Here is a 57097-nt window from a genome sequence, read left to right as displayed (position 1 = left end):
TATTCGACAAAGAAGCAATTCGTGCACTGAAAAAGTGGAAGTACAAGCCAAAGATTGTTGACGGCAAACCACTTAAACAACCAGGCATGACAGTACAACTAGACTTCACTTTAGATAAAGGAGGCAAATAACAATGCGTAATGCTAATAAAATCGCAGTTGCGTTATTACTGTCTCTTTGTGGTGGTGCCTTATCCGTTTCTTCAGCTGTTGCAGCTGAGAAATGTGAAATCGATAAGCGCCAATCTAAAGCGGTAGGTGAAAGTGCTGCGAAGAAGGTTCAGAAATCCTTTGAAGCTTACACCAATGGCCAGCTTGATGAAGCGATTGCCGTATTGTTGGAAGCCAACCCAAAGAACGATTTCGATAAAGCGTATGTTGCGCGTATGCTCGGTAACTTCTATGCCGAAAAAGGCAAGATGGATACTGCGATCAAGTACCTGAAACAAGCCGTTGAAGCGGATATTTTAGGTGGAACTGATCACGCGGCGACACTGCGCCTTTATGCCGACTTGTTGTTACAAGAGAAGAAGTTTAAGGAAGCGATTCCTTACTATTACAAGTGGATGGACTTCACTTGTAAGGCTGACTCTCAAATGTATCGTCGTATCGGTATCGCTTACACAGAACTGAAACAGTGGGACAAAGTGATTGAAGTGGCTGATAAAGGTCTTTCACTCGCCGAAGCTCCTGATAAAGGTCTGTATCAGATGAAACTGACGTCTTACTTCAACCAGAAGAAGTATAAAAAAGCCGTTGGTGTGTTAGAAGTCATGGTGCCGTTATTCCCGGATGATGGCAGATTATGGGTTCAGTTAGCACAGTTTTATCTGATGGTAGAAGACTATGATAAGTCGCTAGCGACTTATGATTTGGCTTACCGTAATGGTTTCTTGGATTCTGGAGCTAACATCACTCGTTTAGCTCAGCTGATGGCACAGAAAGGTGCGCCATATCAAGCAGCTAAAGTATTCCAAAAGAACATGAAGTCGGGCCTCATCACTGAAGATGCAAAATCTTATGAGATTTTGGCTGGTTTCTACCAAAACGCGAAAGAGTTCAAAGAAGCTGCTGAGTTTTATGGAAAAGCGGCTGCTATCAATAACGATGGCAAGCTGTACCTGAAACAAGGTCGTTTACTGAGCTTGAATGAGAAATACTCTGAAGCGATCCCTGTGCTTGAGAAAGCCATCTCTTTAGGTATTGAACATCCTGGTGAAGCAAACTTCGAATTGGCGCTAGCCCATTTAAGTTTGAAACAGTACAAGTCAGCTTATAACCGCGCTGTATTAGCCGCGAAGGATAAGAAGACTGAGAAGAGTGCAAACAGCTATATCGCTTATATCAAAGAAAAAGCGCGTATGCACAACGTCGAACTGTAATTCATTGTATTCGCGATACAGATCTAAAAAGCCCCGTAAGGGGCTTTTTCTTTATTGAAGCTTTACTAAAACTTGCGATTGTTGCTGGTTTCGTTCGAGTTCGAGTGACAGCTTTGAGACATTGTTAAATAATAATTCGATACGCTTTTCTTGGGTCGGTAAGCACAGGCAGGCAGCGAGTTTATAATCGATTTTCAGTTTGTGATTTTTACCAAATTCTTGATTAAATTCTTGAATATGTTGTTCGATTCGCTTTAACACCACCTCAGTACCTTCCTCATCAATATTGAAAAGTCCTAACGCAAAATGGTTGTGATCTAACCTTGCAATCAAATCTGTCGCCCGTAGCAGTGCTTCTTGTACCTGTTTAGTAAAGAATTCGAGTAAATGGGGTTGTTTGACGGTTTCATGAATGTGAGGGCACAGATACAATAACGCCAAGCTTTGTTGCTCACGTATGTGCCTGTGCCACTCTCGGTTGAATACTTCCATGAAATAGGTTTGGTTATAGACCCCTGTTTCAGGATCCCTAAAACCTGAGTTACGAAATGAGTAGATCATAGATGAATCCCGTAAGCAGACTTTGAACTAAGTATAGGAAGAGTTTGGCTATCACGGACCCAAAAGGAGAAATATAAAAGATGAAATTAAGTTTATTGGCGGGAACGATAGCGTTAGTGTTTGCTTTACAAGGCTGCTCAAAGCCGGAAACAACGACAGCAGTACAGGAAGGTACGACCCAAGCTGCTCCAGCGCAAACAGAAACTCAAACCGCTGAGTCTAAATACGCAGCCTTAGTCGATGCCTATTTTAAAGATTACTTAAAGTTAGAGCCGATTTACGCCACTTTTGTCGGTATTAATGATTACAACGCGCAGTTTGGTGGAGACTTAACCGAGGAATATCTCAAGGCGCGTCATGATCTTAATACCCGTTATTTAGCGCAAGTGAGAGCGATTGACCTTGAGCAATTGCCAGCCGATTTACAACTCAGCTATGCGCTGTTTGTTTATGACCGCGAAATGGCTCTAGTGGACGAAACCTTCCCATCACGCTTTATGCCGATCAGCCAATTCTACAGCACAGTGATCACTATGGTGCAACTGGGGAGCGGTGAGAGTGCGCAGCCCTTTAAAACAGTACAGGATTATCGTAACTGGGAGCAGCGTGTTAACGGCTTTATCGATTGGATCCAATTGGCTGAAAATCGCATGAATGAAGGTATTGCCAGTAAAGTGGTGTTACCTCGCGTGTTAGTTGAACGGATTATTCCACAGCTTGATGCCATGCTTACCACGGATGCTAGCCAAAGCATTTTCTATTCACCGATTAATCACTTCCCAGAAGGGTTTTCGGATCAAGATAAGGCTGAGCTAACGGCAAGTTATCAAGCGATGATTAATGAGCGTTTAGTGCCTGCATTAACGGGACTGCGCGATTACTTCAAGCAGACTTATTTACCTAAGTCCCGTGCAACGGACGGTTGGTCTGGCCTGCCAAACGGTAAGGCTTGGTATCAGCATTTAGCCAATTCTCATACCACCACAACCATGCCAGTGGATGAAATTCATCAAATCGGTCTGAATGAGGTTGCGCGCATTCTTTCTGAGATGGACAAAGTCCGTGAACAGGTGGGTTTTAAAGGGGACTTAAAAGCCTTTTTCGCCTCCTTATCGTCTGAGCCACAATACTTCTATAACGATCGCCAAGGCCTAATCGATGGCTACATGGTGTTAAAAGATAAGATTAACCAAGTATTGCCACAGTATTTTAATGTGATGCCAAAGGCCGACTATGTGGTTAAACCGGTTGAAAGCTTTAGAGAGCAATCGGCAGCGGGCGCATCCTATGAATCGCCCGCAGTGGATGGTAGTCGTCCAGGGGTGTTTTATATCAACACCTATAACCTAAAAGCTCAGCCGAAATGGGGTATGACGACGTTGTCATTACATGAGGCCGCGCCTGGTCACCATTTCCAAATCGCCATTAAGCAAGAGCTCACTGGCGTTCCTGAGTTCCAACGTTTCAGTGGCTATACGGCCTTCGAAGAGGGCTGGGCGCTCTATGCTGAATACTTAGGCATCGAAATGGGGCTCTTTAGCGACCCTTATCAATACTTTGGTAAGTTGTCAGACGAAATGCTGCGTGCGATGCGTTTGGTAGTGGATACGGGATTACATGCCAAAGGCTGGAGCCGCGAGCAAGCGATTCAATATATGAAGGACAATTCGCCCATGGCCGAGTCGGATATTATTGCCGAGGTTGAACGTTACATGGCGATTCCGGGTCAAGCGCTCTCCTATAAAGTAGGTCAGCTAAAAATCCTTGCCCTACGTGAACGTGCTGAAAAAGCTCTGGGTGATAAGTTTGACCTAAAAGCCTTCCATGATCAGATCCTCACCTCTGGCTCGCTCCCTATGGCGGTGATGGAGCAGAAGATCGATCGCTGGATTGCGGCGACTAAGGCTTAATACCGAGTCAATTATGCTGCGCCGTTATCGATAACAAAATTAATGACGGCGCAGTTTAAGACTTTTTAATTAAACAGAATGTTTTTATACTCAACATTCACATCCGTTTAGATGTTATAAAAACGGGAACCATATGATATTTGGGGCAAATGTCTCAGGATTATTCAAGGAGTTTTATCATGGTTCAGGCTACAGCAAGACATTTGTTAGTGAGCAGCGAAGAGCAGTGCCAAGCACTTAAACAACAGATCCTCGACGGTGCCGATTTTGCGCAAATCGCCCGCGCCCATTCCTCATGCCCATCGGGTGCGCAGGGTGGTGAATTAGGTTCATTCGGCCCTGGCATGATGGTGCGTGAGTTTGATGAAGTGGTGTTTAGTGCACCATTAAACGTGGTTCAAGGTCCAGTTAAAACCCAGTTTGGTTACCACTTACTTGAAGTGACCAGCCGCGGTTAATCATCTCCTTGCCGAGAAAATGGCAGCGTTTGGCTGCCATTTTTTTAGTTCGTCCATCCATTGGGGAGCCGCTATGCTTGAACTCTATACCGACAGATTAAGACTTCGCAGTTTACAAGAGCAGGATTGGCCACACTTCTTGGCATTACATCAAGATCCTGACATCAATCGCTATGTGCGTATTCCTGAAGCTCCCGAAGTGATCCGGCAAAAGTTTGAGCAGCGCTCAGCCACCTGGGACTATGCCTCTGGCGATTGGCTCACAATGGTGATTGAAACCCTTGATACCGGTGAGTTTATCGGTTTAACAGGCCTTCATTGTCAAAGTGTGGAGGAGCAACGTGCCGAGGTCGGTTATTTGCTGGCGCACGCGGGGCACGGTAAAGGCTATGCCACTGAGAGTTTACAGGCGGTTGTTGATTGGGCCTGTTTGAGTTTGTCTGTCCATAAATTGGTTGGGCACTGCGCCAAAGACAACATCGGTTCGGCCCGAGTGATGGAGAAATGTGGCTTTCAACTCGAAGGCGTATTTCGGCAGCATTTTAAGATAGGCGATGAGTGGCAGGATGAATGCGCCTACGGGCTGCTCGCTGATGAAAGGCAAAGATAAGTTAAATTATCTGCATCCCATGGGACATGCTGCTATAATGCCGCAGGTTTATTTTTTGAGGCGTGTTTAAGTGGCGCAAATTAATCAGTTAGTTTTGTATCCTGGCGAAGATTTTATTGAATTGTACAAAGTATTAAAGGTACAAGGCATGTCGAATGCCGGTGGCGAAGCCAAGCATGTTATTGATGAAGGTTTGGTTACCGTCAATGGCGAAGTGGAAACGCGCAAACGTAAAAAAGTCGTTGCGGGTGACATCGTCAGCTTTAACGGTGAATCGGTTCAAATCATTGCGGCTGAATAAGCCAGATACTGTGGAGTAGGATATGCAATTTCCAGACGACGATAATGGCAAAATGCTGGCTGCGATGGCCGAAGCCGGAATTGACCTCACTAAAGCCCTCGATGTTGATTTCTTTTTAGTTTTCGATGATCAGCGTGATGCTGAATCTGCACTCGAAGAGTTAGCTAACTCCGATTTAGAAGGCGAAGTTGAGCTGAACCTTAACGATGAACTCGGCAAGTGGGAAATCATTGTATGCATCAACATGGTGCCAGACTACGATGACTTGGTTGAGCAAGAAACCATTCTCAATGATTTTGCGGTCGAGTTCGGCGGCATGACCGATGGATGGGGCGTAATGCAACATCAAGAAGGTGATGATGAGTTTATGGATGACGACCATGTTCACGATGAGCATTGCCATCACTAAGCCTATCGCCAGATAAGCCGTTAAAAAACCACCGCTCAGGTGGTTTTTTACTCTCTAGGCTCTGTCGTTATCTGACGATTGCCGATATGGGGCAAATAACTCGAGCATCCAATCGATAAAGGCTTGTACTTTTAGCGGTAGGCTAGGGGATTTGGGCGTGAGTAAGTAATAGGCGTATGGGCTGCCAAAAGGCGCTTCAAACGGGATTACCAAGCTGCCATTGGCCAATTGTTCTTCGATAAAAAAACGTGGGATCAGCGCTGCGCCCATGCCACTGGCCGCGGCTTGACTCAACATATAAAAATGTTCGACGCCAAAGGTTTGCGCCTGCGTGAGTACTAGCCCCACTTTATCCGCCCAATACTCCCACAGCTCTGGCCGTGTGGTGTGTTTCAGCAGCGTGACTTTATTGATGTCTTCGATGCTTTTGAGTTTAGGCGCGAGTGACGGCGCGCACACCAAGCACAAGTCTTCATCCATCAATTTGATGTAATTAACCCCTTTGGGGAGTTGAGTGCTGCTGCGAATGGCAATGTCATAACGGCCCTGGCTGAAGTCGACGGCAAAGTCACCAATCGAGAGATCCACATACAAATGCGGATGCCGAGATTTAAATTGCTCCATCCGGGGGATTAACCAGTTGATGGTTAAACTGGGTAACACATTGATGGCTAAGGTTTGTGGCCGCGAGCCTTGGCTGCGTAAATCGGCGGTGGCGCTTGATAAGGTTTGCAGAGCCGCTTGCACATGGGGCAAGTAGCGCTTGGCTTCGTCCGTGAGTGCGACTTTTTTATGCTGGCGTACGAAGAGGGCAAAACCTAAGAATTCTTCTAATACACGGATTTGTTTACTGATGGCGCCGTGGGTGACATACAGTTCTTTGCTAGCAAGTGTCATGCTTTGCAAGCGGGCGGCAGACTCGAATGCCCGTAATGCATTGAGGGGCGGCAAGGAAGTAAACATAGGCGTATCCGAATCGAGTAAATGATAAGGGTATTTAGTGTGAGCTTTACTCACGCTAGCGCGACAATAACTCCTTTGCGTTTATAAGGCAAACGCAGTCTAATGCGAAGCCTTAGCTCCTATTACTCAATAATAACAATCATGGAATTTGAACTGACTCTACAAATTGCGGCATTACTCTTTGGCGTGGCTATGGTGGCGGGGTTTATCGACTCTATCGCCGGCGGCGGGGGATTGCTGACTATCCCAGCGTTAATGTGGGCGGGTTTACCGCCAGCGGTGGCGCTCGGGACTAACAAATTACAGGCCTGCGGTGGCAGCTTTTTTGCGAGCTTGTACTTTGTGCGTAAGGGTTTGGTCGATTTGAAGGCCGTTAAACTGTCCCTTATCTGTGCCTTTGCGGGCGCCGCCTTAGGCACGATTCTGGTGCAGTTGGTCGATGCCAAAGTGCTGGAGTTAGTCTTACCTTTTTTAATCCTCGCCATTGGTTGTTATTTCCTGTTTTCGAAAAAGATTTCGGAAGATGACCGTCACCAAGTGTTAACGCCTACCGCCTTTGCCTTTACCGCCGCGCTCGGTGTGGGTTTGTACGATGGCTTTTTTGGCCCTGGCACAGGGAGTTTCTTCGCGCTGGCCTTTGTGACACTGGCCGGTTTTGGACTGGCAAAAGCGACTGCACACGCCAAGGTGTTAAATTTCTCGACCAATATCGCTTCACTTATCTTCTTCACCTTGGGTGGCAAAGTGATTTGGGTGCTCGGTTTAGTGATGCTTGCCGGGCAGGCTATCGGTGCGACCTTAGGTTCGCGTTTAGTCGTGACCAAGGGCACTAAGATCATTAAGCCATTGGTGGTGACTATGTCTTTGGCCATGAGTGTGAAACTGTTGGCGAGCCAATATCAACTGTTTTGATTTAGCCGCTATCGTGTTTGCCTCTCCCTTGATAAGGCTGATTGCCTATTTGTGCTGCATAATCCCATGAGCACAGTTTTCGGCCTTATTGCTGTAAATCTCCTCAGTCCCTTGGTATTCGCTATACTCCGCAGCAATGTTTAGGATAACCTAGCATTTTTAAAGCGTTTTTAGGGTCAATTGGCTGTGTTATTGCCAAGCGTTTGCACCAGAAACTTCACAAGTTAAACGGTAAGCACCCACGCGATAGAATCGGCTTAGTATCCATTAAGGTTTCGCAACGATGAGATTTATCCATACCTCGGACTGGCACATTGGTCGCCAGTTACACAATCAATCACTTTTAGAAGATCAAGCCTATGTGCTTGATCAAATTGGGGCATTGGCAAAGCAACACTCTGTCGATGCGGTGATTATTGCCGGGGATATTTACGATAGGTCGATTCCTCCCGCCAGCGCCGTGGCTTTGCTCGATGAGGTGCTTAATCGCCTCATCACCGAGTTAGGAGTACAAGTGCTGATGATTGCCGGTAACCACGATGGGCACGAACGCTTAGGCTTTGCGGCTAAACAAATGTCGGCGAGTGGTTTGCACATTATTGGGCCACTGCAGACTGATTTAACGCCGATCCGCTTAGCTAGCCCAAGTGGCGATGCTTACTTTTACCCGCTGCCTTACGCCGAACCTGCAACTGTGCGCCAAGTATTTGAGGCGGATGCTAAGGGGCTCAGCGTATCCAGCCATGAGGAGGCGATGGCGCTACTGTTAGAACAAGTACGCTCCCACGATAGCCAAGGGTTACCTAAAGTCGTTGTTAGTCATTGCTTTTTAGATGGCGGCAGTGAGTCAGAGTCTGAGCGGCCGTTGAGTATTGGTGGCGCTGATAAAATCTCCCCACGGCTTTTTAGTGAGTTTGACTATGTCGCCCTCGGCCACTTACACGGACCGCAATATAAAGGCAGTGAACATGTACGTTATTCCGGCTCGATTTTGAAATACTCCTTTAGCGAACAGCATCAACATAAGTCTGTCACTTTAGTTGATGTCGCCGCGCACACTCCAGCGCAGATCCAACTCTTGCCCTTAACCGCACTGCGTGATGTGCGGATTATCGAAGGAGAATTGGCGCATTTATTAGATCTTGGGAAGACCGATGCCAAGCGTGAGGATTACCTGATGGTCAGACTCCTTGATAAACACGCCATTTTAGATGCCATGGGCAAGCTGCGCAGTGTTTATCCCAATGTGCTGCATCTAGAACGTACTGGATTAATGGCGGGCGAACAGGCCGTGGCACTCAATCGCGACCATATCAAAAAAGGCGAAATGGAGATGTTCCGTGATTTTTTCAGCCAAGTCTCTGGCGAGGAATTGAGTGATGCGCAGCAAGCGGTCATGGATGAGATTTTAACTAAGCTTCACAGGGATGAAGGCGATAGCGGTGGATCTACTCGCGTTGCAGCAAAAGGGGACCAATCCGCATGAAGCCACTCACGCTGTCAATGTCGGCCTTTGGCCCCTTCGCCTCGACTCAAACTATTGATTTTACCGAACTGGGGGATAACCCCTTATTCCTGATCAACGGGCCAACTGGTGCGGGCAAAACTACGCTGCTCGACGGAATTTGTTTTGCACTTTACGGCAAAACCACAGGTAACGAGCGTGAAGGCAGCCAGATGCGCTGCGATATGGCCGATGATAACTTGCTCACCGAGGTGACTTTTAGTTTTCAATTAGGCAGTACGGGTTATCGTATTCGCCGCGTCCCCGAGCAGGAAAGATTAAAGAAAAGCGGTGATGGCTCAACGGTACAAAAGAGTGAGGCACAGCTGTATAAGATTGCCCCAGATGGCAGTGAAACCCTTATCGTCGCCAGTAAAGTGTCAGACGCCACGGCCGAAATCGAGGCTCTAACTGGCCTAGATGTGGAGCAGTTCCGTCAAGTGATGGTGCTGCCGCAGGGGAAATTTCGTGAATTGCTGATGGCCGACTCTAAGGCGCGTGAGCAAATTTTTAGCCAGCTATTTCAAACTCATATTTATAAACGCATCGAAGATACCCTAAAAGCCAAGGCGGCGGATATTCGCAACCTTGTCAAAGAGCAGCGCGCCCGCCGTGACGGTATTTTGCAAACGGCAGCACTGACATCCGATGATGAACTTGCCGCAGAGTTTAGTCACATTGAACCCGAATTTGCGGCGGCAACGGCGGCAAAGGAGCAGAGTGTTGCGGCGCATTTAGCGGCATTAAAACAGCGTGATAGCGCGCAGCAACTCTTTGCTGAATTTACTCGCTTACAGGAATTACAGGTTGAGGCGCTTCACCTTAATGAGCAGCAAGCGCAGATTGCAACCCAAACGACGCGGCTTGACGTCGCCAAGCAAGCATTACGGGTAAAACACTTATTAGATAATGCCTTATCGCGGGAGCAAGAAGCGAGTCTCGCCGCCGCTCAGCGCGATAGCGCGCAGTCGACATTCGATGCCGCTAAGCTCGCACTCGCTCATGCTGAAACTGCGGCGCAGGAAATCATTCCCCTCGAACATAAGCTGCGTGAGGTTGAGCAGCAATACAGTCATCTCAGTGCCTTAGTGCCACAGCTGGCAGAGTTTGCCAGCCTTGAACAAGCTTTAGCGCAGGCTAAAGAGATTCTACAACACACCAAGTTGCAGGGGCAGGAGAGTAAAAATGCGCTTGCAACGCTAGTGGAGCAGCGCAGCCATTGTGAGAATCAACTGCCAGCCTTGCAGCAGCAAAGCGAGCAGCAACTTGCCACAGCGCAGGCGCTGCAGCAGTACCGTCATATGCTCGAGCAGTTCAAGCAGTGGCAGCAGATATGTGCCAAAGTCGCACACACTCAAGGATTGCTTGAGCAGGTTGGCTCACAAGGAAAAGCGCTTAATACCCAATATCAAGAAGCCTCAACGGCTTATAAGTCTTTGCAACTGAAGTGGTTTCAAGGTCAGGCAGCTATTTTAGCTAGAGAGTTAAAACCCCATGAACCATGTCCGGTTTGTGGCAGTTCGGCCCATCCTCAACCCGCGGTGAGCCATGAGGATTTACCAACGGAACTGCAATTGCAGGCGGCGCAGGATGCCGAGGCCTTGGCGCTCGATAATCTTAATAAAGCGCGGGCAGAATATCGCGGGCTGCAAAAACAATTAGAAGCACAGCAACAGCAGGCGAATGAGCTGGCAACAGCCCTTGGCGATAGGGTTGAATTGTCGCTTGAATCCCATCGCCAAACGTTAGACGAACTGACACAGCAAGCCAAACAGGCAGACGCTGCGGCGCAAGCGCTGCAGCAGTTACAGCAACAGATCAAAACCTTGCAACAGCAAGAGTCGACGTTGACGCAGCAATTAGAACTTGAGCGTGAGCGTTACCGTGAACAAGAAGGCAAAGTCGAGCGCTTATCGGGTCAATTTGCTGAAAAAGCGCTGCGGATCCCAGAAGAATACCGAACACTGGAGGTATTAAATCAAGCGATTGCACATAACCAGCAACAACTCGAGCAGATAAAACGTCAGATTGATGCGCTCAGAGCCGCGCAGCAGCAGGCTGCGCAGCAGAGTGTGGCGGCGCAAACGGCATTATCGGCGGCGATAGAGCGTTGTAATGGCGCGGCAGAGCTGCAGGCGCAAGCACAGCAGGCGCTACTGACGGCACTGGATAACGCAGGCTTTACCGATAGAGATGCATTGCGCGAGGCCTTGTTAACGGATGAGCAAATGCAGGCGCTAGCTGAGGGCATAGAGACCTATCATAGGCAGTGCGCCTTAAATCAGTCGCAACTGACTCAGCTTAAAACCAAGTTGAGCGAGTCGACATCACCCGATCTTGATGCCTTAGAGGCCTTGCTCACGGAGCGACTCGCACAGCTTAAAACGGCGGAAGAGGTATGGAGTCAACTCAACACTCGGCTCACCCTACTTAACAATACCCAAACTCAGCTGGCGATTGTTGATCAAAAGGCCAAATCCCTTGAGGATGAATACGCAGTGATTGGCACTTTGGCCGATGTTGCCAATGGTAATACGGGCAACAAAATTTCACTGCAACGCTTTGTGCTTAGCGTATTGCTCGACGATGTGTTGCTTGCGGCAACGCAGAGGCTGCATTTAATGAGTAAAGGTCGCTACCGATTATTGCGCAAAGAAGACAGATCTAAGGGCAATAAGGCCTCTGGGCTAGAGCTTGAAGTCGAGGATGCCTACACCTCTAAAGTGCGTCCCGTGGCGACCTTAAGTGGTGGTGAGAGTTTTATGGCGGCCTTGTCGATGGCCTTGGGTTTATCGGATGTGGTTCAAGCCTACGCAGGGGGGATAAAACTCGACACCTTATTTATCGACGAAGGCTTTGGCAGCTTAGATCAGGACTCACTCGAACTTGCCATTCGAACCCTGATGGATTTGCAGTCGGCGGGCAGGATGATTGGGGTGATTTCCCATGTGTCTGAAATGAAAGAGCAGATAGGCACCCGAATTGATATCTTGAAAACCTCCCATGGGAGTGAAATCAAGGTGATTTTGCCTTAGTGTGACTTAAATGGAGAAGTATTAGCTTAACACTTTGTTTTTATTGAAATGATAAACGATATTTTGCGCTATTTAACATCTATATACAGAACACACAATCGGTTTAAAGTGCTAACTGACGCATGTTTTTAGTAAATAGTGCTATAAAAGTGCAAAATAGCGTTTGTCATAATCGGTTTTTTGGGATAAGTTGACAAAATTCGGGCTTCCCCCTGTGGGACTGGTTCAAAAATATAACGCAATAACGATAACAAAAGGTGAAAGCGTTGCAGACAGGTAAACCCAATTTGGCTAATTTTCCGCAAATTCGTTTGCAGAATTTATCTTCAGTCCATAAAAATATTCTCCTAGTTGGTGGTTTATTAATCGGTGCGGCGATGTTAATGCCGAATGCCAACCATGTGGTTCCTACTGCTCAACGTATTCCCGTCGCGCTTGATCTTGAGACGATTTTGCCACAGGTTTCTGAGCCTGTTGAAACAGCTCCAATTGTCGATAATACCCCTCATTTTGAACGTGTCATTGCCTCCGGCGATACCTTAAGTGCTTTATTTTCTAAAGCCGGTGTTGACCAACAAACCATGTATAAAGTATTAGAGGCCGACTTAAACATTCTGGCGCTCGATACCTTATTACCCGGTAACCGTATTCAATTTTGGCTGGATAATGAAGGCCAACTGCAAAAGTTAGAACTGTATTTTAACGCTGCCCGCCAAGTAGTATTTACCCGTTACGAAGATGGTAGCTTTAACGTAGAAGAAATTAACGTTGAAGGTGTGTGGCAAAACCGTATCGTTACTGGCGATATTAAAGGCTCATTCTATGTCTCGGCACAAAAAATGGGTTTAGCGGCGGCCGATATTCAGCGGATTGAAGATTTACTCAAAGAGAAAGTGAATTTTGCTCGGGATTTACGTGCGGGTGATAAATTTTCTGTTTTGGTAAATGATCAATATGTTGAGGGCGAAGCAACCGGAAGCAGCCAAATATTAGGCGTGAGCATTAAAACGGGCCGCTCTGAAATTAGTGCATTCCAACATACCGATGGCAGTTATTACGATGCGAAAGGCCAAAGCTTAGTGCGTGCCTTCCAACGTATTCCATTGGCTAAACAACCACGCATGAGTTCTCGTTTTAACCCTACGCGTAAACATCCAATTACTGGCCGTATTTCACCCCATAACGGTACCGACTTTTCAGTGCCTATTGGTACTAAAGTTATTGCCCCTGGCGATGGTGTCGTAAGCTTAGTCACCGATCACCAATTCGCGGGTAAATATATTGTGATTGAACACGGTGGTAAGTACCGTACACGTTATTTACACCTTTCTAAGGCATTAGTGCGCAAAGGTCAACGTGTCACTCGTGGCCAAGTGATTGCTTTATCAGGTAATACTGGACGTTCTACCGGTCCACATTTGCATTATGAATTCCACGTTAATGGTAAGCCAGTGGATCCAATGAGAGCCGATATCCCGATGGCAAGCCAATTAGCGAACCAAGAATTACGTACCTTCACTAATATTGTGAAGAGCCGCCAAGCGTTAATGAATTTAGGTTAAGCCATTCTTTAATCCGAGCGAACCGAATATAAAAACGCCGATGAATCTGATGTCATCGGCGTTTTTATTTGGGCTGCGTTTAGCGATAACGGCTGGAAAACACTTATCCATTAAACCACTGGTTTAGTAGTAAGGATGTTTAACCAAATTAGGGGCAAGCTTTACTGCTTTAATATAAGCGATGGATAGAGTTAAGTTGGCCGAGTTAATACGCATCTAAGCAAGAACAGGGAAAATGCTGATATCGCTTTATAGATGCGCCGAGTGCCTATATAAGCGAGTTACTTCGCGTTACGCTGCTTTGTCTTTATCTAATTTGATAGGGTTACGGCGGTCAACTCAAATGAATTAACTGGCTTGACGTTTCTGCATTGCCTTTAACGCACATTTACACAGACGACCTTTTAAAGCTGGGCAGCCTCCGCAGGGGGATTTTTTATAAGGACGAAGTGCAAAACTGCGTTCACTGGCTAGTGGACGAATACGCTTAATAACGGCGGACGATAAAAATTTAGCATCATTCGCGGCACTAAAATGGGCTTTAGCTAATTTCAGTTGTTTCTTGCGGGTGGTCTTATCAAGAGTTTGGATTTGCTGTTTGGCCACATATTCGGCTAATAATTGGCTTAAGTGTTTACGCTGCTGTTTTTTATGTTGAGCGCGAGTCGCATGCATTATTGGGGTATTAGCCGAATAAAGGTTTTGCAATTCAACAGGGCTATTAGATTTTACCTGCTGCTTTTGCAGTTTCTTGGCCTGTTTGTTACACCACTTTTCTAGCTTTTTACCAATCTTTAGCTTTTTCATACGACTTTTTACACGGCTTGAGTGCGGTAACGGATAAGACAGATTCATTCTAAATGAAAATTATTATCAGTCAACTGCACGTGATAAATCGACGAGTAAAATGCGAGCCTAGTCGAATAAGTTTGTTTAGTTTGAGTAGGGCGATTGATTAGCGTCGATACAGGTTAGCAGTAAACGCAGATCGAATTCGAATTGATGGTAATCGGGCTCCATATAAGTACACAACTTATAGAAAGCTTTATTATGGTCCTTCTCTTTTAAGTGGGCGAGTTCGTGTACAACCACCATTCTGAGCAAGGGTTCGGGGACGCGCTTTAAACGTGAAGAGATACGGATTTCGTTCTTAGCCTTGATTTTATTCCCTTGCACTCTGGATACGTAAGAATGTAAGCCAAGTGCATGATGACTCATGCTAATTTTGTCATCGAAGATCACTTTCGACAGGGGAGAGGATTGGCGTAAAAACTGATTTTTTATCCCTTGGGTATAGTCATAGAGGGCTTTGTCGCTGCGGATCTCGTGGACCGTGGGATGACGACGCAGCAAAACATCCGCAAGCTTCCCACCTTCGAGTAGCTGTTGAACTTGGCGTTGGATATCCGGACTATAACCGCTTAAATATTTTAAGGTTTGCATTGTTTTGAGCTGTGGGGAAACGAGCTTAGCGCTAAGTTGCGCTAAGCTCACAGGCTTTAAGCTTTACCGAAGATACGACGATTTTGCTGAGCGTAGGCCGCTTCAAAGGCGGGTTGTTGAACGCGCTTGAGATCTAAGCTGTCAAAATCAACTTGAGGCGGATTACGCTTGTTTTGTTCCTTGATCGCAACAGGCGACAACAAGGTCACCGGCAGATCGCCGAGTTGAATTGCGGCTTCGAGTTTAAAGCTGGTGGCAGAGCCTGCCAGTTTGCCTTTTTGCTCGCGCTCAATAACGACGATTTCATCGACCTTATAATCTTCCATTAACTTATGGAAAGCGAAGTGAAATTCACGGATAGTTTCCGCTGAGGCTGATTGAGCGACGCTAAAAGACACTTTACGGCAGCTTGGTACGTTGAAGGTTTCACCTTCGTAGCTCAGCAGACTGATAATGGCTTCGCCGCCTTTTAATTCAACACCACAAATTCGCATGTTACACCTTTAAATATCAACATTTCTTACATATGGCAGGAGCATATTCCCACCCGTAATGTCGAGAGTCTGCACTATGGACTCTCGCGAGTAAATCATTAACGCTCGTCGTCATGATCCTGCAGCAATGGCGCCGCAGGTTTTTTACGCATGGGCGCATCACCCACATCAACCCCGGTGATAAAGCGTTTGTCACGGGAGGCGGCCGTTTTAACCGTTTTTGATTTGGTTTTCACCTTGGCTTTTGTTCCAGCCTTAGCGACCGCTTTAGTTGCGGCGGTCTTTGGCTTGTCTTTTAAACCACTAAATTTAGCTTCGAGACCCTGAATCACACTGATCTCAAAGGTCTTTCTGAGGAAGAGTTGTACTTTCTTAAAGTTATCCCAATCTTTAGGACCAACGAGGGAGATTGCATCACCCTTAGCGCCCGCGCGGCCGGTACGACCAATGCGGTGGACATATTCTTCGGCAAATTTGGGCATGTCGAAGTTAATGACGAGGGAGACATTGAGTAAGTCTAAGCCACGGGATGCCACATCTGTGGTCACCAGAATCTGCTGCTGACCGCGGGCAAATTGATCCATGATTTGATTACGGGCCGCCTGCTTCAGCTCGCCGCTTAACGCCGCGGTGGCAAAACCCTGCGCCGAGAGTTTGCTGGCTAAGCGCTCGGTATCGGCGCGGGTGGCGGTAAAAATAATCACTTGCTTGTGGGTTTCATCGCTGAGCAAACGCGTGAGCAGGGCTTCTTTGTGATCTAAATGATCACACAGATAAATCCGCTGAGTAATGTCCTGATGCTCAGTGTGGGCTGCACCAATCGCCACATGTGATGGATTTTTGAGTAATGCAGCTGCAATCTCATTGATTTCACTGTGATCTAAAGTGGCCGAAAACATTAAGGTTTGACGGCGCTTATGATCTGCTGCTGCGTTAATGGCTTTTAATTGCGGCGCAAAACCCAGATCCAGCATACGGTCGGCTTCATCGAGGACAAGCAGTTCTAATCCATTGAGGAAGAGGTTTTTTTGTTCTAAATGATCGGCGATGCGTCCCGGCGTTGCCACGATAAAATGTGGCTCTTTTGCCAGAGCTTTAGCTTGATCGTTAAAGTTTTCACCGCCCAACACGCTAATGGCTTTGTATTGAGTGTTGGCAACCAGCAAACGTAGCTGGCTATACACTTGGTGGGCCAATTCGCGGGTTGGTAATAAAATCAGTACTCTAGGATCGCGCTTGGTTAAGGCGCGGGTGGAGATAACCCTTTGCATCGCTGGCAACAAAAAAGCTAAGGTCTTACCTGAGCCTGTCTTTGATGACGCCATTAAATCTTTACCTGCCAATGCGATAGGCAGTGCTTGTTCCTGGATGGCGGTTGGGGTCGCAATCCCCATATGCTTTAAGCTTTGTAACAGACGCTGGTCCAGAGAAAAATCAGTAAACTGCAAAGGTATATCCCCTAAATCTGAGTGAGGGCAGATTATAGCCTTAAATCACTATGCTCAGCTATCTTGATTGGTCATTATCTTACTGGATCCGTTAAATCGCCGCAGATATGGCTAGCCGCCATTGGTTCTTCACTCTCGATATGCAGAACCGTTCCATAGGTTCGTTAGGTAGGCTGGTTGTTCAAATGCGCTTAATGCCACCCATTACTTGAATTCACAAATAATCAGCTATTAATCATTGACAGTGTTCAGAGCGGAACTTAGCTTATTCAAATCATTGAGTTGTTAAGGGAAACATATTATGGGCAAGGGGACAAAACCCACCATTGGCATCGCTCTTGGAAGCGGAGCCGCCAAGGGCTGGGCTCACATAGGTGTACTCAATGGCCTTGCCGCCATGGGAGTCAAACCCGATAAAGTGGCCGGATGTTCAATCGGCGCGCTCGTCGGGGCGGCCTATGCCCATAATCATTTGACCGAGCTTGAGGAATGGGTACGCAGTTTTTCGAGCTGGGATGTCCTCGGGCTAATGGATATTCGTTGGCGTAAGGGCGGTTTGATCGGCGGCGAGAAAGTCTTCGATGTGCTGCAATCGCGCATCGGTGATATCAATATTGAAGACTTAGAGCGCCCCTTTGCGGCGATTGCCACGGACTTGTATTCGGGGCAAGAAATCTGGTTTCGTCATGGCGATTTACGCCAAGCCGTGCGCGCCTCTTGCTCAATGCCGGGGATATTAGCCCCCGTGCGTCAAGGAGACCGTTGGTTAGTCGATGGCGCTGTGGTGAACCCTGTGCCTGTGTCAGTGAGCCGCGCGATGGGCGTTGATATTGTGATTGCCGTGGATTTGCACGGGTTTCATTCTGGGCGGCTGCAGGTATTGCCCGTCAATATGACCAGCCATAAGGCGCCGAAGGAAGAAACCGAAATGCCCGCGCGCCAAGAAACCGGCTTTATGGATTTATTTGCTCGGGGGCGGGAGTATGTCAGCAGCTTAACCGACAAGTTCTCCCTCGGCACTAAATCCAACCCCGGCATGATTGCGGTGATGTCTCAATCGATGGGGATTTTAGAGCAGCGCCATAAACGGGCGCGTTTGATGGGAGATCCGCCCGATGTCTTGGTTGTGCCCGAAGTCGCCAATATCGGCACCATGGAATTTCACCGCGCCGATGAGGCCATAGCGGCGGGGGAGGCGGCTGTCGCTAAAGTGGCGCACTTGATTGAAGCCGCGATCTGGAAAGGCTAAGTCGCGAGGATACTTAGGGCGTGTTGACGTTTCGAGATTAGATTTTGTTCGTTCTGGCAAGCACGTGATCGCGAAACGAATAATAATTTAGGCAAGTGACTGTTTGATTGGCTTATTTTTTGCTTTAACCCCATCACACAGTGTTAGATGCCGAATTATTGACGATGAATCCTCTTTTAAATGCCTTAAATCTGAACCGTAGCAGTGTTGCCGATGCCTATGGCCTGAACAGCAAGAAGACGGACACGAGTAAGACTGACACAAGTAAGACTGAGCCCAGCACGGATGCCAACTCATCCACCAAGGATACGCCTAAGACTGAGACGAAACCGAGTGATGAGATTGCCTTGTCACCCCGCGCGCTTAGGGCGCAAAAAATCCAAGCCATGTCGAAGGACTTTTTTGCCGATGGCCAGTTTAGTGTGTCAGATATTCCGGCCCTAGTGTCTCGGCTGCAAAAGGACGGCATTTTGTCCGATGCACAGGTTGAGCGACTGTCACAAAACGGCATTAATTTGCCGAGCCAAAAGCCGAGCAAGCAATCCCTGCAAGACTTTATCGATGACGAGCTGAAGTCCTTAGCGGAAAAGTCACCCAACAGTCCGATGATCAACACCTTAGTCGATGCTAAGAATGTATTGTCGAATATGGATGATGCGCAATCCCCTGTGCTGGCACAAAAAGCCACCAAGGTATTTGGCCAGTTAACCGATTATCTAAATAGCAATCCAACACTCAGCGACAGCCAAAAGCAGTTATGGCAGGGGCTTAAATCGACCATGCAAGTGGCCTCTTCCATGGGAATGCAGCAATCGGCATCGGGGCAACTGAGTAGTTATCTTGCCTTAGCCAAGCGTTAACCCTGCTTGAGTGCAAACCTAAGCTAAGGGTAAACGCCGAGCTACGGACTTCTTTTCTTCCAAGGATTTTTTATTAAAAGGACTTTGGCTTTAGGGCCAAGGTCCTTTGTCGTGATTAGCGGGTATTTTTAGCGTCCGCTATCCTGCTTTATGGCCAAGGTCAAGGCTTAAAACTGAGATCATTGGGCTTGGCTACAGTTCTTCTTTGTTCTTTTTATCCATCCTATAAATCATGATCTGGATCATGGAATTTTAGGTGTTAATGCCGCTTAATTGCCTAGATATTGTGTTTATTGATTATCTGAGCACTATATGTAGTGTTAATTTTAATCGGAATGGAGAGGAACTGAACAATGCCAGTCGTGATCAAGCGGGATGGTTGCCGCACACCTTTTGATGAAACAAGGATAAGAGATGCAGTGATAGCGGCTGCAAACTCGGTTGGGATAGAGGATGCAGACTATGCCGCGACGGTTGCCGCTTGTGTGAGGGAGCGAGTGGCCAATCTGGCAGAAGTCGAGATCCACCATTTACAGGACGCAGTTGAAAATCTCTTGATGGAAGGTCCTTACAAATCCTTGGCGCGGGTCTATATCGAGTATCGCCACGACAGAGATATTTGCCGCGATGCGACCAGTAAGCTCAATCTCGAAATCCGTGGTTTAGTCGAGCAGAGCAATGCGGCACTGTTAAATGAAAACGCCAATAAAGACTCTAAAGTGATCCCAACCCAGCGGGATCTGCTCGCGGGTATTGTCGCGAAGCATTACGCCAAGAGCCATATTCTTCCTAAGGATGTCGTGGCCGCCCATGAACTTGGTGAAATCCATTATCACGACCTCGATTATTCGCCGTTTTTCCCGATGTTTAACTGCATGTTGATTGATTTGGCAGGCATGTTGACCCACGGTTTTAAGATGGGCAACGCCGAAATTGAGACCCCAAAATCCATCTCCACCGCTACTGCTGTTACTGCGCAGATTATTGCCCAAGTGGCGAGCCATATTTATGGCGGCACCACGATTAACCGTATCGATGAAGTGCTCGCGCCTTTTGTGGCGAAGAGCTATGACAAACACTATCAAGTGGCGCTCAACTGGCAGATTAAAGACGCCAAGGCCTATGCGACGGCGCTCACAGAAAAAGAATGCCATGATGCTTTCCAATCCCTTGAATATGAAGTGAATACCTTACATACCGCCAATGGGCAAACGCCCTTTGTGACCTTTGGTTTTGGTCTTGGTACCTCGTGGGAGTCGCGTTTAATTCAGCAATCCATGTTGAAAGTACGTATGACGGGCCTAGGTAAAAATCGCAAGACTGCCGTGTTCCCTAAGTTAGTGTTTGCGATTCGTGATGGCATTAACCACAAGGCCGGTGATTGCAACTACGATGTCAAACAAATGGCCCTTAAATGCGCCAGCATGCGCATGTATCCGGATATTTTGAATTACGAGCAAGTGGAAAAGGTAACGGGATCATTTAAAACCCCAATGGGCTGTCGCAGCTTTTTAGGCTCCTATAAAGAAAATGGCGAACTGGTCCATGAAGGGCGCAATAACCTTGGGGTGGTGAGCTTAAACTTGCCCCGCGTGGCCCTCGAGGCCAATGGCGATGAAGCTGAATTTTACCGCATTTTAGATGAGCGTTTACAACTTGCCCGCCGCGCATTAGACACCCGCATCGAACGCTTAAATGGCGTTAAAGCCAGAGTTGCGCCGATTCTGTATATGGAAGGTGCCTGTGGTGTGCGCCTGCGCGCCGATGATGATATCGCCCAAATCTTTAAAAATGGTCGGGCATCGATTTCATTAGGCTATATAGGTTTACATGAAACCATCAATGCGCTCTATGGCACTGAAACCCATGTGTTTGATGATGCCAAGCTTCGTGAAAAAGCGGTGGCGATTGTCGCGTACCTTAAAGCGGCTACCGATGCATGGAAGGCCGAAACCGGTTATGGGTTTAGTCTTTATAGCACCCCGAGTGAGAGCCTCTGCAGCCGTTTCTGCAAACTCGATGCGCGCCAATTCGGCGTGGTTGCAGGCGTAACTGATAAGGGTTATTACACCAATAGCTTCCACTTGGATGTGGAAAAGCGGGTGAATCCTTACGATAAAATTGATTTTGAGCAACCCTATCCTGCGATCGCCAATGGCGGATTTATTTGCTACGGCGAATACCCCAATATGCAGCACAACATTGAAGCGCTCGAAAATGTGTGGGATTACAGCTATAGCCGCGTGCCTTACTACGGCACTAACACGCCGATTGATGAATGCTACGACTGCGGTTTTACCGGTGAGTTTAGTTGTACCAGTAAAGGCTTTACTTGTCCTAAATGTGGCAACCATGAGCCAAGCAGGGTATCTGTGACGCGTCGGGTATGCGGTTACTTAGGTAGCCCCGATGCCAGACCATTCAACCATGGCAAGCAAGAAGAAGTGAAACGCAGGATCAAACACTTGTAACACTTTTGCCTTGTTTGTTTTGTTACACTGGCATAGTCGCACTGGTGGCGACTGTGCTTTGATCTTTAGCCCCTAACCATATTGGGCTTTAGCGCAGACGCAGCAATGAACTATCACCAATATTATCCCGTTGACGTGGTAAACGGGCCCGGAACCCGGGTCACGCTATTTGTGTCAGGTTGTGAGCACCAATGCCGAGGTTGCTATAATCAAAGTACTTGGGATGTGCGCTCAGGCCATTTGTTTGATAAGGCAATGGAAGATACGCTTATTGCCGATCTACAGGATGAGCGCATTGTGCGCCGCGGCTTGTCACTCTCTGGGGGCGATCCACTCTTACCCGCCAACCTTGAGGGGATACTCGCGTTAGTGAAGCGGGTGAAAACCGAATGTCCAGGTAAAGATATTTGGCTGTGGACGGGTTATACCTGGGATGCGCTAACGGATAAGCAGCGGGCGGTACTGGAATATGTGGACGTGCTGGTGGATGGTAAATTCGAGCAGAGCCTTGCCGATCCGAGTTTGCCATACCGTGGCAGCAGCAATCAGGTGATCCGTTTCTTATAAAAGCGGTAACGAGGATCGCTAACTTGCTGTTATAATCCCACACCTTGACACAGTGACCCAGACATTCAGGCCCCAAATGGTGCAAATATCGACTGGGATTCACTTAAGTAATTTAAGGTAAAATGATGAATTTAAAGCAAGAACTGCAGCAGCTTAACGATAAGTTAGATAAGTTTCGTCGTAAACTGGCGGCAGCAGAGCAACGTGGCGATGCCGTTATTGTGGCGCAATTTAAACGCGAGATTGCGGCGGTCACTAAGCAAATCAATAGTGTAAAAACGCAGCAGTCGCGTCTTTTACAAAAGCAAGGCACAGATATTCAACACTTGCCATTCCATCGCGCCCTCACCAAAGCTGAGCAAGCCGACATGGGTCAACTGAAAAAGTCAGTCAAAGGCCTAGTGGTTGTGCATCCTATGACGGCATTAGGACGCGAAATGGGCTTAACCGAAGTCACGGGTTTTGCTCCAGCAAAGTTTTAAGTTTTATTGGCAAGTTATTCATTGAGTTGCAAAATAAGGCACATGCCTATTTTGCAGCGCATTGAATGGTTGTTCGACAGATTGAGCTATAGCCGTGATAGCGCCGCAGGTTTCGATTTATAGTTGATTAAATTACTAAAGTATTTCGTGATTATGGAAAACGCTTTAGAATAGGCGCTCAGTAGGCGAAGAGCCCAATCATCGTTTTGTTTATGGATGTTCCTTCCGTCTCATGGAATGAGAGTAGTCGTTAAGGTTAAGTCATGTCGATAAAATATGTCGCGACGTCAAAATTACCCACTCCCTGGGGCGTTTTTGCCATGCACGGTTTTGAAGATACCGAAACCGGTAAAGAGCATGTTGCCCTCACGTTTGGCACCCTAAGTAGCGATGCCCCCGTATTAGGCCGTATTCACTCAGAGTGTCTCACGGGCGATGCCTTGTTCAGCTTACGCTGTGACTGTGGCTTCCAGCTGCAAACTGCGATGCAAAACATTGCCGAAATCGGCAGTGGATTTATCTTATATTTGCGCCAAGAAGGCCGCGGTATTGGTCTACTCAATAAGATCCGTGCCTATGAATTGCAGGATAAAGGCGCCAATACGGTTGAGGCGAATGAGCAATTAGGTTTCCCGGCGGACATGCGTAAATACGATATGATCCAACCTATGCTTGAACAAATTGGCGTGAAGCATGTACGCTTAATGACCAATAACCCTCGCAAAGTCAAAGCGATGAAAGAAATCGGCATCGAAGTGGTTGAGCGTGTTCCCCTGCAAGTCGGTAAAAACCGCTACAATGAAGCTTACTTAAAGACCAAATCCACCGAACTTGGGCATATGATGTCTGAGTATCATTTTACGGATGAAGAGTAATCTTTAACCAAAGCGATAACCGATTAGGCTTAGCAAATCAGGATCTATTTGCATAAATTGAAGACCATTTTTAGCCGGTTACTCGTTAAATGCTTTTCCTGTTCGGCGCTATCAATGGGGTGTGTCTTCCCACTGTTGGCGTCGACCGCTCCCATTGCAAGCCAAACTCCATCACTGACCGCACAGCCATCTCCGTCGTTTGCTCAAATGAGCCCCGAATCACCGATTGATGGTCAAAATAATCCCAACTCTGTTTATGCCTTTGGCAGTTATCTAGGTACGGGGGTGTATCGGGCAGCCGATCAAAATGCCACTGTGGTGAGCATTCCCTTAAGCTTTGATTTCTTAAAGGACGAAAGTAGTCAAACCTGGTTGCGTTTACCCTTATCCTTCGGTTTTTTTGACTACTTAGCCAAAGATATTACCGATGGTGAATTGCCTTCCTCGGTCGGCACTATGACCATGACACCCGGCATCGAACACCACTGGCAGGCAACGGCAAATACGCAGATGGAAGCCTATTTGGATGTGGGTTTTGGGACGAATTTCGATACCGATGCGAATGTGGCGATTTTAGCCTCGGGCGTGAGTAGCTTGTATGATTTCAGCCTGGCGGGTGAAGACAGCGTTTGGGTGTCGAGGCTAAGGTTTGCAGGTTACAGTGAGCGGGTAGGGAAATTAACCGACCAATTTGCGGTATTGCAAACTGGGGTCGATATTGGCCTTTCGCCGCGCTGGCAATGGTTGAATATTCAGATGCAGCCGAGAGTTTTTGCAGTCGGTTATTGGTATTTCAACGAGCTGGACTTTAGCCAAAATGCTGAAGATGAAACCATTGTTTCCGGCAGCTACGAGTTTGGCGCGACACTCGCCTTTGCTAAGCCTTTGGGTGGTGAACTCCTCGGCATAGATAGAATTGGGATCAGTTATCGAACCGGCGATGGATTAAATATCTGGCGTTTATTATTTAGTTTCCCTATTTAGTCTGTTTCAACCCAAGCTCATGAAGTTTTGATATACAAACACTAGCGCAGATTATCGCTAAGTCTTAGCCTGCAGATTTTTGTGCATCCCGCATTTTCTTATCCATTAACACGGCGATTTGATTGCTAAGCTGCATAATTTGCTCCTGCAGCTGCTTACGTTGCTGATCAGCAGCTTCAGAATCATCACCTTCGAGCTTAGTGAGCATTTCCTGCAAGGCTTTGATTTGTTCCTTTATGCGCTTAATTTGTTCGTCGATAATCGATGTGGACTCTTCGGTATCAGTCGTTTCCGTCTGCTGCAGTTTTTCTGCTGCTTGCCCCCTTAAAGCTGAACCTACTTCAGTGGCGAGGGCTTGTCTTCCCGCATTGGAGATATTGACCGTTTCTTGAGGTGACGAGTCTATGGTCTCTGTTGAGCCGTTGGATGAAGGCGTGGTGGTGATATAGGCACTGGACACTGACTTAAAGGCGCCGCTGCTTGCCGTAGTATTTAATCCATTAATGTTCACGATAGATTCCTTTAATACTTCAATGTGGTCGCTCAGCTATGTTCAATAGCGTAACCAATGTGAGTGACAAGTGTGCTTTATCGAGTTATCGGCTGATGGATAAAAAACTCAAGCAGATTTTTACCCTTATTTTGCAAAGGACGCGATATGTGGGATTGAGAAAGGGCAAATTGGCAGTGAGTTATTTGTTAAGGAAACTTCCTCGTTGGATTGACATGCTAAATCAGAGGATTTGGTAATACGGTATATCTAAGGTAACGTAGGCCAATTAATTGTACGACAATAATTTTACCCTACTAGGATGCGAGTCAATGGATCATAAAAAACGCGCCGCACTACTCACAACAGCCAGTTTTAAGGTGGTTTCTCTCTTATCTCTCAGTGTCTTGAGCGGCATTTCTGCGCCGGCAATGGCCAAGAATATCTTAGATAAATTGACGGTTGCCGAAGGCTTTAACGTAAGCCTATTCGCTGATGATGTTGAAAATGCGCGTGAAATTACCGTATCCGATAAAGGTATCGTCTATGCGGGCTCGATGAAGGCGGGGAATGTTTATGCCCTAATCGACCGTAACCAAGACGGCGTTGCCGATGAGAAAATCCTAGTTGCCTCAGGACTTAAGCTACCTTCAGGTGTGGTCATCAAAGATGGCGATCTGTATGTATCCGAAGTCGAGCGGATCATTCGATTCAAGGATATAGACAACAACTTAAACTCACCCAAATTTGAGGTGGTGTTCGATGGCTTTCCAAGTGAAACCCACCATGGCTGGAAAGTGTTAGGGGTTTCACCGACAGGTGAGTTGATCATTCCAGTGGGCGTACCCTGCAATGTGTGCGCGGAGAATGAACGCTATGGGCGTATTTTCTCGCTTAATCTTGAGACCAAAAAATTAACCACTATCGCCCAAGGGGTTCGTAATTCCGTCGGGTTTGATTTTCAGCCCGGCACTCAAACTCTTTGGTTTAGCGATAATGGCCGCGACATGATGGGCGATGATATTCCTCCCTGTGAAATCAATAAGGTGAGTTACTCTGGTGAACATTTTGGCTTCCCCTATGTGCATGCAGGTACGATTCTTGATCCTGAGTTTGGCCAAGGTAAAGATCCTGCCAAATACACTGCCCCAGCACTCTCCTTAGGGGCACATGTGGCGCCGCTCGGCATTCATTTTTATTTGGGTAAACAGTTCCCTAGCGACTATCAACAGCAGTTGTTTGTGGCCGAGCATGGTTCGTGGAATCGCACTAAGAAAGCGGGTTATAAAGTGGCTGTGGCGACGATAGAGCAAGGCAAGGTGGTCAAATACACCCCGTTTTTAACTGGCTTTATGCAGGATGAGCAAACCTTCGGTCGTCCTGTGGCGTTTGCCGAATTAGCCGATGGCAGTTTACTCGTATCGGATGATTATGCGGGGGCGATTTACCGAGTGACTTATCCGCAGACAAAGTAGCCGATAGCTAAGGCTTAAACGTTAATCCTACAGATAAACTGCTTAAAAATAATGCGCGGGATAATCGAGTGAATTATCCCGCGCATTTTTGTCTGTTCTTGTGAATGCGCTTTTGAATATTCTTGCGAAATTAGTCGCGCTTACCCCAGATATGGCTATTGATCTGGCCATCCGTTGCAGCTGACGATGTGGCCGTATTCGCCTGAGCAGATTTCTGTGCTGGTTTTGAAGGCTTCTTGGCCGCTGTTTTCGCCGGAGCGTTAGATGATTTTGTGGCTGGCAGTGGCAGTTTATTGGTTTTTAAATACAAATATTCCACTTTTTCCCGCGCCCAGTCGGTTTTTCTTAAAAAGCGCAGGCTCGATTTGATACTCGGATCTTCGGTAAAACAACGGATTTTGATGCGCGCGCCGAGTTCTTCCCAACCATAGTGTTCCACCAGTTGGGTAACTATGGCTTCGAGTGTGATGCCGTGTAATGGGTTATTTGATTGAGTCATCTTGAATAAACTGCCGTGAACAATAGCGGGATTATACCAGTATTATGGGCTTAGGCTTTAGATGCTGGATAAAAAAACGGGCACTGATGAGTGCCCGTTCAATTTGAGTCGCGATATTTCTAGTAATTTTGCTAGAAATTAAGCTTCATCGGGTAATTCGCCGTCGCTATCGACTTCGCCTTTACCTTTGGTTTTCACAATCAATAACGCAGTGATAACTAAGGTTGAAATGGTACCTGCAATGGTCGACAGGGTCATAGGTAAGCCCGCGCCTAAGGTTGCTGAATTGAGCAGGAAGGTGATAACCACAGTAGTCATAAACATCGCTGGAATAGTGGTGATCCAGTGCAGCTTGTTATGACGCAGTAGGTAAGCAGAGGCCGTCCAGAGCATTAATACTGCGGTCGCCTGGTTAGCCACACCGAAGTAGCGCCAGATCACGCCGAAGTCAACTTGAGTCAATAAACCACCAATCACAAACAATGGGATGGCAAGGACTAAACGTTTTGGTAACGCAACCTGTGGCATTTTAAAGAACTCAGCCAAGATCAAACGGGCAGAGCGGAAAGCGGTGTCGCCTGAGGTAATTGGCAGAATGATTACCCCAAGGATGGCCATAAAGCCACCGACAGCACCTAATAGACCGGTAGAGGCTTCGTATACTACGTTTGCAGGGTTGCCCGCCATGCCAGTGCTTAACCCTTCAACACCGTGGAAGTAAGACAGCGCAATCGCACACCAGAGCAGGGCGATAATACCTTCACCGATCATGGCGCCAAAGAACACGAAACGGCCGTTCTTTTCGTTTTCAACACAACGTGCCATCAGCGGTGATTGTGTCGCGTGGAAGCCTGAAATCGCACCACAAGCAATGGTGATAAACAGTGCAGGCCACAGTGGCATGTCTTTAGGGTTTAAGTTTTGGAAGAAGTCACCCGCTTGCACATTAGGCAGCAGTGTATGTTCGCTCGATAATATGATTGCAAAGGCTAAACCAAAGGACATAAAGAACAGCAGCGCGCCAAAGAAGGGATACAGGCGGCCGATAATTTTATCGACAGGTACCACTGTAGCAATCAGGTAGTAAACGAAGATAATCGCAACGAAAATGCTGACATCCCAACCCGTCAGCTTGCCTAATAGGCCCGCTGGCGCAGAGATAAACACCACACCCACAAGTAACAGCAGGATGATGGCAAACACGTTCATAAAGTGTTTGGCACTCTTACCTAAGTATTTACCCGCAAGGTTAGGCACAGATTGGCCGCCGTTACGGACCGACAGCATACCCGAGAAGTAATCGTGCACTGCACCGGCAAAAATACAACCGATCACAATCCACAGCATGGCTGCTGGACCGTAAAGCGCACCTAGGATTGGGCCGAAGATTGGACCCACACCCGCGATATTCAATAATTGGATTAAGTACACTTTGCCTTTTGACATAGGCACATAGTCTACGCCGTCGGTTTGGCTAAAAGCCGGTGTTTGACGTTTTTCGTTGATACCAAATACCTTTTCAACAAAGGTACCGTAGATAAAGTAACCGCCGATCAATAGACCGACGCAGAGTAGGAACCACATCATTTTAGTTATCTCCCCATTTTGAGTTGTGCAGAGTGTAAACAAGTTGTTTACACAAAACAGGGCTAACTGGGTGAGAGGTCGATAATGCTGACTCAGCGGTAATAGAATGGGGCGAGCGGTTGCATACGTATGTCATTCATAAGTATTAACTGCCCCGAGTGGTTAGGAGATGAGCATAAGCGGTCAATAACCGGACTATTGGAAGCCAAACAATTGCTTAAGGCTTTTGAGGTAGCGGCGGGATACGGGCACTTTGTCGCCAAGTAGGGTGGTGACTTCGGCGCCAGTATCGAGCAGTTCTATCTCGGCAATGGCTTTGGGCGAAATCAGATATTGGCGATGACAGCGCACTAGCGGCGTTTTTTCCTCTAACACCTTCAGCGTGAGCTGGGTGTGGACCTTGCCTTTGGTACAGGCGACATGGATACCGCTTAAATCGCTAAATACATATTCAACATCTTGAATTGGGATGACTTTTAACTTACTGCCGCTGTAACAGGGCAAATGCTCCAGCGTCGATGGCGCGATCAGGTTCACGGCTTGTGGTGTCAGATCCTTACGCACTCGTTTCAAGGTTTGGCTAAGGCGCTCGGCATCTATGGGTTTGAGTAGATAATCAAAGGCATGATTATCAAAGGCTTTGACTGCAAACTCATCGAACGCAGTCACAAACACGATTTTCGGCAAAGTGTCGGGATCGAGCATGGCTATGAGCTCCATGCCGGAAATCCGCGGCATTTGGATGTCGAGAAAAATCAATTGAGGTTTTTCTTTGGCAATGGTTTGCAGCGCTTCAATTGCATTGGAGCATTGGCCGATAATCTCAATATCAGCTTCCTGACCGAGCAGATCGGCCAGTTCTTCGCGGGCAAATAATTCATCGTCGACAATTAAACAAGTGATCACGTGTTAGTTTCCGTCTGTTCTATGGGTAAGCGAATGGTGACTTTGGTGTACTCATCTGGTTCGCATTCCACCTGAATGCCATACTGCTCGCCAAACAGGTTTTGGATCCGTTTATGGACTAAGTTCATGCCTAGTCCTTCAGAACCCATAATGGGTTGGTAAAGCCCAGCATTATCAGTGACTTCTAAGACTAATACCTGTTCATCCATCCGGCCTGTTACCTTAATTTGCCCTTGCTCAATCATATGGGAGGTACCGTGTTTGACCGCATTCTCAATGATCGGCTGAAGGGTAAATGCAGGCACTTTGCAGTGATAGAGTGACTCAGGGATAGCGATATTGACCTGTAATTTATCAATAAATCGGGCTTTCTCAATGGTGAGATAGGAGGCGATGTGATCGAGCTCATCCCCGAGAGTTACTAAACCTGTGGTACGCTTTAAATTGATCCGCAAAAACTGCGACAACTGCTGTAACAGTTGCTTCGACATATCGGGATCGCGCTTAATAATCGCACTGATGGTATTGAGTGCGTTGAATAAAAAATGCGGATTCACTTGAGCTTGCAGCAATTTGAGCTCGGCTTGGGTCAGCAGATTTTGCTGCTGTTCAAAGCGGCCATAGAGGATCTGGTTCGACAATAGCCGCGCAATCCCTTCGCCTAAGGTGCGGTTTATGTTCAGGAACAGCTTATTTTTAGGCTCATATAACTTGATGGTGCCAATGACTTCGGTGTCGCTGCGAAGTGGGATCACAAGACTCGAACCGAGTTTACACTGGCTCGAAATCGAGCAGGAATAGGGCATTTCCACTCCATCGGCGAACATCACCTTGTTTTGGTTAATGGCCTCAAGGGTTATTTTTGAGGAAATCGGCGTGCCGGGAATATGATGGTCGGCGCCTATGCCGATAAAAGCCAAGAGTTTTTCGCGGTCGGTAATGGCCACCGCGCCGACATTGGTCTCTTGGATCACTATTTGCGCGACCTTACCGCTGCTCTCTTCGTTAAAGCCCTTGGAGAGTAAGCCCACGCTGCGCTCGGCAATCTTGAGTGCCTTGGTCGAGAAGCTGGAGGAAAGCTTATCGAACATGGTTTTTTGGTCACGGATCATGCTCATAAACAGCGCTGCACCGATGGAGTTAACCAAGAGCATCGGCGGCGCAATCTGCCGAACTAATTCCCAGGCATCATCAAATGGACGGGCGATCAGTAGAATAATGCTCATCTGCATCATTTCGGCGTAAAAGGTCACTAGGCAAACTAACAGTGGATTGTAAATAAGCTCGCTCTTGCCCGCGCGGCGCAGGTAAAAACTGATCATGCCCGCCGACAGGCCTTCGAGTGTAGTGGAAATGGCGCAGGCTAAATCGGTAAAACCACCCATGCTGTAGCGGTGCAAACCACCCGTGATACCAACTAAAAATCCCGTGACAGGCCCGCCGAGTAAACCACCTAATACGGCGCCCATCGCGCGAGTATTGGCAATGGCGCCCGAGGTTTGCTCGCCAAAATAGGTCGCCATGATACAAAAGCTTGAAAAGATGAGGTAAATAAAAATTTTGTGCGGTAGGCGGGGCGCGGTTTCGGCGAACAGTTTAAAGAGTGGCGTTTTACTGACCAAATACACTATCACTAAGTAGAGTGACATCTGTTGAGTCAGGAGCAAGATCAAGGACATAGTGGCTCACTTTATCGTCATTGCAGTCGGCACAGGCATTGAAATCGGCAGTATGTGCGCAAGATCAGGGTTAAAATTCAACAGTTCGGATATAAAGCTTAATCTTTTTTACATCTTTTGGAGAGACTATGTCCGATTCTGTTCACGGTCATGACGTTATGGCGCTGATGGTAGCGCAAGAAAATCCGCTTTTAAAGCCTGAGTTTATCGCCTTGATGGCACAAAGCTTTGGTGATAATGCACGTTACCACACTTGCAGCGCCGATAATCTACAGGCGGAAGAGCTGATTAGCCTATTACTGCGCAAAGGAAAAATGCTGGAATCGGAGCAAGGGTTGACTCTGGCGGCTGGCCGGCAGTGTAACCATTCACACCACTAGATGATTGAAAGTACTCTTGTTAATCTAAGCTTAGGCAATAGAAGTTGAGCTTCATTGCAGTCTAGGTTCATATGGGCCTAGGCGAACTAACCTTAGTCGAAATAGCGTCGGTCCAGTTTAGAACCATTGGCCGCATTAGGCTGCGGCCAATTAAATCTCTAAAGCAGAATTTTATAGAGGTTTGCATCGCGGCAGTTTTATTGCAGAAAACTTAAGCAGCTATCACTCACCGATAACCGCTAATATCAATGTATAAAGAGTCGAGTTAACCCTCATTTTTCTTACTTTTATTGACTACTTTGAGTTGTTCTTCAGCCGTTCTGTGGCTGAACTCATCAATCAAAATACGCAGCAGCCGCGATTTGGCGATCTTGGTTTCCTTTGCCAAGCCATCGAGCTGGGAAATACTGGTTTCGGTTAAGGTAAAAGTCGCGTGGCGGTAAATCTTGGCGGACTTTTTATCTAATCCCTTTGGCTCGACTGTGGGGATGTTAAGAATACTCGCCTTGCCAAGAGCATAGTTATTGGCATCTTCAATAAAATCATCAACAGAAACCGACTTGATGACTTGTTTGGGTTTCTTACGTTTAAGATCAGTTAAGCTCATAACTATTTTCTGGAGGTAAGGTGAACAGCTCATCCACAATTGCGCGGATTTCGTCGGCCGCTTTTCCATCGGGCTCAATTTCTATCACAGACGATCCTTTTTCCTCACTGTCATCGTAAATGTTACGGCAAAACGTCACCGAGTTAAGCACGCGTAACCCGAAGGATTGCACCACTTCTTTGGCCTCTAAAATACGTTTGACCTGTGTGGGCAGCGCGGGGCATTGGGTGAGCACTATGGTGGCCACCATTTTGGGGTTAACCATCTTACAGGTGCTGAGCATGTCTTCCATATGGGGCAAGGTTTTTAGATCGCGACGCTTAGGTCTTAGGGGGATCACCACGTAAGTGGCCACCGACATCGCGGCGCGCATCGCAAGGTTATCTTGGCCACCACAGTCGACAATCACATAGTCAAAACGCTCATTGAGACTGAGCAAATCGTTACGAATTTTGCCGTAGAGTTGAATACAGTTAATGGCAGGGAGGCTAGGGTCGTTGTTTCGGGCTTGGATCCAATCGGATGTGGTACGTTGTGGGTCACAGTCGACCATCAGCACATTGGCGTCAAATTTCTGTTTTATATAAACCGCCAGATTTTGCGCGAGGCAACTCTTGCCACTACCACCTTTTTCACCACCCACCAGCAATATCATAGCTATGTCCCCTGTACGAATAGTTCAACTAATTCAGTGTAGAACAGCTCAATCGACCCTGCGTAGCTGGATTGAAATTAAAGCAATTGCATGGCGACATGATAGCTTTGATCATGACGTTTAGAGCAGCGGCAGACCTGACCTTTAACGCTATTCTCATGATCGGTGTCAGGATTAAAGGTCACAGTGACTAAATCACCCAGCGAGAACGGTTTTTTATAATCAAACAAAATACCTCGACGGGCTAAATCGATGCACACGCCTTGGTCGGTATGGTTTACATCGTCGTTATCTGTCCAATGTAAGAGTACGCGCTCGGCTTCCATATCCACGCGAAGCGACCCACGTTTTTCTTCAAATCCTGTTGGATGGTCACCCATAACTCAATTGCCCCGTAAATAATTGATCTCAGTAAAACTAGCATAATTGCTTTTTGGCAGAATACCAATGTGAAAGCGAGGTCTTTGGTGGGGATTTTACTGGCAGGAACAACGCGCCATTGCGTTTGGGTGGGCAATGGCGCGCAGGAGAATTAATTATCGTATTCTTGATTTTTAGGGTAGGGCATTTTTAATTGGCCCCAGCGGATAACGATAACCGTCGCCGCTAAAATCAACGTAGAGAGTGAAATGGCGGCAATGCGCCAGTCATCCATGCTCTTCATATCTAAGATTAAGTACCGCGCTAGGGCGACAATCGCAATGTACAGCGGCATACGCACGGGTAATTTGCCCGATTCGGCGTAGTTGGCCACCATGGCGAGCACTTCAAGGTAAATAAACAATAACAGTAGATCGGCAAGCGCTACGGCGCCGACATTAAAGACATGAACAATTTCTTGACCGATGGCGACAACGGTCGCAATGGCGATGATGATTAATACCAGATGCTCAACGGCTTTTAAGCCCTTGGCACCGTATTGACGATAAAATGGCATAGGTACTCCCTACTGAATATTTTTATAAATAGTAACAGTAAAAATACCTTAGGTAGGGAAAAGAGGCGTGATTCTCTGTGACTCAATTCACAAGATAACAATTGCTTGTTGAGCCACAGAATCAAAGCGCCGTGATTTTAGGCGCTGCTTTAGCCAGGGCGTCCATCGACCCTTACGCGACAAAGCATTGGTCCATAACAGTAACAGAAACAGCCAAAGGCTAAGATCCACAGCGCAATGGCGGCGAGCATGAGTTCGATAAACCAAGTACTAAGTAAGCCCGCGAGGACACGCAGCACTGTGGCGCAGAGGATCAAGGCAAAAGCCAGCGCCATTGGTCGCGGCGGCGTCAGTGTACGCCCCGTATGCCCGAGCGAGACCCGTGACATCATCGCGAGGATCATTCCGCCCAATCCCCCAACAGTAATGGCATGCATGCCAACGGAAAGTGGCAATCCTGCGGCAATCAGCCCTAAACCTATGGGGATACATAAGTAACTTAAATGCAGCGACCATAATAGTGGCACTGGCCAACTGGCATTCCATCCCCAGCGAGACCAACGAATGAAGAGTACTAAGCCTGCGACACCTGCAAGAATACGGGTCAATAATGTTTCTGTTAAAAAGAGACTTATCACTAGGGCTAATAGGCTAACGAAACTTAAATACTCTATCGCTGGGATAGGAGACTGTTTTTGCCATTGGGTAGCTCGCTCAGTGAAAAATGGGATCACCCGTCCACCGAGCAGCGCAACAATAACCGCGACCAATATCACTGCGGCATAGAGTCCGTTATTCATCCAATTCAATTGATTAGTCATTAAGCCGTAATAACTCACGCCGTTGAAAACGGTGAGTAAACTCAGAATGGGGATAAACACAAAGTTGCGCCACTGGCGAACCTCAATCACCGAAATGGCTAACAAGACTGCTGTTAAGGGTAAAAACAGCAGATCGATGACCAGAATGGCCACAAGCGGAATATTGAAGGGCAATATGAACAACAACCGAGGCAGTAGCCAGACTAAAAATAGCCCAGCTAAAGGCAAACCTTTAATGCCAGGGCGTCCTGTCCAGTTTTGAACGGCCGTCAGTAAAAAGCCTGCAACTACAGCGCAGACAAAGCCAAAAATCATCTCATGACCATGCCACCAGAGAGGATTGAGTGTGCTTGGCAGTAACGATTTGCCTGAGAGCAAACCGCCCCATATGCCCAAACTTAAGAGACTAAACAGGCTGGCAAACAGGAAAAAGGGTCTAAAACCTAAGCGAAACAAGGCCACTTTGGGTTGTAAGTGTGCGGGTTCATCAATATTCAGCATACAGGGCAGTGGTGAAGGTGAACATGGGAATATTTTAAGCTGCAAATAAAATGAATGTATATATCTCCTTTTGAGTAACAGTCAGTTTATTGCCGTGTAAGCTGTTTATTTTGCTGTTAGATGTGACGGATTGTCTCTCTAGTTGGAGACGAGATAGGGCTATTTAGCGATTTAAGTTTAGTAAGCGGCAAGTGTTACAGGGGCTGAGGAGGTCATGCTTAGAGGAGTTAACTCGTTCAATATCTTGGGTGAGCTTGACTACAAGATCCAATGCAACAAGTTAAGCAAATGTATCTAAGCTGGACACTTATAAGACATCTAAGCGCTAATCAAAGTGATTAGATGCGCTTAGATGCCCTTAAATCAAATACGAGTGAGCCGCGGGATGGTGCGGCAAAGATTCGGCAAATTATTTGGTCTTACGCTTTTGCCATTTAAACATGATGGAGTATTTCCACAGATTACTGATCGTCAGGTATCCCAAGGCGGAAAATATGACTCCCAACACTAAGCAACCAAGCAAAAATGCAGGGCCAATGGTGGCCAATGAAGACTCAATCCATTGCCAGCTGGCTTCAAAGGCAAACTCCTGCGGCGCATGGCCAAGAATTTTTGCGCCCAATAAATAAGCGCCATAAAACATCACTGGCATGGTGAGCGGGTTGGTGATCCACACTAATGCGACAGAGACAGGAATATTGACATTAAACAGGATGGCGAAAGCGGCGGCGACCACCATTTGAAACGGCATTGGGATCCAAGCGACAAACAAACCTATGGCAAAGGCCCCCGGGGCAGAGCGGCGATTAAGCGCCCACAGATTGGGGTTATGTAATAAGCGACCGAAAATGCGTAGGTGTTTGTGCTCACGCAGGGTTTCAGGCTTAGGCATATATTTTTTGATTAATTTTTTTGGCATAGGCTGAAATTGCTGTCTTAACTTAATTCACTATGAATGGATTCATTTTTGGCTTTAGTGCCACCTTATTATCAGCGATGTTGTGGCCCTCGCTGCTGCCAATCGATTCTTTACCCTACCTTTGCCTTGGGGCACTCATCTTATTCAAAAAAGCGCCTAGTTTGTCTGGCGTACTCTTCGCGATGTGTTGGCTTACAGGGTTTTGCTTAGTCTTATCTCGGCAGGATCTTCCTTTATCGCAACAGCCAATTCAAGTGAGGGCCGAAATCATATCACTAGTTAGTCAAAACAGCGACTGGGTTAGCTTCGATATTATTGTCGATAAACCAAATTTAATCTTTTGGCCAAGGGCGAAGTTGCGACTCACTTGGCAATCTCCTGAAGCGGTGCAAGTGGGACAAGTTTGGTCATTTACGCTGATGCCTAAAACTATCTCGAGCGTGTTAAATCAAGGTGGTTACAACGAACAAAAGCAATTGATTAGTCAGCATATTGTTGGCAAGGGCAGGGTACTACATGCAACGTTAGAAACATCGCTTTTTTCATTAAGAAATCATCTGATTAGCCAATTGTCCCCTAAGTTGTCGACATTTGCGCAGGGGGATATTTTGCTCGCGCTGATCTTGGGCGATAAGCAACTCATACCAGCCAGTAAGTGGCAGGCATTAAGGCAAACCGGAACTGGGCATTTAGTGGCGATATCTGGGCTGCATTTATCTGTGATCACCGCTTGGGTTTATGTATGCACGCTGTTTCTATTAAGCCGCTTCGCGGCGCATCCGAGCAGGCGAAATCTAGTGATTGCGCTATTGCTCGCCGGAGGTAGTGCCTTATTTTATAGCTATTTAGCGGGGTTTGCCGTTTCGACCCAACGCGCGTTAGTGATGATTTTATTGATCATGCTGCTGAGTTTATTAAGACGCTACTCGAGTGCGTGGGACCGTTTACTGTTTGCACTCTTTATTGTGCTTTTGCTCGATCCGCTTGCCTGTTTGAGTGCTGGTTTTTGGCTGTCGTTTTGCGCCTTGGCGATTATTTTATATACCTTGGAAAGCGTGCCGCGTATTCAGCCCGTTGAAGGTAACGCTACCTTTAGGGCAAAAGCGAGAGGGAGACTTGCGCAATTTTGGTCAATTCAATGGCGTTTAAGTCTGGTATTAGGGCTGGTGCAGGCGGTTTTTTTCGGCGGCCTTAGTGTACACAGTCTGTGGATGAATATGCTGGTGGTGCCGTGGTTTAGCTTAATCGTTATCCCCTTGTCTATGCTGGCGTTTATCCTCTGGTGGTTAGGCTCGCTTTTTGGTCAAGCATGGTTTGGGCTGTTCCATCTGGCTGATTTAACACTACTTCCTTATGGCAAGTTACTCGAACTTAGTGGTGATTTACCCGCCCATTGGCATTCGGTCTCTGAGACCTTACTCGGGTCCAGTCTGTGTGTACTGTTGGCCTTGATACTGTGGCGTTACCTTCCGCATCATAGTCGGTATGGGCTCTGGCATTTACCCTTAGCCTTGCTGTTTATTCCGTTCATATTCGTGATTTTTCCACGTGTGACTGAGTCATCCTCCCCTCAGTGGACACTGCATCTACTGGATGTGGGGCAGGGATTAGCCGTGGTGATTGAACAGGATAAACGCGCACTTATCTATGACACGGGCGCCGCCTTTGGTGAGGATTTTAGCTATAGCGAACGGGTGATTATCCCGTTTATTAACAGCAAAGGCTTAGCTCAGGTGGATTATATTGTTGTGAGTCATGGGGATAACGACCATGCTGGCGGTGCCGAAGTGCTGGCTAAAGCCTATCCAAGGGCAAACTGGATAACCGATGTGGCTCATTTAGAGGGGATGCCCTGTGTGCCGCAGCAAATTCAGTGGCAGCAATTAACGTTAAACTTTATCTCGCCTCAGACTGCCAAGGGAGGGAATAACGCCTCTTGCGTGCTGCGTATTGATGATGGTGTGCACAGTCTGCTACTGAGTGGTGATATTGAAAAGGAAACCGAAGCGGTACTGATTGAACAAGCGCTCGCAGGCGCCGAGCTTAAAAGCCAAGTGCTCATTGCGCCGCACCATGGCAGCCGCACCTCATCAATTCCTGCCTTTATCGATGCAGTCGCCCCTGAATTAGTGTTGTTTCCGGCAGGTCTTAATAATCGTTATGGTTTCCCCAAGCCCGATGTGGTTGCGCGCTATCAAGCGCGTGATATTCATTATTTAACGACGGGGCGAGAAGGGCAGATCAGCGTCTCTTTTGCTGCTGGACGGCTCGAGGTGAAGACCTATCGGCGTGATTTGGCGCCATTTTGGTATAACCGCTTGTTTAGATTTGGTGACTTGATTAATCCAGAGTAGAATGGCCACTTTGCCATAATTTAGTGTTTTCAATGACAGCATCTCCTAAAGACGAAATGTGGACAGTTTTCAAACGACTACTGGGCTACCTCAAACCGATGAAGGGCATGTTTTTGCTTTCAGTTGTCGGCCTGATTGTATATGGGCTTGTCGACGCGGCCTTTATTTCTTTTATCGGTCCTTTTATCGATAAAGGCTTTTCCAGTACACCGGCGATCAGTAACGGTATCGCACTCCCCACTAGCCAAGGTTTTCATGCCGATAACCAAGTGTTATTAATGGCGCCGATAGTGGTTATTTTGATGTTTTCCCTGCGTGGTTTTGCGAACTTTGTCTCCACCTACGGCATTTCTTACATGAGTGCGCGTTTGATCATGGATATGCGCCAGCAGGTGTTTGAGCATTATCTGAGCTTGCCCGTGAGCTACATGGATAAAGAAAACACCGGGAACTTGATTTCAAAAGTCACCTTCGATACCGAGCAAATTGCCCGCGCATCGGGCAGTGCCTTGATCTCCATCGTGCGAGATGGGGTGACGGTTATCGGTATGCTTGCGCTGATGTTTTATAACTCGTGGAAGCTTTCCCTCTGTATTTTAGTGATTGGCCCGATCATGGGATTGGTGATCACTATTGTCAGTCGCCGCTTCCGTAAGGTATCGAAACAAATCCAAACGGCGATGGGCGATGTCAGTGCTGCAACCGAGCAGATGATTAAAGGTCATAAAAACGTCTTGGCTTTCGGCGGACAAGAAACCGAAACGGCGCGTTTCGCCAAAGTGAATGATAGAAACCGCCATCAAAATATGAAACTCGCCGTGGCACAGGCGATTAGCCAGCCGCTGATCATGGTGATTGGCTCTTTCGCATTGGCCTTTGTGCTGTATGCGGCGAGTCTCGATAGCATGAAAGCCGATTTGACCGCTGGTACCTTCGCGACCATCCTCGGCGCTATGATGGCCATGTTGCAACCCATCAAAAACCTCACGCGTGTGAATGCCGAATTTCAACGTGGTATCGCGGCCTGTACCACGGTCTTTGAACTGTTAGATACTTTGCCAGAGTCGGATACGGGGACCTACACAGTCCAGCGTGCTAAGGGCAACTTACGTTTCGATAATGTGTCCTTCAGCTACGATGGGCAGGAGCGCCGCGCCTTAGATAATATCGATTTCGAGGTGACTCAAGGGCAAACCTTGGCTTTAGTCGGTCGCTCTGGTTCGGGTAAATCCACTATCGCCAGTCTGGTGACGCGTTTCTACACTGGCTTGGAATCTGGTGATATTCTGCTCGATGATGTCAGCATCTATGATTACTCATTGAAATCATTGCGTAATCAAGTAGCTTTAGTGTCGCAGCAAGTGACGCTATTTAACGATACTATTGCTAATAATATAGCCTATGCTTATCCCGGCGAAGCGACCCGCGAGCAGATTATCCAAGCGGCGACCTTAGCCCACGCGATGGAATTTATCGAGCAACTGCCCGAAGGTTTAGATACCCAAGTCGGTGAAAACGGCGTGTTATTATCGGGCGGTCAGAGACAACGTATCGCGATTGCCCGCGCTATGCTGCGTGATGCGCCTGTGCTGATCCTTGATGAAGCCACCTCGGCACTCGATACCGAATCTGAGAAAGCGATTCAGCAGGGGCTGGATAATCTTCGTCAAAACCGCACCTCGGTTGTGATTGCCCACCGTTTGTCGACCATTGAAAGTGCCGACCAAATTTTAGTGGTCGATCAAGGCCGTATCGTTGAGCGCGGTACCCATAAATCCCTTCTGGAACTTGGCGGCATGTATGCCAAGTTATACCAAATGCAGTTTGGTAGCTAAATGCAGGCGCTGGTGAATAAAATCTGGTACGAGGGCCACCCATTGCGGTGGCTCTTGCTGCCGTTTTCAGTGCTATTTGCCTTGATTACTGCCATTCGACGCGGCCTGTTTCGTTTGGGACTCAAATCCCAAACTTCATTACCCGTGCCCGTTATCGTCGTCGGTAACATTACCGTTGGCGGCAGCGGTAAAACGCCTACCGTTATCTATTTAATTGAGTTGTTACGGCAACAGGGGTTTAAGCCTGGCGTCATCAGCCGTGGTTATGGCGCGGATATACAAGGGGTAAAAGTCGTTACCGCGGCAGATAGCGCGGCGGCAGTAGGCGATGAGCCCGCCATGATTGTCGCGCGTACCGGTGTGCCTATGGTGGTGGGAGCCAAACGTGTCGATACCGCCAAGGCGTTGTTGGCAGAGTTTGCCGTGGATGTGATTATCTGTGACGATGGTTTGCAGCATTACGCCCTCGGCCGTGACATTGAGCTGGTGGTGATTGATGGAAAGCGCGGTTTAGGGAATCAGCATTTGTTGCCCGCAGGGCCGCTACGAGAAGGGGCTTGGCGCCTTAATCAAGTGGATTTTGTGGTGGTCAATGGTGGGCCCGCTCAGGCAAATCAATATGAGATGCAGCTGAGTCCAAGTGCGGTGTTACCAGTAAATCCCAAGGCTGAGGCCGTGTTTGACCCGACGCAACCTGTGGTGGCGATGGCGGGCATTGGTCATCCGGCGCGCTTTTTTGAGACGTTAACGCAGCAAGGTATTCAACTCGCGTTATCCCATGGTTTTGATGACCACCAAGCCTACGATAAACACGTGTTATGCGAGCTTGCGGCATCTCGGCCGCTGATGATGACAGAAAAAGATGCGGTTAAATGTCGCGATTTTGCACAAGAAAACTGGTGGTATTTGGCTGTGGATGCCAAGCTATCGCCACCATTTGAACAACAGCTGCTGAGCCGTGTGCGCTCTGTGGCTGCAGCTAAACAAGGAAAATCCCATGGCGTTTGATAAAAAACTGTTAGACATAGTCGCTTGCCCTGTGTGCAAGGGAAAATTGGAATACGATAAAACAACGCAGCAATTGATTTGTAAGGCAGACAAATTAGCCTATCCAATCACGGATGGGATCCCTGTGTTACTCGAAAACCGTGCAGTTCCCTTAAACGAAGCGGTTTAATTGCAGACTGAATGAATTGAGGCTTTGATTTAGCGTTCAGTGAGTTAGCTAAGTAAAGCGTTGAAATAAGGGCGATAACTTCGCCCTTATTTTTTTCTTTTTACTGGTAAAGATAAGCACTCAAACTTGCTAAAAGCGCGCAAATTTTTGTTTATCTTCCTCGGTGGCGCCTTCTTTGCATTCTCCGCGAATTTCGCCGCGTCCCGATTCAATATTTCGACTCAATTCGAAATAACCTTCGCGGCAATAGCCTGTCATTTCTAAGGTTTTTTCTAACCCCAGCTCCACCTGTTTTCCCCAAATCTCGAGTGAGTCGGCCTGCTCTTTACGACTGCGGCGCTGCTCTCTAGAATCTTGGGCGACTTGGCGCATGCGTTCTTCGTGGGGGAAGGGGCGCTCGGCATTATCCTTTTTCGATTTGTCTTCGGCTAAACCGGCTTGATAGGTAAAGAGTTTTAGGCCATCGGCGCGCAGATCTGTGGTGAGCTTATCTTTAAATTTTCCGGCAAACTCAGCGGGATCTATTGGGGCGCTGCTACAGGCGAGTAGGGTAAAGCAGCTCAGCAGTGTCAGACTTATCGATCTTAATAGCATATGAAGGATTACTCTTAGGTGATTCTCTTATCGAAGAATACCTTAATATGCCGCGAAATATCATGCAATTATGGGTTTTATTCACGATATACTGACTCTCGTATACCGTGGTTATCTTTACCGCTTTATCACGCCGAATGGCGCTGTACTGAGGGAGCCTTACTCATGTTGGACTTTTGGGCGAATCGTTTTGCACAAATCGAATGGGATATCAGCCCATTGCAGTGCCTGAGTCTGTTGCTACTGGCGCTGTGGATTTATGCCATCTGGCCTAAGGAGGAGCTACAGCAAGTACTGAAGGACAAAAGCTTACAATGGCGGCTGTTATTGACCCTGATTGCGGTAAACACCCTGTGGTTGCTCAATGCCAGTATTCAAGTGGGATTGCATTTACACTTCTTAGGTATAGTCACTTGCCTACTGATGTTTGGTTGGCGTTTAGCCACGGTTGCCTTGCTGCTTCCGAGCGCATTTTTCAGTGTGTTTGTATTAAAGCAGCCCGCCGAGTTTGGGGCTTTTAGCTTGTTTGCTATCGCTATTCCGCTGTTCTGTGCCTTTATCCTCTACAGCCGTAGTTATCATTTGTTTCCTAAGCATATTTTTGTGTTTATTTTTGTCGGCGCCTTTATTAACGCTGGCTTGTCGACGGTTTTTCACCAATTCAGTTGGGCATTCTGGCTGTGGTGGTCAATGGATTATGACTGGGGCGTGTTGATTGATAATTATCTGATGTTAATCCCGCTATTAGCGTTCCCCGAAGCGCTGCTCAATGGCATGGCGGTGACGCTTTTAGTGGTGTACCAGCCCCAGTGGTTGTTTGACTATTCCGATCGCGAATATCTTTGGCGTAAATAAACGTGGTGCTAGTAAAGCAAGGCGTAAATAAGAAGCGCGCCATAGGGCGCGCATTTCATTTAGGCAAAGCGTTGATCTAAGTAATTAATAATTTCTTTCGACTCATACAGCCATTGTACTTGGCCATTTTCTTCGATGCGTAAACAAGGAACCTGTTGCTTACCGCCCTTTGCGATCAGCTCATCTTTGTGCGGAGATTGTTTTGCATCAACCGTTTGAATATTCAGTCCTTGACGACGCATGGCGCGGCGCACTTTAACGCAGAAAGGGCAGGCATTGTATTGATATAAGGCCAGCGCTTGGGTCTGGGCGTCAATCTGTTGTTGCTCTGCCTGTGGGCGTTTGCGCTTCTTTGGGGTGAACACAAAGTTCAGTAACAAAATGATCCGACCTAAAATCCAGCGAATAATAAACATAATTACCTCGAATAAAGTGTGTTAGCGCGCCGCAGTATGGATGGTGCGAAATGGTATTTCGTTGTCGAAAAGACTTGGCGAAATGTGATTCCGCTCGCATAAAGCCGCAGAGTGTAACCTAAGGGATGCGTGAGGCCAAGCAATTGAGACTGAGGCTGTTTGCCGACTCGCGGTATAAAAACGCCCAGTGAGCACTGGGCGTTTTATTATCCATGTTTTGATGTCGGTGAGTATTAGTTCGCGTCTATGCTCATATTCACCTGCGCCGCATCTTGGCTCAAGGTCACGCGGCTCTCGAGTAGGAAAATCCGCTCTGGTGCGATTCCTTTACTGTCGACAAGATAGGCTTTAACCGACTTAGCCCGCTCTTGGGCTAAATCGCCTAACATGCCAGGGCTAACTGTTTGCGCTTTTACCGTGAGATTATACAGCGCAATATGCCAACGGGTAGTGAGTTCCTCTTTGCTCAATGGCGTATCTTTGGCCTCAGCAATAATAGTGTCTTTCACATCATCCGGATTGGTTTTGACTTCCTGCTCGTACAGTTTTACCAGCGCATCGGCCAGTGGGCCTTCGGTTGGGAATTGGCTCGGGCTGAGATCCGCGGGTAATTCCGCCAGTGGCAGATTGGCTAGTGTGGCCAGCTTGCGCTTCATCATGCGCTCGGCAATCGCTTGGCTATCCTTGACGGCATCCACGCTGCCCTCAAGACTCAATTTGAGCATTGGGCGATCGTCTAAGCCTTTAGCGAGTTTATCTAAGCTTTCCTGCTCAGTTGGGCTGAGTACAAATTGCCCTGGGTTGAAGGGGATTTTATCTAAGGTTTCATCGGAGCCTACCAGACCCGCAAGGAAAGAGAAGGGCGCTGTTACGGCCTTAGTGATCACATTGGTGATGGCCGTCATGATAATACCGCCGACACTAAAGCTGGGTGAGTCTAAGTCGCCGGAGACTTCCATCCCAAGGTCAATCACGCCGTGGCGGTCCTGTAACAGGGCAATCGCTAATGTCACGGGCAAACTGGTGGCTAAGTCACTGTTGCTGCGTTTACCCAGCTTAAGCTGATCAATCACTAAGTGGTTGCTGCCCTTGAGTTGGTTTTGCTCCAGTTTGTAGTTGAGCGCTAAGGACAATTGCCCCTTATCGATGTAATAGCCTGCATAGGTGCCTGAATAAGGATTCACAGAGGTCAGCTCGACACTCTTAAACACTAGGTCTAAGTCAAGATAAGGCTTATCCAGCAGTGGGTTAATATCCCCTTTTAGGGTCACTGGCGCATAACGATCGATTTTCCCTTTAATATCGACCGATGCTGTCGTGCCGGGTTTGGAGGATAAGTGACTGATATTGCCCTCAAGCTGCTCAATGCCTGAAGCAAAGTTAGGCGTGAGGGAGTTATCGGCGAAAAATGCTGAGCCTTGGTTAAAGCTGATTTTCTGAATATCTAAGCTTAATTCGGGCTGCTTAGCCGTTGCATCGGGGCTGCTCTGCGGCTTGGCCTCTGTCTTGGCCGTTGTCGCAGTCGACTTAGACTTGTCGGTCGCAGGCGTTTCTACAATTAGATTGCTGATATTGGTCGTGCGATCCTTAGCAATAACCACCTTAGCGTAGGGCTGATTAAAGCTTAGATGGTCGATATTAATTTTATTCAGCTGCTGGTCGAAATCGAGCTGATTAATATGCATTTTTTGCCATTTAACTAAGGGTGCTTTACGAATGTTGTCGAGGATACTCAAATCATCCAGCTCAACACTGCCTTGATAAATCGCTTTGCCTTTGCCGTCGGCATTTAGCTTGCCATCACTGCTTAACAGGCCGCTGCTGAGCTGCATATTCACATAGGGCGCAAGGTAGGGTTGGAATTGGGCTAAGGCGAGCTGCTCGACTTTAAGGTCGGCGTTAATTGACTCACTAGGCACATCGACTTGCCCCTTGGAGATAAAGCGTCCTTTATCATTCAGAGCAAAGGAAAGCTCGTATTCGATTGGCGCCTTTAAATCGCTCACTATGGTTTGTGTTGCAAAATTAAGGGGATAAACACGCCATTGCTGTGCGGTTTGGGTGAGTTTATATTCCGCAAGTTGAATATCGTAGTTTTCAATACTCAGTCCGCCCAGTGTCACTAACCAGGCATCTTGCTGTTCAGCCGCGCTCGTATCCGAGGCCGCTTGTGACGCCGATGTGACTGACATGTTCGTTTCAGCTGTCGCTTCTGGTGTTTGTGTTTCAGCTGATGTGTTCGGCGCTGCGGTATCTGTGTAGGCAGCTATGGATTTTGGCATTAACAGCTGCGCTAAATCGATGCCTTGTTCATCCAGCTTAGCTTTAAGGCTTAAACCTTCACTGTGGATTTGCTTAATGTCGACGAGCTGCTTGGCGAGGTTGAGGTTAATTCCATCAATCGCCAGTAAGGGTAAGGCGATAACGGACTGGTCGCCATTGAGTAAATCAACTTTTTCTACAATCACTTGGCCGCGATCGACCGTGAGTTGTACGTTTCCATCGGCTGGCAACTCAACTTGGTAATGACTGTTGATACTGAGTTCACCCGCCGCCAGTTTTACCTTGAATTGGTCGGCAACAAATGGCCAAAAGGGAGCGAGTTGCAGTTTGGCGAGCTGTGCATCCCCGACAAGTTTAAAGGGAGTAAGTTGGAATTGTCCGGCAAGGCTGACTTCGCCCGCATGGGCATCCTGCAACTGGGCGACAAATTGGTTGTGCAGAATACTCGGAGGGTTCGATGCAGAGTTGGCCTGAGTCGTAGGTGTATCCATTGCAGGCTTATCCTGAGAAGTCGTCACTTGAGCATTTGCAGTGCTTGCAGGATTGGCCGTCATCAAATACTCAGTATCTAACTGACTGAGTTTGAGGTTGATATTGGGATAATCAACCAAGGCTTGGGTGATTTGATCATCAAATTTCACCTTGCCCGCACTTAAGCTGAACTCACCTAATATCACTCGCGGTGGGTGGGTACTTTCTGTAGCAGTTTCAGGCTCACTCGGCGTTTTCGCCTGATTGAGGGTGGTAATGATATCGTCGAAGTTAAACTGGGTTTTCCCTTGGGTTTGAAACCGACGGATATTGGCGAAGGGGCCTTGCAGCTGGATATGGTCAATCACCACGGCTTGATTAAACACCGACTGCCAGAAGTTGACTTCAAACTGCAGCTGAGATAATCCTGCAAAGGCTTGATTATCTTTCTCTTTAACTTCGAACTGTTCGATATTGACTTGGAAGGTAAAAGGATTGACCCGCATATCCTGCAGCGTCACAGGACGGCCCAATACTTCTGCAAGCTTCTCTGGGGCGAAGGACACTACGGCCTTGGGGAGCACCAGTCCAAGGATAATCAGGTAACTTAAGTAGATTATCGTTAAATAGGCGAGAATTCGTTGGTATCGAGGACGGCTAAAGAACGCCAGTTTTAACCGTGATAGCTGAGTCAACATAGTGAGATTAAGGCTCCAATACGCACGCAGGCGCGAAATCTATCAATAAATGCGACTATTCTAGCGAATAATGCTCAGGTGTACATGAGTTGTTTTTAGTTTTTCCAATTAAATCTGAGCATTACCTTATGGTAACGAGTTTGAACGTCAAGCAATATTAAACAATAACCCTCTGTTCACAGCAGTAACGTTTCTGCCAATCAAACGCAATTAGATGCAGTCGAAACGGCTTAGGCTGAGAGGTAACTAATTGCGGCGATAATGGCGCCCTGTGGATCTTTTATCCAACAAAAACGACCCACTTTAGGAATATCCTCTGGGCCGAAGAGAATATCACCGCCGAGTTTTTTCGCATTAATAGCGACCAAATCGACGTCGGCCACTGTGACGTACCCCGTCCATCGTGAAGGCAAGGCTGGGATCAGATTATCGGTAATACCGCCAATACCTACGCCTTGATTTTCAATGAGATGATACTGACCATGGGGCATTTTGACCGTTCTAAACTGCCAACCAAACACTTCGCCATAAAAGCGCATGGCTTCTTCGGTATCATGGGTCGTGAGTTCATGCCAACCTAAAGCACCAGCGGTATTAAATGCAGAGTCCATAAGCACATCCCTTATGTTTACGTGATTGAGCAAGGTTGTGGAATTTTTGTCCCCTTGAGTGTAGACGATGCTTTTCAATAATTCCTAAGCGCATTGAGAAATGTGCAATTATTTTTCCTTAAAATCATTAAACTAAGTTAATGTTAATTAATGAAATAACCTCATTGACTCCACTCGCCGTTAGCGATGTAAGGCTGGCCCGGCTAGCGCTTGAGTTAGCTGGGTTTGCGCGATGTTTTATCGGTATTTGGCTACGTTTTTCATCCTTTTTCAGCATTAGACCTGCATCCCCTTCGCTTGCTAAACTAGCGCCATTTGCAATCGAGTCGATAGCTTAAGAGGGGAGTAAGATTGAATAAGAGTTTAGTGACAAATGTGCTAGCGGCCATTTGCGTTGCATTGGGATACGCATTGAGCCAACCCATTCTGTTTAATGTAGGTTTATTTGCTTTATCTGGCGCCATTACTAACTGGCTTGCGGTATATATGCTGTTTGAGAAGGTCCCAGGTTTATACGGTTCGGGCGTCGTGCCATCGCGTTTTGAAGAGTTCAAAGCTGGGATTGCGCATCTTATGATGAAGCAGTTCTTTACTACTGAGAATATCGACCGTTTTCTGTCGGAAAAAGAGGGAATTAGCCAAATCGATTTAGCGCCTGTGATTGATAAAGTGGACTTAGCGCCATCCTTCGATGCTTTAGTTAACACTGTGGCTCAATCTTCCTTCGGGGGCATGTTATCCATGTTTGGCGGCACTGAGGCGTTAATGCCGTTAAAGGAACCCTTTATCGAGAAGATGAAAGCCTCTTTGGTGGAAATGTCCGAGAGTGAACAGTTCCGCAACCTATTGAAACAAGAGATTGAACAGCCGAACGTAATGGCTGATCTACAAACGAAGATCGCCAATATCGTTGAACAACGCTTGAATGAATTAACGCCGCAAATGGTTAAGCAAATCGTGCAGGAGATGATCCAGACACATTTAGGTTGGCTCGTAGTGTGGGGCGGGGTATTTGGTGGCGCTATCGGACTTGTCGCCGCCTTAGTACAAGGTTAATCTGGCAATAGCCAGCATAATAAAGGGAGCATTGGCTCCCTTTTTTGTTTGATTAATCATGAGCAGGGAAGATTATGGATCATCACAGTATTAATTATTTAGAAATCCCCACCACAGATATTGGTCGCTCGAAGGCCTTTTTTAATACGGTATTTGGTTGGCGCTTTGAGGATTACGGCTCGCAATATAGCTGTTTTATTGATGCGGGGATCACGGGTGGTTTTTATCAAGCAGAGGTAAGCTTTAACCTCGAAAAAGGTTGCCCGCTCATCGTGTTGTACAGCAAGGATTTAGAACAGACACAAGCGGCGGTGAAGGCGGCGGGTGGCGCTATCAGCACAGATATTTTCAGCTTTCCCGGTGGACGGCGTTTCCATTTTATTGAGCCAGCTGGCAACGAATATGCGGTCTGGTCAGAGTAATCTGCTCGAACATCCCTGTGTGCGAAATTGCTGCCTCGATCAGCAAGATATCTGTATGGGCTGCTTTAGGCATTTGGATGAGATCTTAGCCTGGCGCACCATGACACAGGCGCAGCGCGAGGATTGTTACTTAAGAATGGCTGAGCGTAAGCTTGCATTCGAGGAAAAACGTAGCGCTAACCGTTAGCTAAGTGACTTAGATCTGCAAGAGGTAAGAGATGAGAAAAATGCGGCGCCCAGCAAATACAATTGTGTAAAGCTAAAGCGCCGCTGGACTCTCGTTAAACGGGGTCGACCACAATATGCTCAAGTTCGATAGCCGCAACGGCATGTAACGCATCCATGGTTGCGCCCACTAAACTGATTTTCCCCTGTGATGACTCGACTAGCACCGCGCGGCGGATCTCGCCAAAATCACGGTTATGTCGAGTCAGATTCGATAAGGCCATCTGCATTGGCAGCATGGAAGGGTTAAACGCCGCGTTTTCAGCGTAACGACCACAATAGGTTGCGCCATCCGCTGTTTCTAATACGACGGCCGCGTAACTTTGGGTATAAGGCGCGTAGCTTAAACCCGCATGATCTAACGCCTCAATCACCATAGGATCGCTGCTATCGAGGGCAAATTCGGTTTCCTGCTTGACCAGCAAGGGCGACTGCACATTTAAGTCCTTCGGCCCAAACGCATAGGGTAGGTAATAGGAGAGTAAATGGCTGTCTTGCGATGGCAAATGGATCTTGATTTGGCCACCCTCGACCAGTTCGTTCATAAACTGACGGCAATGACCACAAGGGCTAGCATTGACTATCATATCGACAATTTGGCTCTCGCCACTTAACCAAGCGTGACTGATGGCGCTTTGCTCCGCATGCACAGAGTGAAACAGGGCCTCGCCGGGCAGTTCAAGGTTGGCGCCCATATAGATATCGCCACTTTTCCCTTTGGCAATCGCGCCGACGTAAAATTCGCTAATAGGCGGTTTCGCCAAGGCGGCGGCAATGGGCAGCAGCGCCAGTAATACTTCGGCTTCGGTCATTTTGCTGCTTTGGACTAACTCTGCCAGTTGCTGCGCATCAATATGTCCCGCAAAGTTTTGATGTAATAGGGGAATTAATGCGTCAGCCAATGGTGTTGGCAGCTGGGTTATGCTTTTGATAAATCTATCTTGCATTTCCCGACTCCTTGTTTGTTAAGTTCATGGAAGAACATTCTAGTAATTTTGTTACGGTATAAATGCGAGTTAGTTCGCGTTTATACCTCAATTTAACGCCAGATAAGTGACAACTGAAAGAAGTTATCAATGTCTGGCGTTAAATAACTGTCTTATCTGATTGAACTCTCTGCTTAGCGATTCGCTATCGGTGTTGTAGCGTTCGCGTAGCTTTAGAGCCCGCGTAGGTAGTGACACAGGGCCGCGAGTAACTTCTGTTTGTGTTCATCGCCCTCGGTGTCTTGCAGCAGATTTTCAAGTTTGAGTAAATAATCCTGATCGCTCAAACGTTGCTGACAGAAGCTGCGCCAACGCTGGGCTTCTTGATCATTCAGCAGCTCAGGGTAGTTACGTGCTCGATAGCGGAACAGCATCTCGGGTATGCGTCCATCATCAAACTGCAGATCCAGCGCCGCTAAATTTTGTGGCAAGGTATGACGAATTATCTCCATCTTGGCTTTATCGGCGGGGCTGAAAAAACCACCCGAATACAGCATTAAGTCAGGATCTGTGGTTGTGACTTCACCTTCATGCTCAAAGAGTTGTGCCAGTTTTTCCCGCAATTCTGGGTGAGCCTTTAAGCGTTTGTATTGCTCTCTTGCAAAAGCTTTATCGATATTAAGTCTTTCTGCCTGGGCATCATCCAAAATCTTGGCCGAGGTAATAAAAGGGCATTTGTTAAGATGAACTTGTTTGACCGGGATAGGTAACTCATCCGCAGCAAGTTCGGCTCTCGGTGTATACATGCGAGTTTTTATTTGCTCGACATCCAGCTCAAACAGTGGGCTTAAATCCATGGCTAAGTTAACGCAAATAATGGCGTTTTTGTTGCTTGGATGGTGAGCAACGGGGGCAATCAGCGTCGTACAGCCCTGCAGCGCACTGATTTTGGAACTCACATGGGCAAGCGGCTGCATATTCAACACATCGATTTGTGCACTCACGGCCTGTTTACGGCGCAGCTCGAAATAGTATTGATATAACTTGGGTTGTTTTTCTTTAATCAGTTTGGCCATAGCGATGGTGGCGTACACATCAGACATGGCATCGTGGGCTTTTTCATGGCTCAAACCATTGGCTTGCGTCAGGTGCTCTAACTTAAAGCTGGGCGAGCCATCTTCTTTTAATGGCCAATGGATCCCGTCTGGTCTAAACGCATAGCAAGCTCTGACTAAATCGATGATATCCCAGCGTGTATTGCCATTTTGCCATTCGCGGGCATAGGGGTCGATAAAGTTACGGTAGAAACCGTAGCGGGTGACTTCATCGTCAAAACGTAAGGAGTTATAGCCTGCGACACAGGTATTCGGTTGGCTAAAGAGGGCATGAATGCGCCCCATAAACTCGGTTTCAGGCAACCCCTTTAAATTGGCTAATTGTGGTGTGATCCCTGTGATTAAAATGGCTTCGGGCGAGGGGAGATAATCCGTTGATTGTTTACAGTAAAAAGTCTCGGGTTCACTGATGATATTGAGATCTAAATCTGTGCGGATCCCTGCAAACTGGGCCGGTCTATCTTTGGCGAGATTGGCTCCGAAGGTTTCATAATCGTGCCAAAAAATACTTGGCTGAGATGCTGTATACATAATTTCAATCAAATGACGGTTTTGTCGAATGATAGCATCTTAACACTTAAACTCACCGCAATATTCATTAGCAAAAACCGAGATTGAGAAATTATATTGAAAGGATAAGCGCTTAAGAGGTGATCTTTACCTCGGTTGGCAGTTACAATTCCCTTTAGAACAGGGAATAAGTCTTATGCATCATCAATATCTTAATGAACCTATGGTACTCGATGTTGGGCAGAGCTCGACGCTGACCTTAACCTTGCCCAGCAATATCAGCGATTTTATTGTGCTTGAGGCGATGGGGGCACCATTGCTCGAGTTGATTGTGGTGTCTGAAACACCGCAGCCGCAGATTGCCGTCCGCTTTCAACCTATTTTGGGACTCAAACTCAATGCCGAGATTGTGGAAGCGACAAGGTTTGCCACATCGACGTTAAGATCTTCGGGGCAAGGAGTCCGGCTTTACCATCGTCTAGGCACTGCACCCAAATTTTGCGCGCAGGAACTGCGCTCGGGCATTGCCATTAAGGTCGATGCGCAGGCCGGGATCAGAGTGTCACTGCAAGCGGCATCTAAATTTGAGCTCGTCGCACTCGAGTCCGATGGCAGAGGTTTGCATGAGCCGAAAGTGTTGATGATGGCGAAAGCGATATTAGCGCGGGAATATGACTATAATGCTACCGCTGAATCCTTGGCCGTATGCTTGACTGAAATAGAACAAGTTCGGCTCGAGCTACAAGCGTTTTTACGGGGAGACTTGGGGCTCTGTCATACGGGATTAGCCGAAGAGGCGGTGCGACTTGATCCCTTACTGCAACAAAAACGCCAATGGTTATTTCGCACTTATACTCATATGTTCGAACGACCTAATTTTAGCCGTGCGGCCAATGACGGTTTAAATATCGATAAAGCCTTAAGGAAGCTCGAATGTTTTGAGCTGCTCGCCTCCCCAGAATTACTGCAAATGGTGGAGCGACTCATGGAAGATGATGCATAAGCCAGCCATTCCAATCATTTATAGAGTTAACCAATGCAATATATATGTCCTTTGTGTGCCTTACCGCTCACCTTGACTGAACGAACTTGGGGATGCCCGCAGGCACACAAGTTCGACATGGCCAAAGAAGGCTATGTGAATCTGCTTCCCGTGCAGAAGAAAAATTCCAAAGACCCCGGTGACAATCAACAGATGATGTTGGCTCGCAGGGAGTTTTTAACTGCGGGTTACTATCAAAGTTTGAGTGACAGAGTGAATGCGTTGGCACTTGCGTATGCCTGCGAGGCACAGCAGATCCTCGATATCGGCTGTGGTGAGGGGTATTACAGCCATCGTTTGTACAATACGCTTGTCGCCGAGCATCCTTGCCAGTTACAGGGCGTGGACATCTCCAAATCGGCGATAAAATATGCGGCTAAACGATACCCGAATCTCAGCTTTTGTGTCGCGAGCGCCTACGAAATGCCTATTCCATCGCATAGTATCGATTTAGCGATTCGTATTTATGCGCCATCGAAGGTGGAAGAGTTACAGCGGGTCATGGCGCCCAATGGCATTTTGATCACAGTATCGCCAGGACCTTTACATCATTTTGCGCTAAAACAGCAAATTTATGCCGAACCGAGATTGCATCCCGCGTCCGATGCCAAGATTGCGGGGTTCGAATGCTTACACCAAGAGCGGCTTAGGTCACAACTTGAGCTAAATAATAGCCAAGATATTAGCCATTTTCTGGAAATGACCCCCTACGCTTGGAAGTTTACGGCTGAACAAAAGCACACATTTGCACAGAGCGGCTTAAGCTGTGAATTAGACTTTCAGATTGAAGTACATCGCATTTCAGTCTAGAGATTGATTTTAAGCTATTGAAATAAATTATTTAAAATGCTTAACTGTCGATGCTTACGCCGTAAGAACATGCTGTTCTGCGAGCCGGTGGCAAAACCTGAGATGGGCTTGGTTTAAATAAATTTTTCAAAGTGTCGCAGTATGTTGACTTATCTTTAGAATGGTTTATAGTCTTACTAGCTTGAAGGTTGGGCTTATATTTATGTGTTCAATACGACCAGTTCGTCCTGTAAACATAAGTAATACCGGCATTTTCCAGCTCCACCGCCGTTAAGGCTTTAATTTTTTATTTACAGGATTTATATCATGTCTCAAGTTACTGGTGTTGTTAAGTGGTTCAACTCTGACAAAGGTTTCGGCTTCATCGAGCAAGAATCTGGTCCAGACGTATTCGTACACTTCCGTGCAATCAACTCTGACGGTTTCAAAACTCTTGACGAAGGTCAAAAAGTGTCTTTCACTGTGACTCAAGGTCAAAAAGGTCCTCAAGCTGAAAACGTAACCGTAATCGGTTAATTTTCAGTGCTGTTAGCCTCGCGCTGATAGCAAGGGATTTAAGAGCTGTGGTTTATGCCACGGCTCTTTTTATTTGTGTCGCTTTTAAGTTTTCTACACTCTTGCCTTGTATATAGTGAGTGGATTAGGCGATATTCTTTCTTAACCTCTTAACCTCTTAACCTCTTAACCTCTTAACCTCTTAACCTCTTAACCTCTTAACCTCTTAACCTCTTAACCTCTTAACCTCTTAACCTCTTAACCTCTTAACCTCTTAACCTCTTAACCTCCTTTTCTCTGTTTTGGAGCCTATTTATCTAGCCAAAGTTGAGTAGTGAAAGTTGAGTTTGATAGTTAAGCTATCAGGTATCGGTGCACATCAAGTCTTGTGTTGCCAGCAATAATAAACCCACAATCTTTTGCGAAGTTAGCCTTCAGATCGTGGGTTAGCAGTTATTGCAGCTTTATTAGGTGCTTATTTAAGAATCGAGCTTATCGTCCGCAACTTTATAGTGGGGATCGTCTAGCAAATTCACTTCAACCAGATCGCCTGCTTTGTGAAGTAAGGCTTTACAATCGGCACTTAAATGCACCAAATGCAGCTTTTTCCCCAGCGCAACATAACGTTCGGCAAGGGTATCTATGGCTTCTAATGCTGAATGATCGGCTACGCGTGAATGTTTGAAATCGATAACGACATCCTGGGGATCCTGCGAGGCATCAAATAATTCGAGGAAACTGGCCACTGAGCCAAAAAACAATGGGCCGTTCAGCTCATAGACTTTCCAGCCAAGGCTATTTGAGGTTACTTTTACGCTGATGTGCTTGGCATGTTGCCATGCAAACACTAGCGCCGATACCACGACGCCGACAAAGACGGCAAAGGCGAGATCGGTAAAAACGGTCACAGTAGTCACGAGCACAATCACAAAGGCATCATGTTTAGGGATTTTGCCCATAAACTTAAAGCTTGCCCATTCGAATGTGCCGAGCACCACGATAAACATCACGCCAACCAAAGCGGCTAGCGGAATGATTTCGATAAAAGATGCGCCAAACAGGATAAAAGTCAATAAACCGATAGCTGCGGTAATACCGGATAATCTGCCACGACCACCAGAGTTAATGTTAATCATCGATTGACCAATCATAGCGCAGCCGCCCATAGCCCCAAAAAAGCCGCTGGTGATGTTACCCACGCCTTGACCTATACATTCTTTATTGCTGCGTCCTCGGGTATTAGTCATCTCATCGATAACCGTCAAGGTTAACAGGGATTCGATTAATCCGACGGCGGCTAAAATAAAGGAATAGGGCAGAATAATGTAGAGTGTCTCAAGGTTAAACGGCACCTGTGGAATCGCAAAACTTGGGAGTGAACCTGCGATGGTTGCATGCTCATCACCACTCATGGTTTTAAGAAAATCCAACACATTACGGGTTTCTAAGTCAAAACCCACCACGATGGCGGTCACGCTTAAAATCGCAACTAACGATGAGGGGGCTGCTGTAGTTAGTTTGGGTAAAAAGTAAATAATTGCCATGGTCAGCGCGACTAACCCTAACATCAGCATCAAAGGCTCTTGCGGTAGCCAGACTAATTCCCCTGCGGCATTTTTGACTTTAAATTGCCCAAGCTGAGCCAAGAAAATCACAATGGCGAGGCCATTCACAAAGCCTATCATCACAGGATAGGGCACAATGCGGATAAACTTACCCAGTTTAAATATTCCTGCACTGATTTGGATTAACCCCGCCAGCACCACAGCGGCAAATAAGTATTGCACGCCATGTTCAACCACAAGTGACACCATTACCACGGCCATGGCTCCTGTCGCGCCCGAAATCATGCCTGGGCGGCCACCAATCAGTGCGGTAACTAATCCCATAATAAAGGCTGCATAGAGGCCGACCATGGGTTCGACGTTGGCGACAAAGGCAAAGGCAACGGCTTCTGGGATCAGCGCAAGTGCGACCGTCAGACCCGAGAGAATATCGGCTTTGTGACTAGATGTTTTGTGGCGAAAGAGATCGAACATGAAACCTCTGTTAATGACTTGTGTTGGCAAAATAGCCGCGCATACTAACAAAAAAGCCGATTGAGCTAAACCTTAAATATGGCTTAATTTGCTGAAAATAAAAAAGCCATGCAAGTGCATGGCTTTTTTTGCAACGGGTTGAGGATTATGGACGAGCCATATCCGATTCCGCGCTGTTGCTGTGTTTCAGTTTAGGCGCAGCCGCTTCGGCGGAGGCGGCACTGTCATACTCACGACCTTTCGGTACTTCAACCTGAGCTCTAACTTCTACCGTTGGCTTGGTCATTTCTGATGACACCATAGAACCAAAACGACTCGCCGCTTTGGGTTTGCTCACCACGGCTTCTGCTGTAGGCGATGCTGCTACTTGAGTCACAACGGTTTTTGCCTGTGGTTTAACGATAGGAGCAGGTTTTGCCATTGGCGCAGAGGCCACAGATTTTACGGCTTCTTTTGCTTCGGTTTTGTCTGCTTCTGGCGTTACGGCTTCAACTGCAACAGCCTCTGCTTCAGCTTTCGCTTGAGCTGGAGTTTCGGCAGGGGTGACTACAGCATCAACTGCTACTTCTACCGCTTTAGCTGGCTCAACAGCAACTACTTCAACTTTAACGTTTGTCTCAACCTTGTTGTTTACCGCAGTGTCTGCTGGAACTTCTGTTGGTTCAGCTTTAATCTCAGCCACTTGCTCGGTAGCAACAGCCTCAATAACTTCAGTCTCAACAGCTTTATTGGCGGTGGTTTCATTAACCACACTGACATCTGCCGCTTCGACTACAGCAGCAGGAGACGTCACTGTCGGTTCAGCGATGGCTTCAATTGCTTTTGCTTCAGCGGTCTCGGCTGCTTCTGCCGTTTGAGCAGTTGGAGCAGGGTAGTCCTGATCTTCACCCAGTGCGTCGTTTGGTACGAATTGTGCAGGTGCAGAGGCGCCTTGTTCCTCTTCATCACGGCGACGACGTTGACCAGCCGCTCTTAAATGACGTGGGCTGCGGCGACTACGACGTTGTCCATCGCGAGATTCACGTTTCGCTTTATCATCGGCATCGGCGCTGACGTCTGCGTTATCCGCATCGGTCTCGGCTTCAGTCTTAATGCTTTCTGTTACGTCAGCAGGCGCATCAGCACGGTTTTCTACTACAGGCGCTTCTACAGCCACTTCAGCACTTGCTTCAGCTTGGCTTATTGCATCAGTCGCTTCTGCTGTCTCGTTGACAACCGCAGCTTCTTT

Annotated in this window: 56 protein-coding genes (2 of these 56 running past the window's edge); 31 read left to right on the top strand and 25 right to left on the bottom strand. The window is 47.3% G+C overall.

What is annotated here, in order from left to right; all coding sequences use genetic code 11:
- A protein-coding gene (locus K0H60_RS13245; protein WP_011717517.1) for an energy transducer TonB crosses the window boundary here: on the top strand, nt 1–131 show its final stretch. The gene continues 493 nt to the left of window position 1, outside the view; only the last 131 of its 624 coding nucleotides appear in the window; the start codon falls outside the window, past its left edge; the stop codon is at nt 129–131.
- Nucleotides 132–133: 2 nt separating this feature from the next.
- Entirely contained in the window at nt 134–1381 is a 1248-nt protein-coding gene (locus K0H60_RS13240) for a tetratricopeptide repeat protein (RefSeq protein ID WP_011717516.1), read from the top strand.
- A gap of 51 nt (nt 1382–1432) precedes the next feature.
- Here K0H60_RS13240 and K0H60_RS13235 read toward each other — a convergent pair whose 3' ends face one another.
- Entirely contained in the window at nt 1433–1942 is a 510-nt protein-coding gene (locus K0H60_RS13235) for a diguanylate cyclase domain-containing protein (protein WP_220056017.1), read from the bottom strand.
- 80 nt (nt 1943–2022) lie between these two features.
- On the opposite strand from K0H60_RS13235, the gene K0H60_RS13230 reads away from it, so the two are divergent.
- From K0H60_RS13230 to K0H60_RS13210, 5 genes are all read left to right on the top strand, one after another.
- On the top strand, nt 2023–3852 hold the full coding sequence (locus tag K0H60_RS13230) for a DUF885 domain-containing protein (RefSeq protein ID WP_220056016.1): 1830 nt from the start codon (nt 2023–2025) through the stop codon (nt 3850–3852).
- A 179-nt stretch (nt 3853–4031) separates the two neighbouring features.
- The gene (locus tag K0H60_RS13225; protein WP_011623210.1) at nt 4032–4310 is read left to right on the top strand and encodes a peptidylprolyl isomerase; all 279 of its coding nucleotides are present in this window, start codon (nt 4032–4034) and stop codon (nt 4308–4310) included.
- A 73-nt stretch (nt 4311–4383) separates the two neighbouring features.
- Nucleotides 4384–4920: a GNAT family N-acetyltransferase gene (locus K0H60_RS13220; protein ID WP_220056015.1), complete on the top strand. Its 537-nt coding sequence runs from the start codon at nt 4384–4386 to the stop codon at nt 4918–4920.
- A gap of 70 nt (nt 4921–4990) precedes the next feature.
- Complete coding sequence (locus K0H60_RS13215; RefSeq protein WP_220056014.1) at nt 4991–5221, top strand: RNA-binding S4 domain-containing protein; 231 nt, start codon at nt 4991–4993, stop codon at nt 5219–5221.
- Between the two features lie 22 nt (nt 5222–5243).
- A complete protein-coding gene (locus K0H60_RS13210; protein ID WP_220056013.1) occupies nt 5244–5630 on the top strand; it encodes a ribonuclease E inhibitor RraB in 387 nt (128 codons plus the stop codon).
- Between the two features lie 54 nt (nt 5631–5684).
- Here K0H60_RS13210 and K0H60_RS13205 read toward each other — a convergent pair whose 3' ends face one another.
- Nucleotides 5685–6593, bottom strand: a complete 909-nt coding sequence (locus tag K0H60_RS13205) for a LysR family transcriptional regulator (RefSeq protein ID WP_220056012.1) — start codon at nt 6591–6593, stop codon at nt 5685–5687.
- A 141-nt stretch (nt 6594–6734) separates the two neighbouring features.
- Here K0H60_RS13205 and K0H60_RS13200 point away from each other — a divergent pair, with 141 nt between their 5' ends.
- The 4 genes from K0H60_RS13200 (at nt 6735) to K0H60_RS13185 (ending at nt 13606) form a co-directional block, all read left to right on the top strand.
- On the top strand, nt 6735–7505 hold the full coding sequence (locus K0H60_RS13200; RefSeq protein WP_220053375.1) for a TSUP family transporter: 771 nt from the start codon (nt 6735–6737) through the stop codon (nt 7503–7505).
- A 283-nt stretch (nt 7506–7788) separates the two neighbouring features.
- A complete protein-coding gene (locus K0H60_RS13195; RefSeq protein WP_220056011.1) occupies nt 7789–8991 on the top strand; it encodes an exonuclease SbcCD subunit D in 1203 nt (400 codons plus the stop codon).
- Nucleotides 8988–12044, top strand: coding sequence for an AAA family ATPase (locus tag K0H60_RS13190; RefSeq protein ID WP_220056010.1), 3057 nt, complete (start codon nt 8988–8990; stop codon nt 12042–12044). The genes K0H60_RS13195 and K0H60_RS13190 overlap by 4 nt, the downstream gene beginning before the upstream one ends.
- 266 nt (nt 12045–12310) lie before the next feature.
- Complete coding sequence (locus tag K0H60_RS13185) at nt 12311–13606, top strand: peptidoglycan DD-metalloendopeptidase family protein (RefSeq protein ID WP_220058169.1); 1296 nt, start codon at nt 12311–12313, stop codon at nt 13604–13606.
- A gap of 348 nt (nt 13607–13954) precedes the next feature.
- On the opposite strand, the gene K0H60_RS13180 is transcribed toward K0H60_RS13185, so the two are convergent.
- The 4 genes from K0H60_RS13180 to K0H60_RS13165 all read right to left on the bottom strand — a co-directional run bounded on the left by K0H60_RS13180 (nt 13955) and on the right by K0H60_RS13165 (nt 16991).
- On the bottom strand, nt 13955–14413 hold the full coding sequence (locus tag K0H60_RS13180; protein WP_220056009.1) for a hypothetical protein: 459 nt from the start codon (nt 14411–14413) through the stop codon (nt 13955–13957).
- Nucleotides 14414–14539: 126 nt separating this feature from the next.
- Nucleotides 14540–15049 carry a M48 metallopeptidase family protein gene (locus K0H60_RS13175; protein WP_011623200.1) on the bottom strand — a complete coding sequence of 170 codons (510 nt, stop codon included), beginning with the start codon at nt 15047–15049 and terminating at the stop codon, nt 14540–14542.
- A 56-nt stretch (nt 15050–15105) separates the two neighbouring features.
- Entirely contained in the window at nt 15106–15543 is a 438-nt protein-coding gene (locus K0H60_RS13170) for a DUF3010 family protein (RefSeq protein ID WP_011623199.1), read from the bottom strand.
- A 98-nt stretch (nt 15544–15641) separates the two neighbouring features.
- The gene (locus K0H60_RS13165; protein ID WP_220056008.1) at nt 15642–16991 is read right to left on the bottom strand and encodes a DEAD/DEAH box helicase; all 1350 of its coding nucleotides are present in this window, start codon (nt 16989–16991) and stop codon (nt 15642–15644) included.
- 301 nt (nt 16992–17292) lie between these two features.
- Here K0H60_RS13165 and rssA point away from each other — a divergent pair, with 301 nt between their 5' ends.
- The 7 genes from rssA (at nt 17293) to K0H60_RS13130 (ending at nt 24479) form a co-directional block, all read left to right on the top strand.
- The gene (rssA, locus tag K0H60_RS13160) at nt 17293–18240 is read left to right on the top strand and encodes a patatin-like phospholipase RssA (RefSeq protein ID WP_011717504.1); all 948 of its coding nucleotides are present in this window, start codon (nt 17293–17295) and stop codon (nt 18238–18240) included.
- A gap of 164 nt (nt 18241–18404) precedes the next feature.
- The gene (locus K0H60_RS13155; RefSeq protein ID WP_220056007.1) at nt 18405–19100 is read left to right on the top strand and encodes a hypothetical protein; all 696 of its coding nucleotides are present in this window, start codon (nt 18405–18407) and stop codon (nt 19098–19100) included.
- 353 nt (nt 19101–19453) lie between these two features.
- A complete protein-coding gene (nrdD, locus tag K0H60_RS13150; protein ID WP_220056006.1) occupies nt 19454–21571 on the top strand; it encodes an anaerobic ribonucleoside-triphosphate reductase in 2118 nt (705 codons plus the stop codon).
- A 105-nt stretch (nt 21572–21676) separates the two neighbouring features.
- A complete protein-coding gene (gene nrdG, locus K0H60_RS13145; protein ID WP_086902593.1) occupies nt 21677–22138 on the top strand; it encodes an anaerobic ribonucleoside-triphosphate reductase-activating protein in 462 nt (153 codons plus the stop codon).
- 125 nt (nt 22139–22263) lie between these two features.
- A complete protein-coding gene (locus K0H60_RS13140) occupies nt 22264–22620 on the top strand; it encodes a YibL family ribosome-associated protein (RefSeq protein WP_011717500.1) in 357 nt (118 codons plus the stop codon).
- Between the two features lie 263 nt (nt 22621–22883).
- Complete coding sequence (ribA, locus tag K0H60_RS13135; RefSeq protein ID WP_220056005.1) at nt 22884–23495, top strand: GTP cyclohydrolase II; 612 nt, start codon at nt 22884–22886, stop codon at nt 23493–23495.
- Nucleotides 23496–23702: 207 nt separating this feature from the next.
- A complete protein-coding gene (locus tag K0H60_RS13130; protein WP_374911410.1) occupies nt 23703–24479 on the top strand; it encodes a hypothetical protein in 777 nt (258 codons plus the stop codon).
- 64 nt (nt 24480–24543) lie between these two features.
- Here K0H60_RS13130 and K0H60_RS13125 read toward each other — a convergent pair whose 3' ends face one another.
- The gene (locus tag K0H60_RS13125; protein ID WP_220056004.1) at nt 24544–24990 is read right to left on the bottom strand and encodes a FlxA-like family protein; all 447 of its coding nucleotides are present in this window, start codon (nt 24988–24990) and stop codon (nt 24544–24546) included.
- A 410-nt stretch (nt 24991–25400) separates the two neighbouring features.
- Between K0H60_RS13125 and K0H60_RS13120 the strand changes: the two genes are divergently transcribed.
- Nucleotides 25401–26444 (top strand): PQQ-dependent sugar dehydrogenase, encoded by a 1044-nt coding sequence (locus tag K0H60_RS13120; protein ID WP_258405826.1) that lies wholly within the window; start codon nt 25401–25403, stop codon nt 26442–26444.
- Nucleotides 26445–26574: 130 nt separating this feature from the next.
- Here K0H60_RS13120 and K0H60_RS13115 read toward each other — a convergent pair whose 3' ends face one another.
- From K0H60_RS13115 to K0H60_RS13100, 4 genes are all read right to left on the bottom strand, one after another.
- Complete coding sequence (locus K0H60_RS13115) at nt 26575–26943, bottom strand: VF530 family protein (protein ID WP_220056002.1); 369 nt, start codon at nt 26941–26943, stop codon at nt 26575–26577.
- Between the two features lie 138 nt (nt 26944–27081).
- Nucleotides 27082–28530, bottom strand: a complete 1449-nt coding sequence (locus K0H60_RS13110; protein WP_220056001.1) for a carbon starvation CstA family protein — start codon at nt 28528–28530, stop codon at nt 27082–27084.
- 195 nt (nt 28531–28725) lie between these two features.
- The gene (btsR, locus tag K0H60_RS13105; protein WP_011717493.1) at nt 28726–29436 is read right to left on the bottom strand and encodes a two-component system response regulator BtsR; all 711 of its coding nucleotides are present in this window, start codon (nt 29434–29436) and stop codon (nt 28726–28728) included.
- Nucleotides 29433–31115, bottom strand: a complete 1683-nt coding sequence (locus K0H60_RS13100) for a sensor histidine kinase (RefSeq protein WP_220056000.1) — start codon at nt 31113–31115, stop codon at nt 29433–29435. The genes btsR and K0H60_RS13100 overlap by 4 nt, the downstream gene beginning before the upstream one ends.
- Nucleotides 31116–31243: 128 nt before the next feature.
- On the opposite strand from K0H60_RS13100, the gene K0H60_RS13095 reads away from it, so the two are divergent.
- Nucleotides 31244–31495, top strand: a complete 252-nt coding sequence (locus K0H60_RS13095) for a YecH family metal-binding protein (protein WP_220055999.1) — start codon at nt 31244–31246, stop codon at nt 31493–31495.
- A gap of 265 nt (nt 31496–31760) precedes the next feature.
- Here K0H60_RS13095 and K0H60_RS13090 read toward each other — a convergent pair whose 3' ends face one another.
- The 6 genes from K0H60_RS13090 to K0H60_RS13065 all read right to left on the bottom strand — a co-directional run bounded on the left by K0H60_RS13090 (nt 31761) and on the right by K0H60_RS13065 (nt 35935).
- Nucleotides 31761–32102 (bottom strand): hypothetical protein, encoded by a 342-nt coding sequence (locus tag K0H60_RS13090; protein ID WP_011717490.1) that lies wholly within the window; start codon nt 32100–32102, stop codon nt 31761–31763.
- The gene (locus K0H60_RS13085; RefSeq protein WP_011717489.1) at nt 32089–32757 is read right to left on the bottom strand and encodes an AAA family ATPase; all 669 of its coding nucleotides are present in this window, start codon (nt 32755–32757) and stop codon (nt 32089–32091) included. Before K0H60_RS13085 ends, K0H60_RS13090 begins: the two co-directional genes overlap by 14 nt.
- A gap of 77 nt (nt 32758–32834) precedes the next feature.
- A complete protein-coding gene (locus tag K0H60_RS13080) occupies nt 32835–33137 on the bottom strand; it encodes a PilZ domain-containing protein (protein ID WP_011717488.1) in 303 nt (100 codons plus the stop codon).
- Between the two features lie 152 nt (nt 33138–33289).
- On the bottom strand, nt 33290–33694 hold the full coding sequence (locus K0H60_RS13075) for a phosphate-starvation-inducible protein PsiE (protein ID WP_011623180.1): 405 nt from the start codon (nt 33692–33694) through the stop codon (nt 33290–33292).
- Nucleotides 33695–33843: 149 nt separating this feature from the next.
- Nucleotides 33844–35016, bottom strand: coding sequence for an NnrS family protein (locus tag K0H60_RS13070; RefSeq protein ID WP_220055998.1), 1173 nt, complete (start codon nt 35014–35016; stop codon nt 33844–33846).
- Nucleotides 35017–35425: 409 nt separating this feature from the next.
- Nucleotides 35426–35935 carry a DUF2062 domain-containing protein gene (locus K0H60_RS13065; protein ID WP_011717486.1) on the bottom strand — a complete coding sequence of 170 codons (510 nt, stop codon included), beginning with the start codon at nt 35933–35935 and terminating at the stop codon, nt 35426–35428.
- 32 nt (nt 35936–35967) lie between these two features.
- On the opposite strand from K0H60_RS13065, the gene K0H60_RS13060 reads away from it, so the two are divergent.
- From K0H60_RS13060 to K0H60_RS13045, 4 genes are read left to right on the top strand one after another with little or no spacing between them, the layout of a single operon-like run.
- Nucleotides 35968–38289: a DNA internalization-related competence protein ComEC/Rec2 gene (locus K0H60_RS13060; RefSeq protein WP_220055997.1), complete on the top strand. Its 2322-nt coding sequence runs from the start codon at nt 35968–35970 to the stop codon at nt 38287–38289.
- Between the two features lie 32 nt (nt 38290–38321).
- Nucleotides 38322–40124: a lipid A export permease/ATP-binding protein MsbA gene (gene msbA / locus K0H60_RS13055; RefSeq protein WP_088213047.1), complete on the top strand. Its 1803-nt coding sequence runs from the start codon at nt 38322–38324 to the stop codon at nt 40122–40124.
- The gene (gene lpxK, locus K0H60_RS13050; protein WP_220055996.1) at nt 40125–41132 is read left to right on the top strand and encodes a tetraacyldisaccharide 4'-kinase; all 1008 of its coding nucleotides are present in this window, start codon (nt 40125–40127) and stop codon (nt 41130–41132) included.
- The gene (locus K0H60_RS13045; RefSeq protein WP_011623174.1) at nt 41122–41301 is read left to right on the top strand and encodes a Trm112 family protein; all 180 of its coding nucleotides are present in this window, start codon (nt 41122–41124) and stop codon (nt 41299–41301) included. The genes lpxK and K0H60_RS13045 overlap by 11 nt, the downstream gene beginning before the upstream one ends.
- A gap of 129 nt (nt 41302–41430) precedes the next feature.
- On the opposite strand, the gene K0H60_RS13040 is transcribed toward K0H60_RS13045, so the two are convergent.
- Nucleotides 41431–41895 (bottom strand): single stranded DNA-binding domain-containing protein, encoded by a 465-nt coding sequence (locus K0H60_RS13040; protein ID WP_220055995.1) that lies wholly within the window; start codon nt 41893–41895, stop codon nt 41431–41433.
- Between the two features lie 165 nt (nt 41896–42060).
- Here K0H60_RS13040 and K0H60_RS13035 point away from each other — a divergent pair, with 165 nt between their 5' ends.
- Nucleotides 42061–42750 (top strand): energy-coupling factor ABC transporter permease, encoded by a 690-nt coding sequence (locus K0H60_RS13035; RefSeq protein WP_220055994.1) that lies wholly within the window; start codon nt 42061–42063, stop codon nt 42748–42750.
- A gap of 59 nt (nt 42751–42809) precedes the next feature.
- Here K0H60_RS13035 and K0H60_RS13030 read toward each other — a convergent pair whose 3' ends face one another.
- The 3 genes from K0H60_RS13030 to K0H60_RS13020 form a co-directional block, all read right to left on the bottom strand.
- On the bottom strand, nt 42810–43166 hold the full coding sequence (locus K0H60_RS13030; protein WP_086902606.1) for a glutaredoxin family protein: 357 nt from the start codon (nt 43164–43166) through the stop codon (nt 42810–42812).
- 233 nt (nt 43167–43399) lie between these two features.
- Nucleotides 43400–46618 carry a DUF748 domain-containing protein gene (locus K0H60_RS13025; protein ID WP_220055993.1) on the bottom strand — a complete coding sequence of 1073 codons (3219 nt, stop codon included), beginning with the start codon at nt 46616–46618 and terminating at the stop codon, nt 43400–43402.
- Between the two features lie 230 nt (nt 46619–46848).
- A complete protein-coding gene (locus K0H60_RS13020) occupies nt 46849–47229 on the bottom strand; it encodes a VOC family protein (protein WP_220055992.1) in 381 nt (126 codons plus the stop codon).
- Nucleotides 47230–47580: 351 nt separating this feature from the next.
- Here K0H60_RS13020 and K0H60_RS13015 point away from each other — a divergent pair, with 351 nt between their 5' ends.
- From K0H60_RS13015 to K0H60_RS13005, 3 genes are all read left to right on the top strand, one after another.
- The gene (locus K0H60_RS13015) at nt 47581–48285 is read left to right on the top strand and encodes a DUF445 domain-containing protein (protein WP_011717477.1); all 705 of its coding nucleotides are present in this window, start codon (nt 47581–47583) and stop codon (nt 48283–48285) included.
- A 74-nt stretch (nt 48286–48359) separates the two neighbouring features.
- Entirely contained in the window at nt 48360–48707 is a 348-nt protein-coding gene (locus tag K0H60_RS13010; RefSeq protein WP_220055991.1) for a VOC family protein, read from the top strand.
- Nucleotides 48688–48894: a DUF1289 domain-containing protein gene (locus K0H60_RS13005; protein ID WP_220055990.1), complete on the top strand. Its 207-nt coding sequence runs from the start codon at nt 48688–48690 to the stop codon at nt 48892–48894. Before K0H60_RS13010 ends, K0H60_RS13005 begins: the two co-directional genes overlap by 20 nt.
- A 94-nt stretch (nt 48895–48988) precedes the next feature.
- On the opposite strand, the gene cdd is transcribed toward K0H60_RS13005, so the two are convergent.
- Entirely contained in the window at nt 48989–49879 is an 891-nt protein-coding gene (gene cdd / locus K0H60_RS13000) for a cytidine deaminase (RefSeq protein WP_220055989.1), read from the bottom strand.
- 212 nt (nt 49880–50091) lie between these two features.
- Nucleotides 50092–51504, bottom strand: coding sequence for an exodeoxyribonuclease I (gene sbcB / locus K0H60_RS12995; RefSeq protein WP_220055988.1), 1413 nt, complete (start codon nt 51502–51504; stop codon nt 50092–50094).
- Nucleotides 51505–51679: 175 nt separating this feature from the next.
- Here sbcB and K0H60_RS12990 point away from each other — a divergent pair, with 175 nt between their 5' ends.
- The 3 genes from K0H60_RS12990 (at nt 51680) to K0H60_RS12980 (ending at nt 53851) form a co-directional block, all read left to right on the top strand.
- Nucleotides 51680–52486: a hypothetical protein gene (locus tag K0H60_RS12990; protein ID WP_220055987.1), complete on the top strand. Its 807-nt coding sequence runs from the start codon at nt 51680–51682 to the stop codon at nt 52484–52486.
- Nucleotides 52487–52519: 33 nt separating this feature from the next.
- Complete coding sequence (gene rlmA / locus K0H60_RS12985; protein WP_220055986.1) at nt 52520–53335, top strand: 23S rRNA (guanine(745)-N(1))-methyltransferase; 816 nt, start codon at nt 52520–52522, stop codon at nt 53333–53335.
- 306 nt (nt 53336–53641) lie between these two features.
- Entirely contained in the window at nt 53642–53851 is a 210-nt protein-coding gene (locus tag K0H60_RS12980) for a cold-shock protein (RefSeq protein ID WP_011072720.1), read from the top strand.
- Between the two features lie 458 nt (nt 53852–54309).
- Here the strand turns inward: K0H60_RS12980 and K0H60_RS12975 are convergent, their stop codons facing one another.
- Both K0H60_RS12975 and rne read right to left on the bottom strand, forming a co-directional pair.
- Nucleotides 54310–55869 carry a SulP family inorganic anion transporter gene (locus K0H60_RS12975; protein ID WP_220055985.1) on the bottom strand — a complete coding sequence of 520 codons (1560 nt, stop codon included), beginning with the start codon at nt 55867–55869 and terminating at the stop codon, nt 54310–54312.
- Between the two features lie 145 nt (nt 55870–56014).
- Nucleotides 56015–57097: the final stretch of a ribonuclease E gene (gene rne / locus K0H60_RS12970; RefSeq protein ID WP_220055984.1), read on the bottom strand. Its footprint extends 2205 nt past the window's final position; the window shows 1083 of its 3288 coding nt (coding positions 2206–3288); the start codon falls outside the window, past its right edge; its stop codon occupies nt 56015–56017.

This window comes from Shewanella mangrovisoli (genome assembly GCF_019457635.1).
Taxonomy (GTDB): Bacteria; Pseudomonadota; Gammaproteobacteria; order Enterobacterales; family Shewanellaceae; genus Shewanella; species Shewanella mangrovisoli.
The sequence above is the reverse complement of the archived record's forward strand: the minus strand, read 5'-3'. Positions and strand labels throughout refer to the sequence as shown.

What these genes read in the sequence shown, in the direction of transcription:
- K0H60_RS13110 (WP_220056001.1), bottom strand. Translation starts at nt 28,530, where the DNA reads ATGATGTGGTTCCTACTCTGCGTCGGTCTATTGATCGGCGGTTACTTT.
- sbcB (WP_220055988.1), bottom strand. Translation starts at nt 51,504, where the DNA reads ATGTATACAGCATCTCAGCCAAGTATTTTTTGGCACGATTATGAAACC.
- K0H60_RS13175 (WP_011623200.1), bottom strand. Translation starts at nt 15,049, where the DNA reads ATGCAAACCTTAAAATATTTAAGCGGTTATAGTCCGGATATCCAACGC.
- K0H60_RS13200 (WP_220053375.1), top strand. Translation starts at nt 6,735, where the DNA reads ATGGAATTTGAACTGACTCTACAAATTGCGGCATTACTCTTTGGCGTG.
- K0H60_RS13240 (WP_011717516.1), top strand. Translation starts at nt 134, where the DNA reads ATGCGTAATGCTAATAAAATCGCAGTTGCGTTATTACTGTCTCTTTGT.
- rssA (WP_011717504.1), top strand. Translation starts at nt 17,293, where the DNA reads ATGGGCAAGGGGACAAAACCCACCATTGGCATCGCTCTTGGAAGCGGA.
- K0H60_RS12980 (WP_011072720.1), top strand. Translation starts at nt 53,642, where the DNA reads ATGTCTCAAGTTACTGGTGTTGTTAAGTGGTTCAACTCTGACAAAGGT.
- K0H60_RS13230 (WP_220056016.1), top strand. Translation starts at nt 2,023, where the DNA reads ATGAAATTAAGTTTATTGGCGGGAACGATAGCGTTAGTGTTTGCTTTA.
- K0H60_RS13170 (WP_011623199.1), bottom strand. Translation starts at nt 15,543, where the DNA reads ATGCGAATTTGTGGTGTTGAATTAAAAGGCGGCGAAGCCATTATCAGT.
- K0H60_RS13205 (WP_220056012.1), bottom strand. Translation starts at nt 6,593, where the DNA reads ATGTTTACTTCCTTGCCGCCCCTCAATGCATTACGGGCATTCGAGTCT.
- rlmA (WP_220055986.1), top strand. Translation starts at nt 52,520, where the DNA reads ATGCAATATATATGTCCTTTGTGTGCCTTACCGCTCACCTTGACTGAA.
- lpxK (WP_220055996.1), top strand. Translation starts at nt 40,125, where the DNA reads ATGCAGGCGCTGGTGAATAAAATCTGGTACGAGGGCCACCCATTGCGG.
- nrdG (WP_086902593.1), top strand. Translation starts at nt 21,677, where the DNA reads ATGAACTATCACCAATATTATCCCGTTGACGTGGTAAACGGGCCCGGA.
- K0H60_RS13090 (WP_011717490.1), bottom strand. Translation starts at nt 32,102, where the DNA reads ATGAGCTTAACTGATCTTAAACGTAAGAAACCCAAACAAGTCATCAAG.
- K0H60_RS13220 (WP_220056015.1), top strand. Translation starts at nt 4,384, where the DNA reads ATGCTTGAACTCTATACCGACAGATTAAGACTTCGCAGTTTACAAGAG.
- K0H60_RS13130 (WP_374911410.1), top strand. Translation starts at nt 23,703, where the DNA reads ATGAGCCCCGAATCACCGATTGATGGTCAAAATAATCCCAACTCTGTT.
- K0H60_RS13005 (WP_220055990.1), top strand. Translation starts at nt 48,688, where the DNA reads ATGCGGTCTGGTCAGAGTAATCTGCTCGAACATCCCTGTGTGCGAAAT.
- K0H60_RS13190 (WP_220056010.1), top strand. Translation starts at nt 8,988, where the DNA reads ATGAAGCCACTCACGCTGTCAATGTCGGCCTTTGGCCCCTTCGCCTCG.
- cdd (WP_220055989.1), bottom strand. Translation starts at nt 49,879, where the DNA reads ATGCAAGATAGATTTATCAAAAGCATAACCCAGCTGCCAACACCATTG.
- K0H60_RS13010 (WP_220055991.1), top strand. Translation starts at nt 48,360, where the DNA reads ATGGATCATCACAGTATTAATTATTTAGAAATCCCCACCACAGATATT.
- K0H60_RS13095 (WP_220055999.1), top strand. Translation starts at nt 31,244, where the DNA reads ATGTCCGATTCTGTTCACGGTCATGACGTTATGGCGCTGATGGTAGCG.
- K0H60_RS13195 (WP_220056011.1), top strand. Translation starts at nt 7,789, where the DNA reads ATGAGATTTATCCATACCTCGGACTGGCACATTGGTCGCCAGTTACAC.
- K0H60_RS13075 (WP_011623180.1), bottom strand. Translation starts at nt 33,694, where the DNA reads ATGCCATTTTATCGTCAATACGGTGCCAAGGGCTTAAAAGCCGTTGAG.
- K0H60_RS12975 (WP_220055985.1), bottom strand. Translation starts at nt 55,869, where the DNA reads ATGTTCGATCTCTTTCGCCACAAAACATCTAGTCACAAAGCCGATATT.
- K0H60_RS13035 (WP_220055994.1), top strand. Translation starts at nt 42,061, where the DNA reads ATGTTGGACTTTTGGGCGAATCGTTTTGCACAAATCGAATGGGATATC.
- K0H60_RS13060 (WP_220055997.1), top strand. Translation starts at nt 35,968, where the DNA reads ATGAATGGATTCATTTTTGGCTTTAGTGCCACCTTATTATCAGCGATG.
- K0H60_RS12990 (WP_220055987.1), top strand. Translation starts at nt 51,680, where the DNA reads ATGCATCATCAATATCTTAATGAACCTATGGTACTCGATGTTGGGCAG.
- nrdD (WP_220056006.1), top strand. Translation starts at nt 19,454, where the DNA reads ATGCCAGTCGTGATCAAGCGGGATGGTTGCCGCACACCTTTTGATGAA.
- K0H60_RS13025 (WP_220055993.1), bottom strand. Translation starts at nt 46,618, where the DNA reads ATGTTGACTCAGCTATCACGGTTAAAACTGGCGTTCTTTAGCCGTCCT.
- K0H60_RS13080 (WP_011717488.1), bottom strand. Translation starts at nt 33,137, where the DNA reads ATGGGTGACCATCCAACAGGATTTGAAGAAAAACGTGGGTCGCTTCGC.
- K0H60_RS13100 (WP_220056000.1), bottom strand. Translation starts at nt 31,115, where the DNA reads ATGTCCTTGATCTTGCTCCTGACTCAACAGATGTCACTCTACTTAGTG.
- K0H60_RS13070 (WP_220055998.1), bottom strand. Translation starts at nt 35,016, where the DNA reads ATGCTGAATATTGATGAACCCGCACACTTACAACCCAAAGTGGCCTTG.
- K0H60_RS13065 (WP_011717486.1), bottom strand. Translation starts at nt 35,935, where the DNA reads ATGCCAAAAAAATTAATCAAAAAATATATGCCTAAGCCTGAAACCCTG.
- K0H60_RS13085 (WP_011717489.1), bottom strand. Translation starts at nt 32,757, where the DNA reads ATGATATTGCTGGTGGGTGGTGAAAAAGGTGGTAGTGGCAAGAGTTGC.
- msbA (WP_088213047.1), top strand. Translation starts at nt 38,322, where the DNA reads ATGACAGCATCTCCTAAAGACGAAATGTGGACAGTTTTCAAACGACTA.
- K0H60_RS13180 (WP_220056009.1), bottom strand. Translation starts at nt 14,413, where the DNA reads ATGAAAAAGCTAAAGATTGGTAAAAAGCTAGAAAAGTGGTGTAACAAA.
- K0H60_RS13030 (WP_086902606.1), bottom strand. Translation starts at nt 43,166, where the DNA reads ATGTTTATTATTCGCTGGATTTTAGGTCGGATCATTTTGTTACTGAAC.
- K0H60_RS13020 (WP_220055992.1), bottom strand. Translation starts at nt 47,229, where the DNA reads ATGGACTCTGCATTTAATACCGCTGGTGCTTTAGGTTGGCATGAACTC.
- K0H60_RS13115 (WP_220056002.1), bottom strand. Translation starts at nt 26,943, where the DNA reads ATGACTCAATCAAATAACCCATTACACGGCATCACACTCGAAGCCATA.
- K0H60_RS13235 (WP_220056017.1), bottom strand. Translation starts at nt 1,942, where the DNA reads ATGATCTACTCATTTCGTAACTCAGGTTTTAGGGATCCTGAAACAGGG.
- K0H60_RS13120 (WP_258405826.1), top strand. Translation starts at nt 25,401, where the DNA reads ATGGCCAAGAATATCTTAGATAAATTGACGGTTGCCGAAGGCTTTAAC.
- K0H60_RS13040 (WP_220055995.1), bottom strand. Translation starts at nt 41,895, where the DNA reads ATGCTATTAAGATCGATAAGTCTGACACTGCTGAGCTGCTTTACCCTA.
- ribA (WP_220056005.1), top strand. Translation starts at nt 22,884, where the DNA reads ATGTCGATAAAATATGTCGCGACGTCAAAATTACCCACTCCCTGGGGC.
- K0H60_RS13210 (WP_220056013.1), top strand. Translation starts at nt 5,244, where the DNA reads ATGCAATTTCCAGACGACGATAATGGCAAAATGCTGGCTGCGATGGCC.
- K0H60_RS13225 (WP_011623210.1), top strand. Translation starts at nt 4,032, where the DNA reads ATGGTTCAGGCTACAGCAAGACATTTGTTAGTGAGCAGCGAAGAGCAG.
- K0H60_RS13045 (WP_011623174.1), top strand. Translation starts at nt 41,122, where the DNA reads ATGGCGTTTGATAAAAAACTGTTAGACATAGTCGCTTGCCCTGTGTGC.
- K0H60_RS13140 (WP_011717500.1), top strand. Translation starts at nt 22,264, where the DNA reads ATGAATTTAAAGCAAGAACTGCAGCAGCTTAACGATAAGTTAGATAAG.
- K0H60_RS13155 (WP_220056007.1), top strand. Translation starts at nt 18,405, where the DNA reads ATGAATCCTCTTTTAAATGCCTTAAATCTGAACCGTAGCAGTGTTGCC.